The following is a 56979-nucleotide window of genomic DNA, read 5'->3' on the forward strand; positions in this document are numbered from 1 at the left end:
AAATCGAAGGAGCTTTCCGCAACACCAAGGGCGGTGAAGTCCATGAAGCACCGATTAATATCGTGGAAGCTCTGGTGCAGGGCGGCGTGGAAAAATCCAAGCGCCAGGCAAGGGAAGATGTGAAGAACGGCGCCATCCGGGTGAATGGGGAACAGATTCGTGACATTGAAGCCTCTGTATCTGCCCATCCCAATACTAATGGCAAATTCATTATTATCAGAAAAGGCAAAAAGAATTACTTCTCCATCGAAGTGAAATAAAATGCCGGTCAAAAGCTCTCCTCCGGGAGGGTTTTTTATTTTTGTGAGCATCATAATTTTATTGTGCTGCTGCCAGCTCTAAACCCGCCGAACCTTTCATACCTGACGGGCACAGAACTCTTTGAACTAGTCCTGTCATGTGATATACTGTAACGTATTGAAGTTTCTATATTTGAAAAGGAGAGAAATATGAAATTTTCGTTTAACCACAACAATTTCAACGTGCTCGATTTGAAGAAGAGTATCGCTTTTTATGAAGAAGCCCTGGGACTCAAGGTAACAGGTGAGTACAAGGCTCCGGACGGCTCCTTTATTCTGGCTTATCTGGGGGATGGCGCAACGAAGCACCGGCTGGAACTGACCTGGCTTCGGGACCGGAAGGAACCCTACAATCTGGGGGATAATGAATTCCATCTGGCTTTTGATGTGGATGACATGAAGGCGGCCCATGAAAAGCATAAGGCCATGGGCTGCATCTGCTTTGAAAATCCGGCCATGGGCATTTATTTCATTAATGACCCCGACGGATACTGGATTGAAATTATTCCGGAGGATATGTGATGGACCCTATTTTTGTACGTACTGCCCGCATTATCGGTGAAAAGGGCGTTGATTTTCTTTCTACAAAGACTGTGGCCGTTTTCGGCATTGGCGGCGTCGGCTCCTATGCGGCAGAAGCGCTGGTTCGCGCCGGCGTGGGCCATTTGATTTTTATTGATAAGGATGCGGTGGAAGATTCCAACCTGAACCGCCAGCTGGTGGCAGACCGCACCACATTGGGCCGCAACAAGGCGGAAATCATGGTGGAAAGGGCGCACCGGGTGAATCCTGCCTGCGATGCCAGAGCGCTGGCTGTGTATTACCGGCCGGGAGATGAGGATTTCATCAAAAATCTCCATGCTGATTTCATTATCGATGCCATTGATGATGTGCCGGCTAAAGTGTCCATTGCAGAAATCTGCTACAAGCTGAAAATACCGGAAATTTCCTCCATGGGTACCGGCAACCGGCTCCGTCCGGAAATGCTGCAGATTGCAGATATTAATAAGACCTCTGTGTGCCATCTGGCAAGGAAAATGCGCAAAGAGCTGAAGGAGCGCCGGGTACGGCATCTGACCGTGGTATACTCCAAGGAGCTGCCTCATAAGCCTATCGGCGAAGGCCATGCACCGGGCTCCACCTCCTTCGTGCCGCCGGTGTCGGGCATGATGATGGCAGGCTATGTGATTAGAAATCTTTTGAAAGAAGCAAACATTACCTGAGGAAGCACCGATACATGCATGGGCTGCTTTCCTATGGCTTGTATGGACTGCAGGAATCAAAGAGTGCGCTGTTTTGTGGCGCTTCCCTGAGAAAGGAAAACAATATGGTTGAAATCCGTCATCCTGACTGGGTGACTATTCAGGAAAATGGAAAAGACGTGCTGGGGTACAACCAGGAATGGTATCCGGAAAAAAGGCAGAAGCTGGCAGGCTGCGGCCCCACGGCCGGCAGTATGATGGCTGCTTATATTGAACGGAGGCAGCAGGGCAGAAAAGTGGAAACCAGAAAAGAGGCCCTGGCCATTATGCTGGATATCTGGAAATATGCAACGCCCCGCATGCACGGCCTCTATAAGACCCGCTGGCTGAAAGAAGGCCTGACCGCCTACATGCAGGAAAGGGGACTCAAGGGAAAGGTGGAAGCCCTGCCCATTCCCTCCATCCGTCTCCTGGCCCCCAAGCTTCCCAAGGTGGCAGCCTTCATTAGGGAAGGACTGGAAGCGGACTGCCCCATCGGTTTCCTGAATCTCCACAGCGGCGGAGAGCCTATTCCCTACCACTGGCACTGGATGCCCCTGGTGAAAATGGAAGAAAGGGACGATGGCATTTACTGCACCCTCTGGGATGAGGGGACAGCCCATGTGTTCAATCTGGGAAACTGGCTGAAACACACCAAATTCGGCGGCGGATTTGTAAGAATCACGAATTCCTGAAAGAAAAGGGACTGTGAGGAAATGATGGAGCTTCGGTCAGATGGGTAGACAATGGGTTAGTTTACAAGGCACGAATTGACAAGTACTCTCTCCGGTTCCTTGGACGATAGCGGCAGGCAGTCATTCCCGGGAGGGATCAATTGACCCAAACGCTGCCCCGCCTCGTCATTTCGACGGTCGGAGCGGAGTGGAGAAATCTCACACCGAAGTGAGGAGGCCCTGTGGTGGCAGGAGATCTCTCGACTCAGCGTTTCAATAGAGATAAGTATCTATTACTCATAACGGCAGGCAGCCCCGCTCGAGATGACGATAGTGGCAGGCAGTATTCAGTCATTCCCGGGAGGAATCAATTGACGAAAACGCTGCTCCGCACCCCGGCATTTCGACGGTCGGAGCGGAGTGGAGAAATCTCACGCCGAAGTGAGGAGGCCCCGTGGTGGCAGGAGATCTCTCGACTCAGCGTTTCCATAGAGATGAGTATCTATCACCCGTAGCGACAGGCAGCATATCATCATATGGCTGTAATAAAAAGGACTGTGAAGAAATGATTACCATTTTTTCACAGCCCTTTTTTGATGACAGCTGGTCCCTTCCGTAAAGGTGCATTTCCTTTGGCACAGGTGCTCCATCAGCAGATGGAGTATAATCAAAGAGGAGAGATGATGCAGAGGTGAGACCGATGAAGAAAAAGTGGATGGCAGTGATTCTGGCGGCGTTTCTGGCCCTTCCTCCGGGAACAGAGGCAAAGGCCTTTGATGGCGCTTCTATTCTGGAGCGTATCCTTTCCAGCGGCGTTTCCCATTCCACCACGGTGAAAACAAAGCCGGCCGTGGTGAAACGTTCTTCCGGAAAGAAGAACCGTTATAAAAATGCCATGGGAGCCTTGGAGAACCTGCAGTGGGTAGGCGTGGCGAAAAGCTCCGGCGGCAGTATCTATTTCGACCAGGACACCATGAAGGATACCACCCGTAATGGCGAGCGGCGGGTGACGGCTACGGTGAAAAATGAATTTACCAAAGCCGGCGCCAGAGCCGTGGAAGAAAGCAGCCATGGCGAGGTGGACCGGGATGAGGCAGCCTATTCCCTTTTCCTGGTCGATTTCGGCGAAAAGGACTGCTTCATTGCCAGCCCCGTGATTTATTATGACCGGAAGGGAAAAGAGCTGACAAGGAAAAAGGCTTCTTTTGCCTATGCCGATGTGACCGGCATGAACTACGGAAAACCCTACAGCCCGGGCAGCATGGAGCTTAAAATCAAAGAGAAGGTTTTCGCCTATGCAGACCGGGTGAAGGAAGAGGAAAAGGAAAGAACAGCGGAAAACCGGTAGGAAAGAAAAAAAGACCTCGCAGGAGCGGGGTCTTTTCATTTCAACAATCAGCCTTCATATTCTTCAAATTCATCTTTTCCGGCGCCGCACATGGGGCAGATGTAATCAGCCGGAAGATCTTCGAACTTGGTGCCCGGCGCAATTCCGTTATCCGGATCGCCCTGGGCTTCATCATAAATCCATCCGCAGATCTTGCAAATGTACTTCTTCATAGTATCCTCCGTTCTCCTGCACGCTGCAGGACATACATATGGCAGAGCCATCAATCTGTATGTATTATACCATAGCTTTTATAGGGAAGGGAGAGGCCGGCTTATCTTGTAAATTTTTTCACGGGGAAGATTGATTTTCCTGTTGACTTTTAAATAAGTCTTATGATATATTTTCAGCAATACTATCTATCTTTTGGATAGGGGTTTAAAGGAGGTTTTCATATGGCTAAGAAAAGAATAGTAGGTGTGGCAGGCCTTGGGCATGTAGGTGCCCATGCGGCATTCTGCCTGGGTATGATGGGGATTGCTGATGAAATCCTTCTTTGTGATGTGAAGGAGCAGAAGGCCATCAGTGAATGTCAGGACCTGAATGATGCGGTCATGTACATGCCCAATCATGTGGTATATCGGGTGACTGACTATGCAGGATTGAAGGACTGCGATGTGATTGTGAATGCAGTGGGAGATGTGAGCCTCTGTGCTACAGGGAACCGGGATGATGAGCTGGAAAACAGTGTGCGCCAGGTGGCGGATTATGTGCCGAAGGTGATGGAGGCCGGATTCGACGGGATTTTCGTTACCATTACCAATCCCTGTGACGTGATCGCCCACCTGATTGCCAAGCTTTCCGGACTTCCCCGGGGACGGGTGGTAGGTACGGGAACTCTTCTTGATTCCTCCCGCCTGATTCATGCCATTTCGGACCAGACAGGCCTGGATGCTCGGGGGTTCTTTGCCTTTATGATGGGGGAACATGGCAGTGCCCAGATGGTTCCCTGGTCTCAGGTCAATTTCTACGGCCAGACGCTGGAGCAGATGGAGGAAGATCCCCGCTTCCTCTTTGATAAGGACAAGGTGCAGGAAAAGGCCATTAAAGGCGGCTGGGTGACTTACCAGGGCAAGCAGTGCACGGAGTACGGCATCGCATCGGCCGCAGCTACGCTGGTGAGGACGATTTTCCATGATGAAAAACGGATTCTTCCCTGTTCTGTAGAACTTCGGGGTGAATACGGGGAACAGGATGTGTTCTGCGGCGTGCCGGCAGTCATCGGTATCCATGGGGTGGAGGAAGTGCTGGAGTATGATCTTCCGGACAATGAGATGAAGCGGCTCAAAGAATGCATCGATACGATTCATCGGAATATTGAGAGAGGAAACCGCTTCCTGCCTTGATAAGGGGACGACCCTTCCGTGGTGAAATGGGAATTTCCAGGTCTTTGACTTTGATGGACTTGGCTGGGCATGAAGCTTTCTCAAAAGGCAGAAGGGGCTGTGAAGAAATGATTACCATTTTTTCACAGCCCCTTTTGGCTTATCACATATGATGATAGGCTGCCTGATGTTATCGTCATCTCGAGGGGGGACCTGCCAATATGGGGGTAAAGGCTTTGGATACTATTCCAATCGCTTACTATCTGATAAAGCTTCCATCATTTCTTCACAGCTCTTTTTGTTATGAAATTCGGGATTCATGAGGAAGAGGAAGGGCGACTTTTTCTCGTCTATTTCTTCTGATATCCATTGACTAGAGATGCAGCGCCTGCAAACTAATAGATGTATGGATATAAAAGCAGATATTTTTGAGATTTTACGTCTTAAAATAATTACATATATACTATTAAAAGTAGAAATGATAGATAAAAATATGGATAAAACCATCAATTCATATTTATTTTAAATCTATAAACTTATTTGTTTCATGAATCGATAGGTAAATCAATACCAATTTATAGAGGGCTATTGATTTTAGAAAAGCCCCTTAGTACAATGTTACATATAACCCAAAGGGAAAGCCCTGTTTATGGTTGAAGGGCCTTCCTGCTGACAGCTTTACGGTTCCCTGAAGGGAACCGATTTTAAAGGAGAGGATTGTATGAGACATATTCGTAAGGTCCTGGTGGCCAACAGAGGCGAAATTGCCATCCGCGTATTCCGCGCCTGCAGCGAACTGGGAATCCGCACAGTAGCCATTTATTCCAAAGAAGATATTCTGTCCCTGCACCGCAACCGGGCTGATGAAGCATACCTGGTCGGGGAAGGGGATAAACCGATTGACGCCTATCTGGATATTGAAGATATTATCCGTATCTGCAAGGAACATGATGTGGATGCCATTCATCCGGGCTATGGCTTCCTGGCTGAAAATGCCAAGCTGGCCAAAAGGTGCGAAGAGGAAGGCATTATTTTCATCGGGCCGCGGGTAGAACATCTGATGATGTTCGGCGATAAGGTGAATTCCCGTATCCAGGCTGAAAAAGCAGATATTCCCATGATCCCCGGCTCCAAGGGAGCGGTGAAGAGCTTTGAGGAAGTGAAGGAGTTTGCAGAAAAGAACGGCTTCCCCATTATGATCAAGGCTGTTAACGGCGGCGGCGGCCGCGGCATCCGCAACGTGGACCGCATGGAGGATCTGGAAGAGGCTTACAACCGGGCCAAGTCCGAAGCTAAAATGGCTTTCGGTGATGATGATGTATATGTAGAAAAATGCATTATGAACCCGAAGCATATCGAAGTACAGATTCTGGGTGATGAACAGGGCAATGTGGTTCATCTTTTCGAAAGAGACTGCTCTATCCAGCGCCGTCATCAGAAGGTCATCGAAATGGCACCGGCCTGGTCCCTGCCTGTGGAACTTCGCCAGAAGATCTGCAATGCGGCAGTGAAGCTCATGAAACATGTACACTACCTCAATGCAGGTACTGTGGAATTCCTGGTAGACCAGGATGAAAAGCATTTCTATTTCATCGAAGTCAATCCCCGTGTCCAGGTAGAACATACGGTAACGGAAATGATTACCGATGTGGATATCGTGAAGACCCAGATTCTGATTGCCGAAGGGTACTCCATCGACAGTCCGGAAATCGCCATTGGCCAGCAGCAGGATATCTGGTACAAAGGCGTGGCTATCCAGTGCCGTATTACCACCGAGGATCCGCAGAATAATTTCATGCCTGATACAGGCAAAATCATTGCCTACCGCTCCGGCGGCGGCCCCGGTATCCGTCTGGATGCAGGCACTGCCTATGCAGGGGCTGTAATTACCCCTTACTATGATTCTCTTCTCGTTAAGGTGACAGCTCATGCCCTCCATCCGAAGGATACCATCCACAAAATGCTCCGCTGCCTGGATGAATTCCGGATTTCCGGTGTAAAGACCAACATTTACTTCCTGCAGAATATGCTCCGTACCCGGGATTTCCAGGAAGGGAAATGCGATGTCAACTATATTGACCGGAACCCCTGGCTCCTGCAGGAACCGGACCTGATTTCCGACCGGGGCACCAAACTTCTTTCCTACATCGGCGATATCACGGTGAACGGCTATGCCGGCGCCGGCCATAAGGAAAAACCGGACTTTGCTCCCCTTCCGGTGCTGGATGCTTCCAAGGAAGAAGCACCGAAGGGAACCAGACAGCTTCTGGATGAACTGGGACCGGAGAAGTTTGCCAAGTGGGTACTGGACCGCAAGGAAGTCATGTTCATGGATACCACGTACCGTGATGCCCATCAGTCCCTGCTGGCTACCCGCGTGAGGACCCATGATATTATGAAGGCCATCCATTATACGGCTGTCCATGTGCCTGAGCTTTTCTCCTTTGAAAACTGGGGCGGCGCTACCTTCGACGTGGCTTACCGTTTCCTGGATGAAAGCCCCTGGGACAGACTCCGCCAGATGAGGAAGGCTGCACCGAATATTCTTTTCCAGATGCTGACCCGCGGCGCCAATACCGTAGGATATACCAACTATCCGGAAAATGTGGTCCGTCATTTCATCGACCAGGCTGCCGATAATGGCATTGATGTATTCCGTATCTTCGACTGCCTGAACCAGCTGAACCATATGACCGTATCCATTGATGAGGTACGGAAGAAGAATAAGATTGCAGAAGCCTGCTTCTGCTACACCGGCGACATTATGGACCCCAGCCGTCAGAAATACTCTCTGAAGTACTATACGGACCTGGCAAAGGAAATGAAGAATGCCGGTGCCAACATTATCGCCATTAAGGATATGGCAGGCCTTCTGAAACCGGAAGCAGCCTATGCCCTGATTTCCGCTCTGAAGGATGCAGTGGATCTGCCTATCCACCTCCACAGCCATGAAGGCGGCGGCTGCACCCTTTACTCCTACGCCAAAGCCGTAGATGCAGGGGTAGATATTGTGGATGTGGCTACCGGCGCCCTTTCCAACGGCACCAGCCAGCCTTCTATGACTGCCATGTACTATGCTCTGCAGAACCATCCCCGTCAGCCGAAGCTGGATATCGATGCGCTGGAAACCATCGACCGCTACTGGCAGGGCGTACGTCCCTACTATGCCGGCGTAGATTCCCGCATGGCCAGCCCGAACACCACCGTATTCCAGCATGAAATGCCGGGAGGACAGTATTCCAACCTGCGCCAGCAGGCAACAGCCGTAGGCCTTGGGCAGGAGTGGCCGGAAGTATGCCGCATGTATGCCAAAGTGAATATGATGTTCGGCGATATCATCAAAGTCACCCCGTCTTCCAAGGTGGTAGGGGATATGACCCTCTTCATGGTACAGAACCATCTGACAGAAAAAGATATTTATGAAAAAGGGGAAACCCTGGACTTCCCGCAGTCCGTGGTCGATTTCTTCGATGGCAAACTGGGCATCCCCTACGGCGGTTTTCCGGAGAAGCTGCAGAAAATCATCCTTCGCGGACAGAAGCCGCATCTGGAAAGTCATCCTGCCGATGTGGACTTTGACAAAGTGAAGATGGAAATGAAGGAGAAACATATTCCCACCAGGGAAGAAGATGTATCGTCCTACTGCATTTATCCGAAGGTATTCAGTGACTATATGGAACGGTACCATAAGTACGGTGACCTTTCCATTCTGGATACACCGACCTATTTCTTCGGCATGAAGCCGGGTGAAGAAATCCGGGTGAACATTGATGAAGGCAAGATGCTGCTGGTGAAACTGGACAACATTACCAAACCTGACGGCGAAGGCAATCGGGAAATCCAGTTCGAGCTGAACGGCATGCCCCGGGAAATCAAGATTCATGACAAACATGTGGCAGAAAGTGCCGTCAGTGCCAGAAAAGCGGACAAGGATATTGCCGGTGAAGTGGGTGCTACCCTTTCCGGCTCCGTGGTGAAGCTTCTGGTAGACAAAGGCGCTTCTGTGAAGAAGGGCGAACCGGTCATCGTGACGGAAGCCATGAAGATGGAAACCACCATTACCGCTCCGGTGGACGGTATCGTTTCCGAAATTCATGTGAAGGCAGGACAGAGAATCGAATCGGGAGACCTGCTCATGGTCATTGAATAACTGATTTTTCTGATAAAAAGCCCTGGCTCATAATGAGTACAGGGCTTTTTCAGATATTTGCCGCATGCAGACATCATAAGGCGGCATAGCATGAACTAAATGGTGTACCTTTTAATCATATATGGTTTTCGCACTTGCCATGGCAGGTGCGGCAGGGTATACTATTTAGAATACATGGGGAATAAACTGGGAGTATGGAAATCACGGTTTGACTCAGGTTTTATTTAGGAGTGGAATCTGAGGTGTTTCGACCGGTGTTTCCAAATGGGAGTAAATGGGATTTTATTTCATTGGAGGAGGAGTTTATCGTGTTTAGCCAGATTAAGAGCATCCTTGGCAAGGTGTCTCTCATCAAGCAGATAGCCGTAGGTCTTGTTATTGGTATCTGCATTGCCGTCTTTTTCCCGCCGGCTATTCCGGTGGTCAAGATTTTTGGTGACCTTTTTGTTAAAGCCCTGAAAGGTGTAGCGCCGATCCTGGTATTCTTCCTGGTCATGAATGCCATGGCCCAGAGGAAGGAAGGCTCCAGCGGCAGCATGAAGCCTATTATTGAACTGTATGTGATTGGTACGTTCCTGGCTTCCCTGGTGGGCGTAACCATGTCTTTCCTGTTTCCTACGTTCCTGTCTCTCCAGGTGGCACCGGATACGAAACTGGCACCGCCAAGCGGCATTGTGCAGGTTCTTCACAACCTGATCTTAAGCATCGTAGATAACCCGGTAGCAGCCCTGATGAACGCCAACTACATCGGTATCCTTGGCTGGGCTATTATCTTGGGCATTGCGCTGAAGACCTGTGCCGGAGACACCACCAAGGCCTGCCTCAATGATATTGCCGCCGGTATTACCAAGGTAGTCACCTGGGTCATCCATTTCGCACCTCTTGGTATTATGGGTCTGGTAGCTGATTCCGTAGGTACCGCAGGTCTGGGTGCTCTTCTGGGCTATGTACAGCTGCTGGGCGTCCTCATCGGCTCCTACTTCCTGGTAGCCCTGGTGATGAATCCTCTTATCGTATTTGCCAAAGTACGCAGGAACCCCTATCCCCTGGTATGGACCACCATCCGTGAAAGCGGCGTCTATGCTTTCTTCACCAGAAGCTCTGCTGCCAACATTCCGGTGAACCTGTCCCTCTGCAAGAGACTGGGACTGAATCCGGATACCTTCACCATTTCCATTCCGCTGGGTGCCACCATCAACATGGCTGGCGCATCCATTACCATTTCCGTGCTGGCTCTGGCTGCTGCCCATACTCTGGGTATTGAAGTAGATATGGCTACGGCCCTTCTGCTCTGCATCGTTTCTACCGTTGGTGCCTGCGGTGCATCCGGCGTAGCCGGCGGCTCCCTGCTCCTCATTCCGGTTGCCTGCGCATCCTTCGGCATCGGCAATGATATTTCCATGCAGGTGGTAGGTGTAGGTTTCATTATCTCCGTACTGGAAGATGCCTGCGAAACCGCCCTCAACAGTTCCAGCGACGTGCTCTTCACTGCCACTGCAGAATTTGCAGAACGCAGAAAGAATGGCACCCTGAAAGCATCTGACATGGTTCCAAAGGATGAACATTGATTGATCCATAAAAAAGCTGTGAAAAAATGTAAATCATTTTTTCACAGCTTTTTTTATCCACTGCAAAAACTCCTGAATCATTTTCTACCCTTTTCCGGCAGGACTTCTTCCTTCTTCCGGCAGCGGGACGGAAGAAAGGGAAATGGCAGGTTTTGATTCAGGAGTTTCTGTATTCAGTACCTTGAGAGTTCCGATTCATATGAGGAAGTTTTCCCCTTTCCTTCACCTGTCCCTTACAGGGTGTGTGCACAACAGGCAGGGAGAAGGGTGATCCTTCCGGGCCCTTTCGGTTCTCCATTCCTATAGTCAGTCAAGGGACATGGATTTCTCCTTTGTGGAATGGGCTTGCCATTCCCTGATAAATATCATAAAATAGACAGGATTCTATATACATATTTCCTTCTGCCTGTTTTATCATCGTATTTTTACAGCTTCCATAGTGCACGGTTTCTCTGGAAATGATAAAATAAAAAGAGTTGACGCAGGAGGTTTTTATGGAAACAATCGGTCTCTTGGCAGGTATCGGCACCCTTCCCGTGGAATTTACGGAGGCGGTGAAATCCCAGGGTTATCGGGTGGTATGCATTGCGGTGATTCCGGGCATTGATCCCCGTCTGAAAGATTTGGCAGACGCCTATTATGAAATCAGCGCATTCAAGCTGAATAAGGTGATTAAGACCCTGGTGAACGAAGGGGTGAAGGAAGTCACCATGATTGGCAAGGTGACGAAGGAGTGGCTTTTTAAAAACCATCCTTTCCCTGATCTTCGGGCCATCAAAGTATTGAACCGTTTAAGAAAAATGAATTTCAAGGACGACACAGTGACCCTGGCCATTGTGGAGGAACTGGCAAAGGACGGCATTTCCGTTCTTGACCAGACGAAGTATTTAAAGCCTCTTATGCCGGGGCCCCAGGTGTTTACGAAAAAGAAACCCACTGAGGCACAGATGGCTGATGTGGCTTTCGGCTTCAAGGCAGCCAAGGCCATCGGCGCCATGGATCTGGGACAGACAGTGGTGGTGAAAAACCAGGCTGTCATGGCAGTGGAAGCTATCGAAGGCACCGATGCCTGCATCCGCCGGGGCGGAAGTCTGGCCAGAGGCGGCGCGGTGGTGGTAAAGACGGCAAAGCCTTCCCAGGATACCCGGTTTGACATGCCTGCCGTGGGACTGACCACCCTTCATTCCATGGAAGAATCAGACTGCGCCGTACTGGCTATCGAGGCCTGGCACACCCTTTTTGCAGAAAAGGAAGCGGTCCTTGCAGAAGCGGACCGGAAGGGAATCGTGATTCTTGCGGTAGAACAGGATAAGATATGAAAATAATGATGTCTGCCGGAGAGGCTTCCGGCGATATGCATGCTGCTGCTGTGGCGGCAGAGCTGAAACGGATCATGCCGGAAGCGGACATATTCGGCATGGGCGGCGCCGACATGAGAAAGAGCGGTGTCCGTATTATATATGATATAGAAAATCTGGGCATTATCGGCGTGGTGGAAGTGATTCGCCATATCCCCTTCTTCTTCCGTCTCCGTGCTTTTCTGAAGAAAGCCATGGTGGAAGAGAAGCCGGATGTGCTGGTGTGCGTGGACTATCCGGGATTCAACATGAAACTGGCCCATGTGGCAAAGGAGCTGGGAATCCCGGTGATTTACTACATTGCGCCCACCATCTGGGCCTGGAATAAGGGCAGGGCCAAAAACATTGTGCGGGATGTGGAGCAGGTGGCTTCCATATTTCCTTTTGAGGCAGAGGCCTATCGGAAAGCAGGGGCCCGCGTCACTTTTGTGGGCCATCCCCTGGCGGATACGGTGAAGCCCTCCATGTCCTTTGAGGAGGCCATGAAATATTTTCATGGAGATCCCTCCAGGAAGCGAGTGCTCCTCATGCCGGGCAGCCGGAAAAATGAGGTAGCCGGCCTTCTTCCCATGATGCTGGAGGCGGCGAAAAGGCTGGAGGAAAAGGAAAGGTGCCAGTTTTTTATTCCCCGGGCCTCCACCATTCCCAAAGACATGCTTTTGGGAATCATAGGAAACACATCCCTTTCCATTGAAATCACCGAGGGTCATCAATATGATCTCATGCATATCTGCACCGCCTGCGTGGCATCTTCCGGCACAGCCACTCTGGAAACGGCTCTTATGGAGCTTCCTACGGTGCTGGTATACAGACTGGCGCCGATTACCTGGTTTTTGGCCAATCTTCTGGTTCATGTAAAATATGCAGGCCTTCCCAACCTTCTCCTGAACCGGGAGGTGACACCGGAGCTTCTCCAGGACAGGGCCAATGCGGATAACATAGTGTCCATCCTCCTTCCCTGGCTGGAAGATGAAAAGAAAAGGGAAAAGAATGTGGAAGAAATCCGGGAAGTGCGGAAAGCCCTTGGATCCGGCGGAGCTGTCCATCGGGTGGCCGAGCTTATTATAAAGACTGCAGGAGCGGTTCATGGCAAATAAACGAAGCAAATTAAACAGTTATAAAAGGCTTCTCCATTTTCTGAAGCCCTATATCAAACTGCTGATTATATCCATCATCTGTATGGTGGCTGTATCGGCATCCAATCTTTACGTTCCCTGGATTATCAAGGACGTCATCGATAAGGTACTGGAAGATAAAGACCTCACCATGCTTTATCTGATTATTATTTCCATTATTGTGGTGTTCTTCATCCGCGGTTCCACCACCTTTGCCCACCGCTACCTCATGGGGTACATCGGGCAGTCGGTGATCCGGGATTTACGAAACAAGCTCTACGAGCACCTGCAGAAGCTGCCGATTGCCTACTTTGATAAAAGGCGTACCGGTGAAATCATGAGTAATCTCACCAACGACATCGGCGCCCTGCAGACGGCCATGACCACCGATTTCATTATGCTGGTACAGGAAGGAGCCATTTTCATCGGTTCCTTTGCCGCCATGATTTACCTCCAGTGGAAGCTCACCATTCTCTGCCTTATCATTGTGCCTCTGGTGTCGGTGACCATCAAATTCTTCGGCAGGAAACTCCATTCCTCCGGCCGGAGCGTGCAGGAAAGACTGGCTGATGTGACGGCCATGCTGCAGGAAACCATTTCCGGCGTCCGCATCATCCGAAGCTTCAACCGCTGCGACTATGAAACGAAACGGTTCAGACAGGTGAACCAGAACAATTTCAAGGCAACTGTGAAATCCATCCGCCAGCAGAGCCAGCTTACGCCGGTAGTGGAATTTCTGGCGGCCCTGGCCATTACGGTAATTATCTGGTACGGCGGCGTGTCTGTCATTGACGGCATTATGACGGCCGGCGAGCTGATTGCCTTCCTTATTTATGCCATCAATCTGGCAAACCCCATCAAGCGTATTGCCGACAGCTACGGCAATATCCAGAAGTCCCTGGCAGCAGCGGACAGGGTTTTTGCCATCCTTGATGAAAAGGAAGAAGACCAGAACCATGAAGATGAAAAGCCCCTGGTAGTGAAGAAAGGGCTGGTGGAGGCAAAGCATGTACAGTTTGCCTATGAAGAAGGTCATCCGGTCCTCAGGGATTTGAATTTCAAAGCCAACCCCGGTGAAACCATTGCCATTGTAGGTCCTTCGGGGGCCGGCAAATCCACTATTGCCAACCTGCTTCCAAGGTTCTATGAAATCACCGGCGGTGAAATCGACATTGACGGCATGGATATCCGAAAGGCGGATCTGGGGTCCCTTCGCGACCAGATCGGCCTGGTGCCCCAGGATACTCTTCTTTTCAATACGTCCATCAAGGACAATGTGCTCTATGGCCGTCTGGATGCCACTGACGAAGAAGTGTGGGCGGCTGTCCGCTCTGCCAACGCGGAGAAATTTATCAGAGAACTGCCTGACGGCATTGATACCAGGGTAGGGGACCGGGGACTGATCCTCTCCGGCGGCCAGCGCCAGCGTATCGCCATTGCCCGGGCCATCCTGAAAAATCCGAAAATCCTTATCCTCGATGAAGCGACTTCCGCTCTGGATACGGAAAGTGAAAAAGTGGTGCAGGATGCTCTGGATAAACTGATGGTAGGCCGTACGGCTTTCGTCATCGCCCACCGGCTTTCCACCATTAAGAATGCAGACCAGATTCTGGTGCTGAATGACGGCGTCATTGCCGAACGGGGCACCCATGACGAACTGATGGCAAAGGGCGGTCTCTACTACGACCTCTACACCATGAGTGCCAAAGTGACAGAAGCAGAGGATTCGGTGGAAGACAAAAAGAAAGAGGGATAGTGAGCTGGTGAGCCAGTTTCCCGGTTTTTTCAAGACATTGGCAGCTGGACATAAGAAACAGGAACTTCCCTCAGCCCTCAAATCTCAAATCCCAAATCCCAAATCTCTTCTCCCCCTGATTGTTCCGACAAAGGAGATATCCCATTGTATTGGTTTTATAACATCTGTCTGGTGGCTTACTGGATTCTCCAGATTCCCCTTCTGATTTACCGTCTTGTATTTGAAGAAGGTTTTTATGACAGACTGAAGCAGAGTGCCGGCATCATGCCTACGCCTACGCTGCTGCAGATTGCAGACCACAATGCCATCTGGGTTCATGCCGCTTCCGTAGGGGAAGTGGTAGCAGCCAGCCCCATTGTGCGGGAGCTGAAGAAGAAATATCCCCAGGAAATGGTGGTGGTGTCCGTGGTTACCGCCACAGGCCACCGCATGGCCCAGCGCATTATCCCGGAAGCAGACGGGCATATATTCTTTCCCTTTGACCTGCCGGTCATTACGGAACGGATTGTAAATATCGTAAACCCCAAGGCCATTATCCTTATTGAAACGGAACTGTGGCCCAATTTCCTCCGCCTGGCCTGGAGAAAGAAGATACCGGTGATGATGATGAACGGCAGAATCAGCGGCCGCTCCATGCGCCGCTATTCCCTCATCAAGCGGTTTACCACCAGAATGCTCCTGCAGATCCGGAAATTCTGCATGCAGTCTAAAATCGACAGGGAACGCATTATTTCCATGGGAGCCATTCCCAAAAGGGTGGTTATTACAGGAAATACGAAGTATGACCAGACCTATGCGGAAGTGTCGGAAGAGGAACGGGCCAAGCTCAGAAGGGAATTCCGCTTTGAAGGGAAGGGCCCCATCATTGTGGCAGGCTCCACCCATGGCGGAGAAGAGGAAATCGTGGTACGCACCTTCGGAAAGGTTCTGGAAAAATATCCGGATGCCCGCCTTCTTCTGGCAGTCCGCGAAATTACCCGTGCCGCCTCGGTGCGGTTCATGATCAAACACCAGGGCTACACCGTGCTCCGCCGCTCTAAAATGGGAACGGATGAGGATGACGGCAAGGGCGCTCAGATTGTGATTCTGGACACCATCGGTGAACTGGGCCGGCTCTACAGCCTGGCAGATGTGGTGTTTGTGGGAGGCAGCTTTGTCAAAGTAGGGGGCCATAATATCCTGGAACCGGCAGCCCATGGAAAACCGGTGCTTGTAGGTCCCTATATGTTCAATTTCCAGGAAATCTTCGAGCTCCTTTCCCAGCGGGGCGTATGCATCATGACCCCCGATGAGAAATCCTTTGAAACCACACTTCTTGACCTTCTGGGGAATCCGGAGAAAATGAAGAAAATGGGAGAAGCGGCATTGGAAGTGGTTCATGAAAATCAGGGGGCCACAGAAAGAAATATTGCTTCCTTTGAGGAACTGGTGAAGGAATATGGTATCAAACTGAGGGAAAACGCATGAGTCTTGAAAATTACGTCACCGGCCTGATGAAGAATCCTTCTCCGGACCTGAAAGGGAGGCTCATGCTCTCTCTTCTGGACAAGCTGGAAAAGCTGTACCTGTCCCAGGTGGTGAAGCGCCGGGAGGCGGAAGAAAAAGCAGCAGAAGACTGCGGGATTCCTGTCATTTCCGTAGGCAATGTGACTGCCGGCGGCACAGGGAAGACCCCCTGTATCATCAAAATGGCGGACATGCTGGAAAAGGAAGGCTTCCATCCTGCCATTATCAGCCGGGGCTACCGGAGCGGCCTTGAAAAAGAGGGCGGCCTTGTTTCTGACGGGGCACATATCCTCGTTTCCCAGGCCATGGCAGGGGATGAGCCCTATATGATGGCCCTGAAACTGCCTCATGTACCGGTACTGGTAGGGAAAGACCGGCTGCGGTCGGTGGAAAAGGCGAAGAAGCTGAAAGCGGACATTCTCCTCATGGATGACGGTTTCCAGTATTGGAAACTGAAAAGGGACAGGGATCTGGTGCTTCTTGACTGTACCAATCCCTTCGGCTATGAACATGCCCTCCCCCGGGGGCTTCTCCGGGAGCCCCTGGATGCATTACAAAGGGCCAGCCTTTTCATTCTCACCAAGAGCGACCAGGTGAATGAGGAACAGGTGGAGGAAATCAGAAACCGGCTGGAAAAGCTGGCGCCGGGCATTCCTGTTATCTGTGCCTGCCACCGACCTTCCAGGGTCGTGGCCTTCACGAAATGGATGGAAAGGAACCATGAAGGTCCCCTTTCGCTGGTGAAAGGGAAAAGGGCTTACCTGGTTTCGGGCATAGGGAATCCGGCGGCCTTTGCCAGAACGGCCGGGGAGGCAGGCCTCTTCCTCACTGGTGAAATGGCCTATGATGACCATCATCATTACAGCGATGAGGATTTGAGAAACGTCATATCGGAAGCGTTGAAGTATGGCGCAGATATGATTGTGACCACTGAAAAAGATGCAGTGAAAATGATGAATCTGAAAGAAATCAAAAGAGCGGCCGTCCCCCTGTATGTACTGGAAATTGAAATGGCCTTTCCGGAGGGGGAAGCGGTTTTAAGGAAGCAATGGGAGGATTTGAAATGAAAGCTGTATGTATTATTCCGTCAAGGTACGCCTCTACCCGGCTTCCGGGCAAGCCCCTTCGCATGATTGCCGGCGAAACGCTGGTACATCGGGTGTATGAAAGAGCCCTTCTGGCCAAGGTGCCGGAACGGGTTATCGTGGCTACAGACCATGAAGATATTGAAAAAGAAGTGAAAGCCTTCGGCGGCCATGTGGTGATGACCTCTGTCAACCATCCCACCGGCACCGACAGGCTGGCAGAAGTGGCAGCAAAGTTTCCGCAGTATGATATTATTGTGAATGTACAGGGTGATGAACCGCTGATCGACCCCGACGTCATTGACGGGCTGGCCAAGGACCTGATGGACCATGAAGATCTGGACATGGCTACCGTGGCTACCCCTCTCAGAAAAGAGGAGTATAATGATCCCTCAGCGGTCAAAGTGGTGGTTAACCGGAAAGGAGAAGCCCTTTATTTCTCCCGCTCCCTGATTCCCTATCCCCGCCATGATTTTGCAGAACCGCCGCTGAAGCATGTGGGCATTTATGCTTACCGCCGGGATTTCCTTCTGGCTTATGCCAAAATGGAACAGACTCCGCTGGAAAAGACGGAATCCCTGGAACAGCTGCGGGCCCTGGAAATGGGCTATAAAATCGGCGTTATTTCTGTCAAAACCGAAGATATCGGTATTGATACAGAAGCAGACCTGAAGAAAGCCAATGAGTATTTTGAAAGGAATCACTTATGAAAACAATCCATGTAGGAAATCTGACACTGGATGGGGAAAAGCTCTTCCTCATCGCCGGCCCCTGCGTTATTGAAGGTTATGACCGCACGCTTATGATCGGCCGGGAAATCAAGAAAATCTGTGAACGGCTGGGGGTACAGTATATTTTCAAAGCATCCTATGATAAAGCCAACCGTTCCTCCTTCCATTCTTTCCGCGGACCGGGACTGGAAAAGGGCCTGGAAATCCTGGCGGATATCAAGAAGGAGCTGCAGGTGCCGGTACTGTCCGATGTCCATGATGTGACCCAGCTGGCTCCGGCATCCAAAGTGCTGGATATGCTGCAGATTCCTGCCTTCCTCTGCCGCCAGACAGACCTGGTTTACGGCGCTGCCATGACAGGCAAACCGGTGAATGTGAAAAAAGGCCAGTTTATGGCACCGGAAGACATGAAAAATGTGATTGAAAAAATGGAAGAAGCCCATAATCCGAACCTGGCAGTGACAGAACGGGGAGCATCCTTCGGCTACCATAACCTGGTGGTGGATATGCGCTCTTTCCCCATTATGCGTCAGTTCGGCTACCCCGTTATTTTTGATGCCACCCACAGCGTACAGCTCCCCGGCGGCATGGGAAGCTCCACCGGCGGACAGCGGGAATTCATTCCCTACCTGGCCCGGGCAGCGGCGGCTTCCGGCGTAGACGGCTTCTTCATGGAAGTCCATGATAATCCGCCGGAAGGCCTCTCTGATTCTACCAACATGCTTTATCTTTCTTCCCTGGAGGATCTTTTGAAAGACCTCATCGCCATTAACCAGGTGGTCAGGAAGGATAAGGAAAAGGGACTGGGTGGTCAGTGAGCTGGTGAGTTTCTCACAATAAAGACCGGGACCGGGGCTGTCAGCCTTCCTCCCTCTTAACCTGCTTCATTTGATATATTTCAAAGAAAAAGTATTGTATAATAATAAGATACGAAGATTCTTTTTCCTGTTTTCTTTTACAGTATTGTGGAGGCAGTATGTCAGTCATTGAAACAGCTTCGCGAGTGCTCCGCGATGAGGCGGACGCAGTCATTTCCCTGGTGGATAAGCTGGATGGCCAGTTTGAAGCGGCAGTCCATCTCATTGAAAGTGCCAAAGGCCGGGTGGTGCTGACGGGCATGGGCAAATCAGGACATATAGCCAGGAAGGTGGCGGCCACCATGGCCAGCACCGGTACGCCTGCCTTCTTTCTTCATCCGGCAGAAGGCATTCACGGCGATCTGGGCATGGTGACTGCCGATGACGTGGTGATTGCCTATTCCAACAGCGGTGAAACGGCGGAAGTACTGAACATCCTTCCTTCCCTGAAACGCATTGGCACCAAACTGGTGGCAGTTGTCGGAAATACCCGTTCCACCCTTGCCAGAAATGCGGATGCCGTGCTGGATGCAGGGGTGAAAAAGGAAGCAGACTCCCTGGGACTGGCACCTACCAGCTCCACCACCGCTGCCCTGGCTCTGGGAGATGCGCTGGCCGTATGCCTGATTGAAAGGCACCATTTCACTGCCGATAATTTTGCTATTTTCCATCCCGGCGGTTCTCTGGGGAAAAAACTCCTTCTGACGGTGGAAATGGTGATGCACAAAGGTGAAGAAAATCCGCTGATTCAGGAGACCGCTTCCGTGAAAGATGCCCTTTTCGTCATGACTGATAAGGGCCTGGGCGCCGTGTCCGTGGTGGACAGCAAGGGATGCCTGAAAGGGCTCATGACCGACGGCGATGTACGGCGGGGCCTGGAGAAGGGAGTGGATTTCCTGTCCCTTCCGGTGGATGCGGTAATGACCGTGAACCCCCAGGTGATTCACAAGGAAAAGCTGGCAGCCGAAGGACTCCACAAGATGGAAGAGCACCGGCCCCATCCCATTACGGTGCTTCCTGTGACCGATGATGAGGGAAAGGCCATCGGCATGATCCACATTACAGATCTCCTCAAGCAGGGGGTTATGTGATGAAGAATGCGGAAAGAATCAAGCTCTTTGCTTTTGATGTGGATGGCACTCTGACGCCGGGGTACCTGGTCATGGGAGAAAATGGAGAAATTTCCAAGATTTTCCACGCCAGGGACGGGCTGGCCATTGCCTTGGCCCATCGCATGGGCTATATCACCGGTTTCATTACCGGAAGGAAGAGTCCCATTGTGGAAAACCGGGGAAAAGAGCTGGCTGTGGATTTCGTCCTCATGGGTGTTGCAGACAAAGTGAAGGCCATGGAAGGCCTTCTGAAAACCTGTGGACTTTCCTGGGACGAAGCCGCTTACATGGGAGATGACCTGAATGATCTGCCTCTCATGGAAAAGGCCGGCTTTTCCGCCTGCCCCAAAGACGGAGTGAAGGAAGTACAAAAGGCGGCAGATTTCATTTCCTCCTGCCAGGGAGGAAAAGGCGCAGCCCGGGAGTTTATTGAAAAAGTGATGAAAACCCAGGGGCGCTGGAAGGAAGCCGTGGATTCCTATAGAAAGAAGCAGGATACTGTTTCACAGTAGTATCCTCAGGATATAATGATTAAGTTTTCCGGAAAGAAGTGAAGCCATGTTATTCAATGTACGTTACGGGATATTGAAGGGAATCAGCAGTCTTCTCTGCTCCATGTCCTACGACCGTATCCTGGCCATCGGGCGCTTTTTGGGGCCCTGCATTATGAACCGCATAGCAAAACAGAAGAAACGCGGAATCCGGCAGATCATGATCGGACTTGGCGTCTCTCGTCCGGAAGCGGAAAAACTGCTGCAGAAGGTGTATGAGCATATCGGCATGTCGGCCATGGAAATGCTCTACATGCCCCGTTTATGCCGGGAGAAGGACCATATCAACGATTATGTGAAAATCGACCATCCTGAATATCTGGAAGCGGCCTACGCGGAAGGAAAAGGCATAGTAGGTCTTACGGCCCACATGGGAAACTGGGAGTGGCTCGGTGCAGGTCTGGCCCTTCACGGCTATGATACGTCGGCCATCGGTAAAAAGCAGTCCGACGATGCCCTGATGAAGATGATCAACAGCTATCGGGCCATGGCGGGACAGCACATTTACCTCACCGGCACCGGGGGCTATGAAATGATTGCCGCAGCCCGGTCTATGAAAAAGAACCATATTTTGGGATTCCTTTCCGACAAGGACGGAAATAAGGTGGGTGTACCGGTGCTTTTTATGAACCGCGTATTCTCCTTCCCCCAGGGACCGGCGGTATTTGCCAAAAAATTCAAAGCCCCCATTGTTCCTATTTTCATCATAAGAAATCCGGGCGGGAGGGGCCATACCATCTGTGTAGGAAAACATTTCTACTACGAAGACACGGGAGACAGGAAGGGGGATCTCCTCCGGAACTCCCAGAAAATGGCTTCCATCATGGAGTCCTTCATCAAAGAACATCCTGAAGACTGGCTGTGGTTCCAGCACCTGTTCTGGACAAGGCCGGGAAAGATTAAAATGTATAATGAACTGGCTCCGGAAGACAAGAAAAAATTTGCATCCGGCATGGCTGAAGACTGGAACGAAACCAAAGGAGGAAAGGAATGAAAAAGAACCGGAATCTGATTCTGATTGTGGTAATCATACTCCTGCTCGCAGCAGGCATTTATTTCCTCTTTAAAGATGACAACAAGGGCATGAACACTGCTTCTTCCTCCGCTCCGTCCATTGAATTTCATAATTCCGACGTGAAGGAAACAAAGGATGGCAAGATTGTATGGCGTTTCAAGGCAGGCCATGCAACGGTGAGCAAGGACCAGAATTTTATTGATATGGAGCAGGTGGAAGGCGATTTTATGAAAGATGGTGATGAACTCCACCTGAAGGCTGATAAAGGCCGGATTGACCGTGGTGCCAAAACCGTTTATATTGAAGGAAATGTAGAAGGGTATGGCAGGGATGGCGAAGAGCTTTATGCCGAAAACCTGACCTACGATGGAAATAAGGATATCCTTTCCACAGATAAGGCTTTCGTGGTCAAGAAGGATGGAAAGGTACTGACTGCTGATGAGTTTGATGCGGATCGGGTCCTTCAGAAAATTACCGCCAGAGGACATGCAAAACTGGCAGAAGAGGAGGGGGCAAAGTGAGATTCTTATATACGGCGCTGGCAGCACTGGCTATTTCTGCAGGCGCTTTTGGAAGCGTTATGGCCGACGATATTACGGCAGATGTGCTGACCTATGATGGAAAAACAAAGGTGGTTACCGCTAAAGGCGACGTGGTGATCCATGCCAACCAGGGCGCTACTATTACCGGTGCCCAGGGCGAATACCATTTTGAAGACAGGAGCGCTTACCTGGAAGGAGGCGTCCGTTATGTAAAAGAGGCCACCACCCTTTCTGCAGACCGCATGTATCTCTATCAGGATAAGACGGCCCGGGGCATGGGAAGCGTTGATTTCCATGACGGGGCGGAAAACCGTACCCTGAAGGGAGACGACGTCATGTACAACCCGGATACGGGATTTGGGAAAATCGAAGGGAATGGCTATCTTTCCTCTCCCGATGGCACTCTGGAAGCTCCTCATATCGAGGGCAACCTGAAACAGGTCAAGGTCGTAGCCACCGGCGGGGTAAACCTGACCAGCAGCCTTCATAATGCTGTAGGCTATGGTGATGAGGCCGTCTATACAAGAACCGGCAGAGAAGGCACCGATGGCAAACTGGTGCTTTCCGGCAATGCCTGGGTGAACCAGAACGGCAATTCCTTCACCGGACCGGAACTGGTGCTCCGGGATGAGGATAAGGTAGTTGAAACGACAGGAAGAAGCACCATCGTTATTACCAATACAGGAAGCACGGAAGGCACCTCCGGTACCAGCGGCTCTTCCTCCAACACAGGAAGTGTGCCTCAGGGACCGGTAACGGCAGCCACTCCTATTGCAGGACGGCCTGAAGAAGCCGGGGCTCCTTTGGAGACCAGGGACAGCAAATGAAGATAGAAACACATAATCTCATCAAACGATATGGGGAAAGAACTGTAGTGGACCATGTGAATGTGGAAGTGGAGCAGGGAACCATCGTGGGCCTTCTGGGACCTAACGGCGCAGGCAAAACCACCACTTTCTATATGATCGTAGGCATTATCCAGCCCGACGAAGGAGACGTTACCGTAGACGGCACCTCCCTGGTGGGCATGCCCATCTACAAGCGCCATCAGTTCGGCATCGGCTACCTGCCGCAGGAAGCCTCGGTGTTCCGGAAGATGACCGTATGGGAAAACCTCATGTCCCTTCTGGAAACGAGAAAAGAACTGACCCCGGCCCAGAGGAAAGAAAAGGCAGAAGCCCTTCTGGACGAATTCCATATCGGCCATGTGAAAGACACCCAGGGGAATGCCCTCTCCGGCGGCGAACGGCGCCGCGTGGAAATCGCCAGGGCCCTGACCATGGACCCCGCCTTTATCCTTCTGGATGAACCTTTCGCAGGGGTGGATCCCCTGGCCGTGGAAGATATCCAGAGCGTAGTGATGCATTTGAAAACCAGGGGCATCGGCATTCTGATTACCGACCATAACGTGCGGGAAACTCTGCGCATTGTGGATAATGCCTATATCCTTTCGGAAGGAAAGATCCTTCTTAAGGGAAAGGCCCATGAAATTGCCGTCAATCCGGTGGCGAAGAAATTCTACTTGGGGGAAAATTTCAGCTTATGACAGATTCAACCAATCAGGGAGGGAAATTCTGATGAGACTTTTGGACAAATACACATTAAAAGAATTTCTCGGGCCCTTTCTTTTCGGCGTTGCAGCTTTTACAGCCATCTTTCTGGGGGCGGACACCCTCTTAAAGATCGCAAGCTACGTAACAAAATACGGCGCATCCCCTGTCTCCGCCCTTAAAATCTTTATCCTCGCACTGCCCCGCATCGTGGTATACACCTTCCCCATGGCAGTCCTTCTGGGCGCGCTTATGTGCTTCTCCCGACTGTCCGGCTCCAGCGAACTTATCGTCATGCGCTCCTCCGGCCAGAGCTTCCTTCGGCTGGCAGCGCCGGTATTCATTCTTTCCCTCTTCATCAGCCTCTGTGCCGTGGCATTCAATGAATATGTGGTGCCCTGGACGAATCGGGAATATGAATATGTGCTGAACACGGAAATCAAGAAGAACTTCAATCCCGGTGTCACGGACCATGTGGTGGTGCGGGATGTACAGAATGGGAAAATCGTTCACCTGCTCTATGCAAGACGGTACAATCCGGCCACCAAGGAACTGGAAAATATTACGGTCCAGGAATTCCAGAATGAAGAAGTGACCCGGGTGGAAAATGCCCCCAAGGCCATCTGGAAAAACGGCGTATGGATTATGAACGACGGCATCATCTATGATCTCACCGGCGACGGTGTGGACCGCATGATGCACTTTGACCGTCAGGAAATCCCCTATGCCCAGGCACCGGAAGATATTCCGAAGGAAAAGAAAAACTATGATGAAATGACCATCCGCGAACTGCTCCTGACCAAGAAGGCCTACGCGGCAGCCCATGCGGATACGACTCCCATTATGATGGAAGTGCACCGCCGCTTCTCCCTCCCCATGGCCAGCTTTGTTTTCGCCATCGTAGGAGCTCCCCTGGGCGTACAGAAGCAGAGATCCTCCTCCTCCATCGGCTTTGGCCTTTCCGTAGTCATCATCTTCCTCTACTACGCTATTATGACCTTCCTGGAAGCTCTGGGAAAAGGCCACGTCATGCCGGCCACCCTGGCCGTATGGCTGCCGAACCTTATTGCCCTCTTCACAGGCTGCTGGCTTATTCATCGAGTAGATAAATAAAAGAAAGAGTCGTGGGAATACCTGCGGCTCTTTTTTCATGGAAGGAAACCATTCGCAGCCAGTTTCCCGTCCGTCATGGGGATACTGCGAATCGCCTCCATAGGAAACCACGATTCCCCTTACCTTTTGCATACCGGTATTTCATAAAAGCAGAAAAAACGGTATAATAAAATAAGATTCTGCTGAGATATAAGTTTCAGATCAAATGAAAGGGAAGGAGGAGTTTCATGTTTATAGGGGCCGCCATATTTCTTGTCCTCATTGTCATGGGCGGGGTGATTGCCTTCCTGGGAGACCGTATCGGCTCCAAGGTAGGCAAAAAAAGGATGACTCTTTTCGGACTCCGGCCTAAATATACATCAGTCATCGTTACCATTATTTCGGGCGTACTCATTTCCTTTTCCACCGTGGCTGTCATGGCCGTGGTGAATGAAAATGTGAGGGTGGCTCTTTTTGGCCTGTCCAAACTGCAGACCCGGATGAATGACCTGAACCAGGAAATCAAGGTGAAGAACCGGGAACTGGAAAAGGGAAAGCTCCAGCTGGAAGCACGAAATAAAGAATATGAAGATGTGACAAAGAAATCGGAAGAAACGTCGAAGGAGCTGGACCGGGTGGAGAGCCAGCGCATTTATATGGAACAGGAACTCTCTTCTGTGCAGGATGCCTATGATGAAGCTAAGGCCGGTGTGGAACGGTCTGCTGCGGAAATCCGGGATCTGGAGAAAACAAAGGAAGATCTGAGCAGCAACATTCATACTCTGAACCAGGAAAAGAAAACCCTTCTGGAAAATATTTATGCCCTCCGCGAAGGACAGGTGGTCATGCAGGCAGGCCAGGTGCTTACCAGTGTTACGGTGGACGAAAACATGACAAGGGATCAGGCAGCCCATGTGCTGGAAAGTGTGCTGAACGATATTAACAACATGCTGAAGCAGCAGATGAACATTACCGATGAAAATGCCAACCTGGTCCGTATCAGCCAGGCCGATTTTGACAGCGCCGTCCAGGAAATCACCGGAGCAAAGAACAAGAAACTGGTCCGGATTGTGGCAGCCCAGAATCTGATCCGCGGTGAAAGACTGATTGTAGACTTTGATATCCATGACAACCGCCTTATCTTCAGCAGAGGGGAAACGATTTATCGCGGAAACCTGGATGCTTACCAGAATATTAAAAACTATGAACTCCAGGTGCTTCGTTTCCTAAAGGATCTGAACCGCTATGCCCAGTCCAAAGGCGTGCTGCCGGACCCCATTACCGGCAATGTAGGCGTGCTGGAAGGACAGGAGCTGATTGACGTGATCCAGAAGGTGAAGGAATACGGCGGTCAGTGCGTACTTACCGTCACCGCCAGAAGGGATATCTACTCCCAGGGGCCCCTCCTCATTGACGTACGGGTGGACAGGAAGGATGGAAATCCATGATACTCTCAGTTGATCCGGGCAGGGATAAGACGGGCTGCGCCGTGGTAGAGGAAGATGGCAGCCTGGTGGTGAAGAAAGTGATTCCCACAAAAAACTATGAAAAAGAAATAGCAAAGCTCCTCTCTTCCTTCACCCCCCGGGCCCTCATCATGGGTAACGGCACCCGCCACCGGGAAATGAAGGAACGAAGTGAGAAGCTGCTCCAGGCTATGGACAGGGATATCCCTGTGATTCTGGTGGATGAAAAATATACCACCGAAATGGGAGAGCAGTGGTATCGAAAAGACCATCCCCCCAAAGGCCTGGCCCGTCTCATTCCAGAGGGCATGCGCACCATTCCCGTGCCGGTGGATGACTATGTGGCCTGGATTATTGGAAATATCTACCTGGGTCATGTGAAAGCGGAAGACGTAGGCCATAGGAAGGTGTAGACGGCGTGGGATTATTTTGAATTATCACAATAGGAAACCCTTTGCGAGCAGTTTCCCATCCGTCATAGGAGCAGGGCAAGTCAACTTGTCAGGAAACGGGTTCACCCATATTTCTCATTTTTCCTCTTGACGAAATGGGAGAGATGTAATAAAATATCTAAGTGTCACGGGGCATAGCGCAGTTGGTAGCGCACCTGCTTTGGGAGCAGGGGGTCGCCAGTTCGAGTCCGGCTGCCCCGACCATAAATATGGCTCAGTAGCTCAGCTGGATAGAGCAACCGCCTTCTAAGCGGTGGGTCGTGGGTTCGAATCCCTCCTGGGTCACCAGCAGAAAAGCATTCCGGAAGGAATGCTTTTTTCATGAAGGGAAGAGGGCAGGCTTTTTGAAAATGCCTGCGCCTCCTTTCTATTGTTATGGGGAATATATTTTCTCTATTGATTTTTTTCTATTAGTAGAGTATCATTGTAGTCTAACTTAAGAAAAACAGGGCGGGCTATTTCATAAAAGGCTTCCGAGGAAGCAGGAAACAATCATATAGAAGCTCCCTGACAGATGTATATTGTAAAACATATTGGAATGTTTGAGGAGGTGTCCCTAATTTGGCAGCTAAGGCAGCACAGCTTGCACAGTGGCTAAAGGAACTGCAGGAACGGGTCAATGCGGATGGTAATCTTCCATATAATGAAATCATCCGTTTCACAAAAGAAAAATCATTGACACAGAAACAGTTGGATGGGATTTTTAATCTTCTTCATGAACACAATATTGATCTCGTTTATGATGAAGATGAAGACGCAGGAGAGCCGGATGAGGCTGATTTCAACGGAGATGATGATGATCTCTCCGAAGAAATGATTCTTGAAAACGAAGAAGACGGTCTGGAAGGCGATAAGGACTGGAACTCTTCCGATACAGCAGAAACGGAAGAGGCTGATTATGGAGCTGCCGGCGGTGTCAGCGACCCGGTACGGCTTTATCTTCGCGAATGTGGTGCTAATCCCCTGCTCAGTGCAGAACAGGAAATGAACCTGGCAAAGATTATCGAAAAGGGCAAGAAGAAGGATGCCACTCCGGAGGAGAAGGAAGCAGCAAGGGCTGCCAAGAAGGAAATGGCCAATGCCAATCTTCGTCTGGTGGTGTCCATTGCCAAGAAATATCCGGGCCGCGGCATGCCTTTCCTGGATCTGATTCAGGAAGGGAATATCGGTCTTCTGAAGGCAGTGGACAAGTTTGACTACACCAAGGGCTATAAGTTCTCTACCTATGCCACCTGGTGGATTCGTCAGGCCATTACCCGCTCCATTGCCGATCAGGCCCGCACCATCCGCGTGCCGGTACATATGGTGGAAACCATTAATAAGATGAACCGTGTAGGCCGCCGGTTCCTGCAGGAACATGGGCGGGAAGCCACCAATGAGGAACTGTCCAAGGAAATGGGCATCAGTGTGGAAAAAATCCGGGAAGCCAAGAAAGCAGCCCAGGATCCCATTTCCCTGGAAACGCCAATCGGTGAAAAGGAAGATTCCCATTTAGGCGATTTCATCGAAGACCAGAAGACAGCGTCTCCGGAAGATGAAGCAGCAGCTACCATGAGAAGAGAACAGGTCTACAAGATGCTGGATACCCTGACAGAAAGGGAAAAAGGCGTCCTGGCACTCCGCTTCGGCATGGATGACGGTACGCCTCGTACGCTGGAGGAAGTAGGCAAGCACTTTGGTGTAACCCGCGAACGTATTCGCCAGATCGAAGGAAAAGCGCTGAAAAAATTGAAAAAACAGGCCATGCCCATGGCAGGACTGTAAGGGAGAAGAGCTGTGCCGGAAAGGGCACGGCTCTTTTTTTCATCGGGTGCTGTATGGCATTCCCGAAGAGTCATCGGCATAAAGCTCCTGGCAGGTCGGGCCGCAGAGTGTCTTCATGAATTCGGTTTCTGAAATCATTTTTCACTGGCTTTTCTGTGTTTCCTGTAGTATAATATTCAAGCATTCAGCATCAAAGTACCTGCTTTTTCATTGCAATGGGAGAAAAAGTATGATACAATGCTACTGTTAGTCTGGACAGTCCTCTGCCAAAAGCGATCGGCATGAATGTCTTGTGAGAAGGAGGAAAAGATCGTGAACATTATTGAAACACTGGAAAATGAACAGCTCAGAAATGACATTCCTGAATTCCGCCCGGGGGACACCGTCAGAGTTCATGTAAAGGTTGTCGAAGGAAAGACTGAACGTGTACAGGTATTTGAAGGCATCGTAATTGCCCGTAAAAATGCCGGCGTAAGAGAAACTTTCACCGTTCGTCGTATTTCTTACGGCGTAGGCGTTGAAAGAACATTCCTGGTTCATTCTCCCCGTCTGGAAAAGATTGAAGTGAAGCGCCGCGGCATTGTTCGTCGTGCTAAACTGTTCTATCTGCGCGGCCTGTCTGGTAAAGCAGCTAGAATCAAGGAAAGAAAATAATGGTAAAAAAACTGCAGCGCTGCTGCAGTTTTTTTATTGGAAAAAATAGACTCTATTCAGAGACCTCTGTTTTTCTCATTGCCCGGATGTGATAGAATAGTAAAAGTGCAGGGAGGGCACAGGGTTTTGGTATTTTATAAGTGAGGAACCTATGAAATATAAATATGTCATTCCGGCAGTCTTATTATCTTTAGGAATGGTACTGCCTGTTTCTGCTAATAAAATAAAGAATGTATTCGTGGTGGATGAGCTGACGGTGGAAGTGGAAATGGCGGATCCTCTGACGAAGGAGGAGCTTGATCCCGCCCGTTTCCTGGCAAAGGACTATGAGCCGGCGTTTACTTTTAATGAGGGGGTAGAGGCTGTAGGCCTTCCGGTTCCCCAGAAGAGCGATGGATTCCATTACAACATTTACCGCATTGCGGTGAATGGACTGGATGTGGGCCCCATTTATCAGATTTCCTACCGCAAACAGAAACCGAAAACATTCAAATTTTATGGCGGAAGAGAGCAGGTGGACAAGTATCGCGATCGATATGGAAGCTATTTCTGATTTCATGAAAGGATATCTATGCATATTGTGTTAGTGGAGCCGGAAATTCCGGGCAATACAGGAAATATTTCCCGCCTCTGCGCAGCGGAGCATCTGACTCTACATCTGGTGGAACCCCTTGGTTTTTCCATTGATGACAAGCATCTGAAAAGGGCGGGCCTGGATTACTGGGACCTTCTGGAGGTTCATGTGCATCCCGATTTTTCATCGGTGGAACGGATGCTGAAGGGCCATCATTTTTATTACAATACCACCAAGGCCGTGAAGGCCTACACCCAGGTATCCTTCAGGGAAGATGATGTGCTGGTATTCGGCAAGGAAACCAAAGGGCTTCCGGAGGATATGCTCCTGGCCCACCGGGAGGACTGTATCCGGATTCCCATGATAGAAGAAGCTCGCTCTCTCAATTTATCCAACGCGGTGGCCATTGTGGCACTGGAAGCACTGAGGCAGACCGGTTTTCCCCATCTTTTGAAGGAAAGCGGCCGGTTGTTTAAAGGAGGCAGGGACACCCATGAATACGTATGATGCAGCTTATGATCTGGCAAGGGCCATCAAGGAAAGCGATGAAATGAAACGTTTGACTGCGGCAGCTGAAAAGATCAAGGGTGATGAGGAAGCCAGGAAAATGGTGAAGGAATATATCATGGCCCAGATGAAAGCTGATTATGCCAAACTGGCAGGACAGAAGGAAGACGAGGACAGCTACCAGCATCTGCAGGAGCTGGCTGTTCTGGTAAGCAACAACAGCAATGCCCAGGAATATCTCCAGGCATTTATCCGTTGGAATCAGGTAGCTGCGGATTTGCAGAAGATTGTATCCGATGCAATGGCGCAGGGTATGGATGTATTGGAATTGAATAAACAATGACAGACTGGAAAGCATTTCTTGATGGAATTTTAACTGAACGGCAGTACAAGCTGGATGAACCTATGAGCCGCCACACCACTTATGGCATCGGCGGACCGGCAGACTGCTTTGTCATGCCCCAGACCACGGAGGAACTGAAGAAGGTTCTTTCTAGAGCTCATGAGGAGGGCATTCCCGTCACCTTTATCGGCGGCGGCTCCAACCTTCTGGTATCGGATCTGGGCATTCGGGGGATTACGGTGTGCACCAGCCGCCTGAAGCAGGACATGACCTGTCATGAAACCTGGATTACTGCCATGGGCGGCGTAGGCACCGGCACCATTTCCCGCTTTGCGGAAAAGAACAGCCTCAAAGGTTTTGAATGGGCTGTGGGTATTCCTGGCACCCTCTGCGGCGCTGTATTCATGAATGCCAATGGCTACGGCAGTCAGATGAAGAACGTGGTGGAGGAAGTGTATACCATTTCCAGTGACGGCACGGAAGACCGTACCTATGGATGGGATGATCTCCATTATGGCGACAGCGACAGCGTTTTCATGCATAACGGTGATATCATTGTGGGGGCCAAGCTCCATCTGGCACCGGGCAATGCTGATGAAATCAAGAGGAACATGACGGAACACCAGATTTCCAGAAGAACCAAGCAGCCTCTGGAAAAGAGGAGCGCCGGCACCATGTACCTCCGTCCGCCGGGATACCATGTGGGACCCATGATTAAGGACTGCGGCCTCATCGGCTTCTCCGTCGGAGATGCCCAGGTGTCCACCAAGCATCCGGATTTTGTGGTGAATAACGGCCACGCTTCCTGCAAGGATGTACTGGCAGTGCTCCATGAAGTGCAGAAGCGGATTATGGACAATTACCATATCCACGTACCCCTGGATGTGCGGATTCTTGGTGAAGGGGTCAAACAGGAAAGATAAGGAGTCACTGGTTTCTTCATGGAATCAGGGGCCGCATACAAAAAGAACCGGCTTTGTGAGCCGGTTCTTTTTGTATGTCTCTTTTGGCTATGATTTTTTTTTAATAAAGGACTTGCATTTTTGAGAAAAGTTATGTATTATAGAAAAGTAAGTTAGCACTCGATGCTAGTGAGTGCTAATAGTCAAAGGAGGAATAAACATGTTAAAACCATTGGCAGATCGTGTTCTCGTTAAAGTTGATGAAGAAGAAACTAAGACCAAAGGCGGAATCCTGATTCCGGATACAGCTCAGAAAAAATCCCAGAAAGGTACAGTGATGGCTATCGGTTCCGGCAAAGTGCTGGACAATGGTACCCGTCTTCCTTTTGAAGTCAAAGTAGGAGACCATGTGCTCTTTGCTAAATATTCCGGCGTAGATATTGATGAAGACGGTGAAAAATACCTGCTTCTTGCTGAAAGAGATATCCTCGCTATTCTTTAATTTTTAGTTTTCAAATCTTAGGAGTGATATAAATGGCTAAAAAAGTACTTTATAATGAAGAAGCCCGCGCAGCTCTTCTGAAGGGCGTTGACCAGCTGGCTAATGCAGTCAAGATTACCCTGGGACCGAAAGGCCGCAATGTGGTTCTTGATAAGAAATTCGGCGCTCCGAACATCGTAAACGACGGTGTTTCCATTGCCCGTGAAATCGAACTGAAGGATCCCTTTGAAAACATGGGTGCCCAGCTTGTTAAAGAAGTAGCCACCAAGACCAATGATGTAGCCGGCGACGGCACCACCACTGCAACCCTGCTGGCTCAGTCCATGATTCATGAAGGCATGAGAAACGTAGCTGCCGGTGCCAACCCCATGGTCCTGAAGAAGGGCATTGAAGAAGCAGTGAAAGTTCTTGTAGATGAAATCAAGAAGAAGGCTGTTCCTGTAAAGACAAAGGAAGCCATTGCTCAGGTTGCTTCCATTTCCTCTGCTGATAAGACCATCGGCGGCCTCATTGCTGACGCTATGGAAAAAGTCGGCAACGACGGCGTTATTACAGTAGAAGATTCCAAGACCATGGGCACCAGCCTGAAGGTGGTGGAAGGCATGCAGTTCGACCGCGGCTACCTCTCCCCATACATGGTAACTGACCCGGATAAGATGGAATGCGTCATGGATAACCCATACATCCTCATTACCGACAAGAAGATCAACATGCTGCAGGATCTGCTCCAGCTCTTGGAACAGGTTGCCCGCTCCGGCAAGGAACTCCTGATTATTGCTGAAGATGTGGAAGGCGAAGCACTGGCTACCCTGGTAGTGAACAGACTCCGCGGCACCCTGAAATGCGCTGCTGTCAAAGCTCCGGGATTCGGCGATCGCCGCAAAGCTATGCTGGAAGATATTGCCATCCTTACCGGCGGCCATGTAATTTCTGATGATATGGGCCGCAAGCTCCAGAGCGCAACCCTGGATGACCTGGGCACTGCTCATCAGATCCGCATCACCAAGGACAACACCACCATCGTAGGCGGTGCCGGTGACAAGGATGCCATCAAACACAGAGTGGAACAGATTCGTGAACAGTACAAGGCAGCTGTTTCCCAGTTCGATAAAGATAAACTCCAGGAACGTCTGGCTAAGATGAGCGGCGGCATTGCTGTCATCGAAGTAGGCGCAGCTACTGAAGTAGAAATGAAAGATAAGAGACTCCGCATTGAAGATGCTCTGAATGCTACCAGAGCTGCTGTAGAAGAAGGTATCGTTGCCGGCGGCGGCACAACCTTCCTGGATATCCAGAGCAGCCTTGATTCCATCAAAGCAGAAGGGGACGTAAAGACCGGCGTGAACCTGGTTCGTCATGCCATCGAAGCTCCTGTACGCCAGATTGCCGACAACGCAGGTCTGGAAGGCGCTATCGTAGCTGAAAAGGTCAAAGAAGCAGGCGACGGCATCGGCTACAACGCAGCAGAAGATAAGTATGAAGATATGCTGGCAGCAGGCATTGTAGACCCGGCTAAAGTAACCAGAAGCGCACTGCAGAATGCAGCATCCATTGCTGCCCTCGTTCTCACCACGGAAGCTGTAGTAGGCGATATTCCGGAAGAAAAACCGGCTATGCCTCCTATGCCCCAGGGCGGAATGATGTAATCTGATTCATCATCAGACCATGTAGTATGTAAAAAGACTGTGAGATCATGAACCTATGGTTTCACAGTCTTTTTGTAACCGGATTTTCCGGAAAAACGAAAATTTTGCGGCCGTCACATTTTCCTTTTATAAACCATGATACAATAGGAGCATGAAAGGAAGTCTTGACTATGGACATACAGTTGAAACGGGTATATGAAAGTCCGGAAGAATCGGATGGATACAGGATTCTGACGGACCGGCTGTGGCCGAGGGGCATTTCCAGGGAAAAAGCGGCACTGGACCTTTGGGCCAAAGACATGGCTCCCTCTTCGGAGCTTCGGAAATGGTTCGGCCATGATCCGGAAAAATATGAGGCATTCAGGGAAAAGTATCTGCAGGAGCTGGATCATAATCCGGGAAAGGAGGATTTCCTTTCCCTGGTGAAAAGCCATCTTAAGGAGGGCAGGGTGACTCTTCTCTATGGAGCCAGAGACAGGGAACACAACCAGGCCGTGGTACTGCACCATTTTCTGGAAAAGGCCTTTTCGTAAAATGCAGGATGAGGAGATACCATGGAATTAAGGGTTATGAAGTACTTCCTGGCAGTGGCGGAGGAAGGAAATATTACAAAGGCCGCAGACCGGCTGCATCTGACCCAGCCCACCCTTTCCCGGCAGCTGCGGGAGCTGGAGGAGGAACTGGGGGCACCCCTTTTTGTACGGGGGAAGAGAAGGATTGCACTGACCGAGGCGGGCGTTCTTTTTAAAGCCAGAGCTGAGGAAATCATGGCGCTGGAAAAACGGACGGTCTATGAGTTTTCCCATCTGGGGGAAACCATAGCCGGCGATGTGTATGTGGGAAGCGGCGAAACGGAAGCGGTGAGTGATGTCATATCGGCTCTGGCGCCGGTACTTCAGCAGTACAGGGATATCCATCTGCATCTTTTAAGTGGAAACGGTGAACAGTCACTGGATTATCTGGAAAGGGGACTCCTGGATTTTGCCCTTCTCTGCCGCAGTCAGCCTCCGGAAGATTATAACTATATCCAGCTGCCTCATCGGGATACATGGGGCCTGATTATGAGGAAAGATAATCCGCTGGCAGCCAAACCGGGCATCCGGGCAGTGGATCTCAAGAAGGAACCGCTGATTGTGTCAGCCCAGCTTACCTCTCGAAATGAGATCCAGCGGTGGATGGGGGATTACAGCGCCCTCACCGTGGCAGCTACTTACAATCTGGCTTATAATGCGTCGTTTCTCGTGGAGCAGGGGCTGGGAAGCATGATTACTTTTGAAGGGCTCGTCCCCTGTGGTACCGATTTCCGTCCGAACCTTGTATTCCGCCCCTTTATTCCCGCTTTATTCAGTGGTAACTTCATCATATGGAAAAAAGGACGCCTTCTTTCCAAAGCAGCGGAATTGCTGAAAGAGAGGATGGAGAGCTGCTTTTCATAATGCTTTATGGGCATGGTCAACTGAAATAAACAGGCATTAGCTATTGAAAAACCTCCTGCTTATAATAAAATCGTAGAAAGTCTATGGATTTCATGATAAGGCAGGAGGTATTTTTGTGGGTAAAAAGGTAATCATTATATCATCCAGTCTGCGAAGGAACAGCAATTCAGAAAGGCTGGCAGCTGCTTTTGCACAGGGAGCAGAAAAGGCAGGAAATGAAACGGAATTGATTTCCCTGGCAGGCAGGAAGCTGGGATTCTGCAGCGGATGTCTGTCCTGCCAGAAAACATTTCACTGTTACCAGAAGGACGACGGGGCGGTTCTCTGCGAAAAAATAGGGAATGCCGATGTGGTGGTATTTGCTACGCCCATCTATTACTACGGAATCAGCGGACAGCTGAAGACTCTGCTGGATCGGTGCAATCCCCTGTTTTCTCAGGAATACCATTTCCGGGATGTATACCTTCTGATGGCTGCAGCTGATGACAATCCCCATACACCGGAAAGAGCCATTTCCGGATTGACCGGCTGGATTGACTGTTTCCCCAAGGCCCGCCTGGCAGGTGTGGTATTTGCCGGCGGCGTGACAGAGGCAGGAGATATTGAAAATCATAAAGAGCTTCATGAAGCCTTTGTGGCTGGCATGCATGTGCAATAAATCAAGGGAGAAAACAGAATGAAAAATGTAAAGAAAATAAAATGGATGATTCTTGCCCTGGCCGGTCTTGCTCTGGCAGGCTCTGTGATGACGGCGGAGGCGGCCGATGTGAACAGCCAGGGAGAAAAGGGAAACGGGGCGCGCCGGATTTCTACGACTCCCTGGCAGGGAGAGGAACCGCTGAAGCTCACTGATACCTGGGACAAAACTTTTCCCAAGAGTGACAAGGTAGATCACAGCAAGGTCACCTTTCACAACCGCTATGGCATAACTCTGGCGGCGGACTTGTACAGGCCGAAAAACAGAAAAGGAAAAATGGCGGCCCTGGCTGTGGCAGGCCCCTTCGGTGCCGTCAAGGAACAGGCGGCAGGTCTCTATGCCCAGAAGCTGGCGGAAATGGGTTTTCTGACCATAGCCTTTGACCCATCCTTTATCGGAGAAAGCGGCGGCAGAATCAGAAATGTGGCCAGTCCGGACATCAATACGGAAGATTTCTCGGCAGCTGTGGATTATCTTACCAGCCGCGACGATGTGAATCCGGATAAAATCGGTATTGCAGGCATCTGCGGCTGGGGCGGCATGGCATTGAATGCCGCGGCTATGGATACAAGAATCAAAGCTACCGTTACATCCACCATGTATGATATGAGCCGGGTGATTGCCAATGGCTATTTTGACTATGAAAAGGACCAGACCCTTTTAAAGAAGGAAAGGATGGAAAGGCGGAAGGCTCTCAATGAAGAGAGAACCATAGATTATAGAAATGGAAACTACAAGAGAGACGGCGGTGTGGTAGATCCTCTTCCGGCAGATGCGCCTCAGTTTGTGAAGGATTACTATGACTATTACAAAACAAAGAGAGGCTATCATCCCCGGTCTCCTAACTCCAATGACGGATGGAACCTGACCAGTGCCCTGTCCTTCATGAATATGCCTCTTCTGACCTATGCGGACGAAATCGAAAGCCCTGTCCTCATGATTCATGGTGAAAAAGCTCATTCCCGTTATTTTTCGGAAGATGCATTCAAGAAACTGAAAGGAAACAACAAGGAACTCCTTATCGTTCCCGGTGCCAGCCACACAGACCTCTATGACAACATGGACAAGATTCCCTTCGACAAAATCGCCGCCTTCTTCCACAAGTACCTGGGGTGATGAAAAGGATAGAAAGATCAGGGAGAGGGGCTGTGAAGAAAGAATTTACCTTTTTTCACAGCCCCTGTTTCCATCTGTTACAGGCTGCAAAGCCCGGCACTTCCCGGAGCGGTCAATTCCGGGATTTCCTTTTTCTTCCTGCTTTGAAGCCCTGGTGCTTCCTGTGGTAAAATAACAGACATATGATTTCTATTTTTATGACAGGAGACACACATGGAAGCACTGAAAACGGTAACCATCAGCAAACGGGCGGAACTGGCGGCCAGGGGAGGACATCCCTGGATTTACGGCTCTGAAATCAAAAATATGGATGAAGGCATAGCGCCAGGAGACATGGTGAAGGTCCTTTCTTCCAAAGGGAAATTTGTGGGGACCGGGTTTTACAATCCTCATTCCAAAATTACCATCCGCATCTTCTCCACCAATGCCAACGACCGGTTCGATGATGCTTTCTGGAAAAGGCGGGCTGCCTATGCCGTCGATTACCGTCTCCAGGTGATGAGGAAGGAAGATTATGACTGCTGCCGTCTGGTGTTTGGCGAAGCGGATCAGCTGCCGGGCATGACGGTGGACCGTTTCGGCGATGTGCTGTCGGTGCAGGTGCTATCCCTGGGCATGGAAAAAAGGAAGCACCTTTTCCTTGACGGTCTTATCGAAGTGCTTCGGGAAAGAAATCTTCCCGTATCCTGCATTTATGAAAGAAATGATGTGAAAATCAGGGAACTGGAGGGCATGGAGCAGTACAAGGGATTTTACCATTCCCCTCTTCTTGCTCCGGAAGAGGAAAAGACCCTGGTGGACATTGTAGAAAATGGCATCCGCTATACGGTGGATGTGGAGAATGGGCAGAAGACAGGGTTCTTCCTTGACCAGAAATTCAACCGCCTGGCGGCAGCTTCCATTGCCCGGGGACGCCATGTGCTGGACTGCTTTACTCATACCGGCGCTTTTGCGCTGAATGCGGCCAAAGGCGGAGCCGCTTCGGTGACGGCTCTGGATATTTCAGAGGAAGCGGTGCATATGGCTGCCCATAACGGCATCATCAACGGTCTTCCTATCCAGGCTGTCAGGGCGGACGTATTTGACTTCCTTACGGAACTGGACCGCACAAAGAATCATGAATATGATTACATCATCCTGGATCCGCCAGCCTTCACGAAATCCGGCAGGACCGTGCACGAAGCCTTCCGGGGTTACAAGGAAATCAACTACAGGGCCATGAAAATCCTGCCCCGGGGCGGATATCTGGCCACCTGTTCCTGTTCCCATTTCATGGGAGAAGAACTTTTTGTGAAAATGGTGAAGGAAGCAGCCCGGGACGCCGGAGTCACCTTAAGGCAGATTGAATTCCGCCAGCAGGCACCGGACCATCCCATTCTCATGACGGTGCCGGAAACCTATTACCTGAAATTCTTCCTGTTCCAGATCATCTGACCACAGGGAAATTACGTATTTATATGCTAAGCAAAAGGACGTTGAAGAAATGACTGTCATTTCTTCAGCGTCCTTTTGCTTGCACCCTTCAGCGGGCTCTTTCCTGCAGGTAGTCCCTGAGGTTCAGAATTTTTACGGCGGTCCAGCTGCCGTTTACATCCTTTTCCATAAGCACCTGCCAGGTAAAGTCTTTGTCCAGTTTTTTATCATGAACCTTCACATACACCAGGGCTTTGCCATTCTCTTCCTTTACGTCCAGAATATCAGTGAGGGAAAGGGCAGCGGAGCCCAGGGAGGCAGACATGATTTTTCCTGCTTTGCCGGAAGATTCCTTGCCATTTCCTTCCGTAAAGCGGATTTCCGTCTGGCGCACCATTTCATCGACGGCCTGTTTTTTCAGCATTTTCAGAAGGGAAGCAGCCAGCTCATGGTCCACCCTGCCATCGGAAGCCAGGTAGGCGGCGGTGTCATCTACGGCAGAGCCATAGACCCTATCCATGTCTACCCGTTCCTTGAAAAGCTGCAGGTCCTTTTTCTTCAGGGCCTGCTGGATTTCCCCTGCTGCATAGGCCGGAGTTCTGGACCAGTAGAAAACGTACCAGCCTCCGGCGGCACAGAGGATGAGGGCCAGGACCAGGACAGCTTTTTTTACGATGGTGTTGTTCATAGATTTCCTCCTTTTTCTTTATTATATCGAAAGGGAGAAAAAAGAAACAGGGCTTCCCCCCTGAAGGGAAAGTCCTGTGAGGAAAGAGGCTATTTTCCTGTATCGAAGAGGGCCTTCTGCTGGGTAAATTCGAGCATGCCGTAAATGCCGCCTTCCCGGCCGATGCCGCTTTCCTTGTAGCCGCCGAAGGGAGCTGCCGTATCACGGGGGCTGGCATTGATGTATACGTTGCCTGCCTGGATTCTATGGGCCATGGCGATGGCTTTGTCCTTGGGGCCGTACACACCGGCGTTGAGGCCGTAGCGTACATCATTGGCAATGGAGATAGCATCGTCCTCATCCCGGTAGGTAATGACGCAGAGCACGGGCCCGAAGATTTCATCCTGGGCGATGGTCATATCATTTTTCACATCGGTGAAGATGGTGGGCTTTATGTAGTAGCCCTTATCCGGAGAGTCCGGAAGTCCGCCCAGAAGGAGGCGGGCTCCTTCATCCATGCCCTTTCTGATATATTCGGAAATCTTTTTGTACTGCTGCAGGGAGGACACAGGGCCCAGCTTTACTTCATGGCTTTCGGGGCTGCCGACTGTATATTCTTTGGCGATTTCTGTCAGCTGTTTTTCTATGGTTTCCTTTTCTTCTGCCGGAATGAGGAGGCGGGAGAAGGCAGTGCAGGTCTGCCCGGAATTCAGGAAGACGCTGTTGAAGCACAGGTGGATAGGTTCGGTGTAGTCATGATCTTTGGCAGGAAGAATCACATAGGGAGATTTACCGCCCAGTTCCAGACTGATGTGTTTCACTGACTCCAGGGCCTTCTTGCCTACCGTTACGCCGCCGGAGGTGGAGCCGGTGAAGGAAATCATATCCACCAGGGGATGGGAGGAAAGGGCATTGCCCACTTCACCGCCCCGGCCGGTAACCAGGTTGAATACGCCTTTCGGGAAGCCGGCTTTCTCAAAGGCTTCTGCCAGGTAATAGGAAGAAAGGGGCGTATGCTGGCTTGGCTTTAAAATCACCGTATTTCCCATGAGCAGGGCCGGTACGATTTTCTGGATGACCTGCCCCAGGGGATAGTTCCAGGGCGTAATGCATCCGATAACGCCCACCGGTTCCCGGTAGGTGGTGGAATAGGCCATCTTTTCTACCAGAGGAACCTTCGGCGCCAGATCTATGTAGGAACGGGTACGTACGTACTGGTATTCCACCTGGGATGATTTGGTAAAGCTGTAGGGAGAGCCCAGCTCTTTGATGGTGATGTCAATGAGGTCATTTTCCTGGCTTTTGAAAATGGCAAGGAACTTTTCCATCAGATCGATTCTCTCCGTCAGCGGAAGGGCGGCCCAGGCCGGAAGGGCCTCATGAGCTGCTCTGGCTGCTTTGTCCACATCTTCTTCATTTCCGGCGGGCACCCGGGCAAAAATCTGCCGGGTGGCGGGATTCTCTACTTCGATAAACCGGCCTGACGCGCCGGCAGTCCACTGGCCGCCGATGTAAAGCTTTTCAAAATCCACTGGTAAAAACCTCCCTTTCGCAAAATGAAAAAGGGAATAGCCTATGACTTCTATCCCCTTCTTCGGTTTGATGAAATTGCAAAGGCCTGTGCCTTTTCTTTATTATAGCCATTTTATTTGCAGGATACAATGAGAGGGGAAGTACAGAAAATCTATCCATCCATGGTATAATGAAGTTGAATCTATTGCTAATAGGTTAATATAAAATTAATGAAAATATAATAAGGAGGTTTGAATGGGTTTACTGGATGAAACATTGAACCAGATTCAGCCATTGGATGAAGGGGCCATGGAAAAGGCAGCATCCCGGTGGAAGAATCTGTACACAGGCATGGGGGACTTGGGAAAAATGGAAACCATGGTGACCCAGTTTGTCGGTGTAACAGGGGAGGCCATGCCGGACATTCCGAAGTGCTGCACCGTCATTGCCTGCAGCGATCACGGCGTTTATGCAGAAGGGGTTTCCGCCTATCCCCAGTCCACCACCGTAGGCATGACAAAGGCCTACGTGGAAACGAAGGGGGCTGCAGCCAATGCCATGGCCTATTATGCCCGCTCTGACATGGTGGTGGTAGACATGGGAATCAATGCTGACATGAGCGGCGTACCGAACCTCCTGGACCGGAAAATCGCCCGGGGTACGAAAAATATTGCCCAAGGGCCGGCCATGACCCGTCTGGAGGCAATCCGCTCCATTGAAACGGGTATCGAAATTGCAGATGAAAAGGCCAGGGAGGGGTACCGGGTATTTACCATCGGTGAAATGGGAATTTCCAATACCACTTCCTCCGCCTGCATCCTGGGGGCTTTCAACCATTGGAATGCCATCGAAGTCACTGGCCGGGGCACTAATATTTCCGATGAACGGCTCCGCCATAAAATCGATGTGGTGCAGAGGGCAATGGATGTGAACCATCCTGATCCCAATGACGGCCTGGACGTACTTTCCAAGGTGGGCGGTTTTGAATACGGCTGCATGACCGGCGTCATCCTGGGGGCCGCTGCCAACCATGCTCTCACCATCATTGATGGCTTCAACACCACCGCCAGTGCGTTCATTGCCAAAGCTCTGTGTCCGGAAGTGGTCCATTACCTTATGGCGTCTCATCTGTCCCTGGAACAGGCCCACAAAAAATCGCTGGCTGCCCTGGGACTGACGGAATACATTGACCTGGACTTTCGCCTGGGTGAAGCCATTGGTGCCGGCATTCAGACAAGAATGCTGGACTATGCCCTTTCCGTATATCGGGAATGCGCGGCTAAAGATGAGGAGGTGAAAGCATGAGTTCCATTCCAAAGTTAAATGAAGATGTGATGAAAGCCTGCCAGCTTTACGTGGATAACCTGATTAAACCGATCCATTCTCTGGGAAAGCTGGAGGAAATGGCAGTCCGCATCGCCGGTATTACAGGCATTGTCAAGCCTTCCTATCTCAGCAAGGCCCTGGTTATTTTCGGCGGCGATACGGCAGTGGACGGAGAAAATAAAACAAAAGGCCAGCTCTCTCATGATGAAATGAAGCTGGTGGCCCAAGGATACGGGCCGGTCAATGTCATTGCCCGGCAGCTGGAGTCGCCGGTGTACCTCATTGATGCAGGCCTTGAAAAGGATACCTCCGATATAGAAGGAGTGCTTACAAAGAAAATGATTCACGGCACCCATCACGGCAGGCCTGCCATGGATGATGAGGTGGTGGAAAATGCCATTTCCCTCGGCATGTCTGTGGCCAAAACCCTGGCTGCCCAGGGCGTGGAAGCGGCAGGGATAGGAAACATAGGGGAAAGATCCCTTCTCTCCGCCCTGGCAGTGACGGCATCCATTATGAAGGAAGACCTGATGAAAGTTTCTCAGGGAAGCAGCTTCCAGCTCTCTTTGTCCGGTGTCGGGGATTTTGCCAAAGACCCGGTGGGCAATCTGGCGGAAGTGGGTTCTGCGGAAATTGCAGCTCTCTTTGGCTTCGTGGTGGAAGCGGCCAGAAAAGGCATGATCGTAGTCTTTGATAATGCAGTGACCGGAGCGGCCGTGCTGGCGGCAGTGACGGTGTATCCGGAAATCAGAAACTTCATTTTTCCTTCAGTCTATTATGAAGAACCGATTCATAAAATGCAGATGCAGAAACTCAAGATGAATGCTTTCCTCCATTATGATTTCACAGAAGCCGAAGGATTCGGATCAGCCCTGGGCCTCTCCCTTCTGGATGCGGCCATTGACATGCTGAACCAGATGAAAACCTTTGGCACCGCCGACGTGGATGTGGCCATCGACGGCGCAGGAAGCGGGAGGCAGAGAAAGGAGATTAAATAATGAAAGCCCTTTTTATCAGATGCTACGGAAAACTGACGGCAGATATGATGATTGGCGGCCTCATCGACATGGGGGTGCCGCCGGTGTACCTGAAATCAAAGCTGAAGGATGCCGGCCTTCCGGACAATTTCATTGAAAAGCCCAATCCGAAAGCTCAGATTTCCGCTCATTATTTCCATATCCCGCCCTATGGGGACAAGCCCCTTCTTTTAAAGCAGGCAGACCTTTTCAGAATCTGGAAGGACATCTGCAGCAAAGGAGCGCCGGAGTGGGAAGAAACGGGATGGAAGGTATTCTCCGCCTTAACCGCCGGCGTGTCTCATGCCATTGATGAAATTCCGGCGGATGTGGTGGACCTCAGGCGGGCAGGCGTATCGGAGGAAAATCTGATATCCCTTTACCTCTTCCTGGCATGCCTGGACTATCTGGAGGTGGAAACCCTCTTTACCTGTTCCTTTACCATTTCCAAAGGAAAAACGGAGAAAGGAAAGTCATCGGCTGCTATTTTGACCGATGCCGTTTCCACAGTGGGGAAAGAAGTGCCTGCCGAGGATGTGGATCCTTTTGCAGCAGCCATGCTGGAAGGTCTTTCGGCTGCCTTCATGCCCATGGACGGCAGGTTCCTTACGGACCGCACTGCCTATGGCAGTTCCAGCGCTGAAAAGCCGACAGGCGATAATACCCTGGCAGAATATCTGGGATATTTCACAGACCGTGGAGAGTCTGTCTTCAGCAGGCACATGAAGGTCTTTGGCATGAGCGCAGAATTGGATTTATAGGGCTTCTGACTGACCGCACCGGCATCTCCCATGGATGCCGGTGTATTTTTATGCTTTTTTTAAATAATTTGTAAAAAGGGGCTTGCCAAAAGAAGAAAAATGAGCTATAATCATTTTCGTCGCACGGCGGAAGTCCAAAGGCAGGAAATGAGATCTTGACTGATTCAAAACTTCCTGTTGACAGAAATGTCACAATGTGATAAAGTATAGGACGTGACGTTGAGGGTCAAATCACTGAGAAACAAAATTTCAAGAAGTGACTTGACAAACGACGAAAGCAATGATAAAATGGCATCGTTGCTAACAAATGCGGAAGTAGCTCAGTGGTAGAGCACAACCTTGCCAAGGTTGGGGTCGCGGGTTCGAGTCCCGTTTTCCGCTCCATAGTTAGTATCATCCGAGAGGATGTGCTATAGATTCCTGAATAGCTCAGCCGGTAGAGCGCGTGACTGTTAATCACGATGTCGCAGGTTCGAACCCTGCTTCAGGAGCCATAGGGGTATCGCCAAGCGGTAAGGCAACGGACTCTGACTCCGTCATGCGTAGGTTCGAATCCTACTACCCCTGCCAATGATCCATTAGCTCAGTCGGTAGAGCACTTGACTTTTAATCAAGGTGTCCCGCGTTCGAGTCGCGGATGGATCACCATATGTGGCCTGTTCGTCAAGTGGTTAAGACACCGCCCTTTCACGGCGGGTTCGCGAGTTCGAATCTCGCACAGGTCACCAATGTGGGCGATTAGCTCAGCTGGGAGAGCGTCTGCCTTACAAGCAGAATGTCAGCAGTTCGATCCTGTTATCGCCCACCAAACGGCCCGGTGGTGTAGTGGTCTAACATGCCGCCCTGTCACGGCGGAGATCGTCAGTTCAAATCTGATCCGGGTCGCCACAATTTTGCCTCGGTAGCTCAGTTGGTAGAGCAAAGGACTGAAAATCCTTGTGTCAACGGTTCGATTCCGTTCTGAGGCACCATATATGCGGCTGTGGCGGAATGGCAGACGCGCTACTTTGAGGGGGTAGTGATCTTTCGATCGTGTGAGTTCAAGTCTCACCAGCCGCACCACAATTTTCCTAATTACTTGTTGTTTAACTTCATATGCGGTCGTGGCGGAACTGGCAGACGCGCTATCTTCAGGCGGTAGTGGAGTAATCCGTGAGAGTTCAAATCTCTCCGACCGCACCACTCAAAAATGAACTTCCAAGTGTTGAACTTGGAAGTTTTTTTGTGCCCGAAAAGAAAGTGCTTTCTGCTTAGGGATGCACAGGATTTTTTCTCCTCTTTGCCATATAATAAAAGGAAAAAGGAGGTTTCCATGCATTCGTCGGTCTACTTCTTCGCCTTAGGGCATTTGGCCACAGACTGGTCTCAGGGCGCCATACCGGCGCTGCTTCCCTATTTCATTGCCCGCTTCGGTCTTTCTTACCAGGAAGCAGGCCTGCTGGTTTTTGCCAATGTGCTCATTGCTTCTGTCATGCAGCCGCTCTTTGGTTATTATTCCGATAAGGTTTCCAAGCCCTGGTTTGTGCCGCTGGGCCCTCTGATCTGCGGGACCGCTATTTCTTTCGCAGGCTTTGCCCCAGGCTATGCGTTCCTTTTCCTGTCAGCTCTCTGCTGCGGCATAGGCAGTGCTCTTTTTCATCCGGAAGCGGCCCTTATGGTGAATCGGATTTCCGGAAGCCGGAAAGGCCGGGCCATGGGAATCTTCTCTGTAGGCGGCAATGCGGGGTTTGCCATAGGCCCCCTTCTGGCAGGTTTCTGCGCCTACCGGCTGGGCATCCATTTCCTCCTGATCTTCGGTATCCTTAATGCGGTTATGGCACTTGCCTTAGTCCGCTGCATGGCTTCCCTTCGCCCTGCCATGGCCCGGGCAGAAAAGGAAGAAGCCCGGGTTCTTGGGGGAGTGGAAAGAAAGAATGACTGGATATCTTTTGGAAAGCTGTCCGTATTAATACTGGCCCGTTCTCTTGGATTTACCTTAAGCAATACCTTCATCCCGCTCCTCTGGATTCACGTACTGGGGGCCACGGAAGGGGAGGGAACCACAGCGCTGTCCATTCTTTTCGGGCTGGGGGCCTGCTTTACCTATCTGGGCGGTCTGCTGGCAGACAAAATGGGATTTCTGAAGATCATTCACCTGGCCTTTCTTTCCATGGTACCGGCCTATTTTCTTCTCACTCACACAGAAAGCCTGACATGGGCTTTTGTGCTTCTGATTCCGGCGGCCCTTTCCGTATTCATGCCCTATAGTCCCATCGTTATCCTGGGGCAGACCTATCTGGGGAGAAATGCCGGCTTTGCCTCCGGCGTGACCCTGGGACTTTCTACCACCCTGGGCGGCATGGTTGCACCCCTGGTTGGCTGGGCAGCTGATATATGGGGCCTTCAGACAGCCCTCCAGATTCTCTGGGTGGCAGGCCTTATGGGAGCGGCCGTATCCTTCACCCTTCCCGCTGTGAAAAAAGAGGAATGACCTGTTTCAAACATAGAAGGTTTCATATGATATAATAAAAGAAATTTATACCTTATACCTATTTTTCAGTCACAGGAGGATATATGAACGCATTTGCAGCACTTGGGGTAGCAGAGGATTTGACAGCCCTTTTGAAACTGCAGGGGATTAAAATGCCCACCCCCATCCAGCAGGCTTCCATCCCGTCCATTTTTAAGGGAAAGGATCTGATTGGTCGATCCCAGACAGGCACCGGCAAGACCCTGGCCTACCTGCTTCCGGTTATCCAGCGGGTGGATAAGGACAGGGGCGCCACCCAGGTCCTCATCATGACCCCCACCCGGGAACTTTCCAAGCAGGTATTTGACGTATTCCGCCCCTTTGCTCTGAAGCTCGGTCTTGACGGCGTAGATATCATCGGCGGCAGGACCATTGAAAACCAGCTGCAGAAGCTGAAACGGGATCCCCAGGTCATTATCGGTACACCCGGCCGCCTTCTGGACCATATCCGGAGGAAAAGTCTGGACCTTTCCCAGGTGAAAACGGTAATCCTGGATGAAGCGGATCAGATGCTGGCCAATGGTTTCAGGGAAGATATCGAAGCTCTGGTGGATGAAACGCCGAAAAAGCGGCAGCTTCTCCTCTTTTCTGCCACCATGCCCGAAGAAGCGGTGCGGCTGGCAAGGAAATATATGAAACATCCGGCTTTTATCGATGTTTCTGAAAAAACGGCAGCTTCCACAGTGGAACAGCGGGTCTATGAAACGACCAAACCAAGGAAGTTCAAGCTTCTGGTACGCCATCTGACGGAAATGAATCCCTACATGGCAGTGGTTTTCTGCAATACCCGGGAAGAAGCCCATGAAATTGCAGGAAAGCTGCAGGAAGAAACAGATTTCGTGGTTGATGAAATCCATGGCGACATGAGCCAGGGGCAGCGAAACCAGGTGATTCGTGAATTTGAAAAGGCGAAAACCCAGATTCTTGTGGCCTCGGATATTGCAGCCCGGGGGCTGGATGTGGAAGGCATTACCCACGTATTCAACTATGACATTCCCAGAAATCTGGAATACTATGTCCACCGCATCGGCCGCACCGGAAGAGCGGGAACAAAGGGCATTGCCATTACCTATGCCACCCCTGAAGATGGGAGTCTCCTTCGAAAACTGGAAAAATCCATTTCCGAAACCATTACCCGCTACGATGAAAAGGGAAATGTACGGCGCGTAAGACAGGGAAAACCGAAAAAGAAAGTGGTAACCCCCGGCATGTACAAGCCTACCAAGAAAAAGGAACATAAAGCTCTGGGCCACAAGGGAAAGAATATGCGCCAGAAGCGGAAGAAAGATAAAACGGATAAAAAAGGTAAAAGAAATAAATAAATAATGGAAACCGTCCGGACATCCGGACGGTTTTTTCGCGGAGGGCTGGTGGAGAGTGAGAGGGTTTTTGCTATCTGCTTACCGGGAAATCCTATGCTCAAAAGAAATCAAAGACCATTGATTACCAGACACCAGTCTTACCTCCGGCTGATCGTTATGGGCAGAGGAATCGATATCAGCAGGTACCGGAATTCTTAGCTCTGGCTGGAATGACCGTGCGCTGCGGGAGGGTTATTCTGCAGCGCTGACTTCATATTCATTGCCTCGGCGGCAATCTGCAGCCCTTCGGCCCAAAGGGTCATTAACCTTTCTCATTGGACGCTGCCCCCATGTGGTACAATATACCTATTGAGGTGATAGTATGTGTAAAAATAAAGACTGCATAAAACAGCTTCTCTGGCTGCTGGCGCTGACCATTCCCTGGGGACTGGGGGGATTTGTGGTTCATACGGCTTTTTCCCTGTCCCTGGGTACCATTGTCTACTGGGCGGCAGGACTTCTGGTGCCTTTGATTTTCTACCTGGTGCAGAAGAAGGGCTGGGGCAGCGAGCTGGGAGGCCTTAGGGGCGCCGTTCACGGGCCTGTCTGGATTTCTCTGGTCATTGTAGAGATGGTGGTATTCTGGAATTATCTGCCCTCCATTGACAGGATATGGAAAACATCTCCGGTTCCTGCGGCAGCAGCATCATTCCTGGTGCTTTCTTTCTTCGTTATCCTTGCATTCTTCCTGGACCGGTGGATTTCTCTTATCTACGTCCGGCTGAAGGAGAAAAACACCCTGGCTGCCCGGTGGCTGGGCTCAGCCTTTTTCAGCGGACTTATCCCCGGCACGGCCATGATTTCCTTTCTGGGGCTTTACTATGCCGGCGGCATGCGGCTGGATCCTTTTACGGCCTCTTTCTTCCTCATGGAAATCTTCGGCTTTGTATTTTATGGGAAGATTCTGCTGGCTATGATGACTTTCGGAGTTTTCCTGTTTCTATCCCTTGAGGGGCCCCGGGGCGAGCGGGCGGTGACTTCTGTATTTTCAGCCATTTTCTGGCTCTTCCTCCTTTTCATTCCCGTGGTGGTTTCTTCCCGCATCACGGGAAGCGGCCTGTGGAGGGCTTACCTGGATCCTTCCTATCTTTCCGTATTTCCCTATCTTTCCGATCTCTGGCTTACCGGCCTTGCCCTTATGGGAGCCCGGAGGCTTACGGCATGGATTTTCAGGTAGAGAAGTGTTGACAAATAAAATTTGTTCGCTATAATAATTGTTGGCAGATAGAGGGGCTCTGCTTTGCCGGTATCGGAAAAGAACCGGACCGCAGAGTGAGTATATCGCCAAGTTTACGGCTTATATCTCGATGAGAGTAAGAACGGAGGTTATCAAATGGAAAAAGTTAATCATGCACCCCAGGAAAATCACGTATTTTTAAGTATCCGTCAGCTGACCGTATCCGGTCTTCTGGCAGGAATTACCATTTTCCTGGGCCTTACGGGGTACGGATTTATTCCCCTGATTGTAATGAATGCCACCATTCTTCATATCCCCACCATTATCGGTGCCCTGGTGGCAGGACCGAAGGTAGGAGCGCTGGTGGGATTCCTGTTCGGACTCTTCTCCTTCATCCAGACCCTGCGGGCGCCAAGTCTGCTTCTGCAGTTTGCCCTGCAGTACAATCCTTTCTATGATGCTTTCATCTGCATCGTTCCAAGGGTGTGCATCGGTCTCTTTGCATGGTTCCTTTATAAACATATGCCCGGCAGGGAAGGCATTCGTGTTGGTATTGCCGCTGTAGGCGGATCTCTCTGCAACACCGTCCTCTTCCTGGGTTCCTTCTTCCTTCTGGTAGGTGCTCCCTATGCAGCATCCAAGGGGATTTCTGTGGAAGCTGTCGGTGCAACCATTATGGGTATCGTTGGCATGAACGGTGTACCGGAAGCCATTGTTTCCGGTGTCATCATTGTACCGGTGGTGACCATGCTGAAAAAATCGGGCTGGAAGATGAAATAAAATGAGAAGACTGCAGGCAGGTGCCTGCAGTTTTTTTATGGGGAGACAGGTATGAAAGTGCTGATTGACGGCGACGGCTGTCCGGTGATTGCGGAAACGGAAAGGGCGGCCGCTCTCTATGGGCTGGAGGTCCTTATATTCTGCGATACCAGCCATCTCATCTCCTCCAGAACAAGTCGGGTCATTCTGGTGGATCAGGGACGGGATGCAGCGGACTGGGCCATTATTTCCGCTGTGAAGAAGGGGGACCTGGTGGTTACCCAGGACTATGGACTGGCATCACTTGTCCTTGCCAGAAAGGCCTACGGGTTTCATCAGAATGGCTGGCAGTACAGGGATGAAAATATAGAATCCCTTCTGATGGAACGGTATGAGGCGGGAAAGGCCAGGCGCTCAGCCAGGAATCATTTGAAAGGGCCGCCCAAGAGGGACAAAAGACAGAATGAACTCTTTTTCCAAAGACTCTGCGCATTTTTGGAAAGGGTAAAAGACAAATAAAAAGGATGCGGCATTTGCCGCATCCTTTTTATTTACTGCCATCAGGCTTCGTCTTTGCCCCGGAGCCGTTCATCGCATTTGGCAATGAGGGCGGCAGAGTCTACTCCTGCGTCCCGGCACATGGTGCCGATGGTGGTCTTCATGTCAGAAGGCATGGCAATCTTTTCTTCCTGGAAAACGGGAAGGAGCTGGGGATACATGGTGAGAATGGTTTCCATGGGGGTATCATTGGTGAGAAGGGGTTTCTTGTACTTGTCTGCAATGAACTCATTCATTTCACCGATGATTTCAAATACATCCATACCATGGGACTGGGCGGCCTGCCACAGGTTTTCATCGTAGGAAACAAAGCAGCCTACACAGGACATGCCGTATTCCATAAGGAAGGGTCCCATTTCCGGATAGACTTCAATAATCTGCATGATATTGTTTTCCGGGCGGACGAAATCTCCTTCCTTCAGAGGCGGCACATCAGGGGATGCGAAACCGCCGCCGTAATAATCGCCGGCTTCTCCCTCAGAAGCGCCGGGCATGGTATTTCCAAGCACCGCATCCCGGAAGGCTTCATAGCCCATGTTGTCAATAAATTCTTCCATGGACTGGTAATTTTCATGTTCCAGGTAGTAGGTGCAGGCTTTGGTCATAATGGAAAGGGCATCGGAAGGGAACTGGGCGAAGGCGAAGAAGGTCTTCTTTCCGGTGTAAATGTCCCAGCCATCGGACATGCCTACGGAACGGATGGGAAGCGGTGTGGTCATGGTGCAGGTCAGGATGCAGGAGGGCCAGGAACCAAAAGCCAGAAGGCCCAGGTCCTTCAGAGTATCTTCCACATCATCCTTTGCCAGTCCGGAAATGATGGGACGGCCCTTGGGGTCAAGGATATAGGTGCCCTCATGCTTTTCGGCCACCTCTTTCATTTTGTGCTTAAATTCATTCCGTCCTTCCGTAATATCCGGAATGAAATCGATTTCAAGGGAAAAGGTCAGATTATCTGCTGTCATACATAAGCTCCTTTCAAGAGGCTGGATTCTATACATTCATACTTTTCTATCTTATCACGGACCGGCTGTTTAAGCAATACAGGAATGAGGTTTCCTGTTGATGTGAAAGGCGATGGGGCCATGACAGGCAGGAAACTATGAGCAAAATGTTTCCTATTGAGGTGAAGAGAGGTGGAGCCAAGCCGGACAGGAAACCGTTTGGGAAGAGTTTCCTGTGGAAAAGAAACACAGTGGGACCAGGGTGGACAGCAAACTATTCCTTTTCTCCTCAAACATGGTACAATATATCAAATCCATCTGTGTTCTTCTCAGGGAGGCAGGAACATGAAAAATTGGAAGAAAAAACTGACAGCAGCCATGCTGGCAGCGGTATGTCTTACGGGGGCAGCTGCGCCGGTGACGGTGGAAGCAGCCACTACGACCCAGAAGATTCTTTACGGAGCGGCGGCTCTCCTTTTTATTTCCAGCTATTATACCCGCATGGATGATAAAGCGGGGATGCAGCTTCTGGACCAGTGCCAGCAGCAGACAGGCGTGTATGAATCAGCAGAAGCGGATAACCGGGTGCAGTCTATTTATGAAAATATACGGAATACCGGTGCTGTGGAGCGGAATTACAATGTCTATGTGTCCCCCAGCGAGGACATCAATGCCTTCATGAGCCTGGGCGGCGTGCTCTGTGTCAATAAAGGATCCCTGGATGCCTTTGACGATGATGAGCTGGCCTATGTGATGGCCCATGAAATTTCCCACGGCGAAAAGCGGCATAATGTGAACGGCGTGAAGAAGAGTGTAGGCCTGATTACGGCGCTGGATATTTATCTTGGAAGTGATGCGTCCTACGGCGAATATCTCCTTGGAAATATTGCGGCCAACTATGTGTCCAATGCGGTATTCACCAAGGACCAGGAAAAAGAGGCTGATGATATGGGCTTCCAGTACCTGGTGGAAGCAGGCTATAACCCCGGCGGCGGAGCAGCTTCCATGCAGGTGCTGAAGGATAAGTACGGCGAAAGCGCTCCCTCCGGCATCAAGGCGGTGCTGGCACCGGGCAACCACCCCAAAACCAGCGACCGTATCAATAAGAACCTGAAATGGATGAAACAGTATTCCGGCGGCCATGTGGATGTGAAGGACGGCTGGATCGTGGTGAATGGTGAAAAGGCTTTCCAGCCATCTGCCGCAGGCCGCTATACCGATAAGGAGAGGACCTTCCTCACGGCGGGCAAACTGGACAGACTCTACCATGCGGGCCATGTACCGGATGCGGTGATTCAGGATGATACCATTTACTGTGGAAATACGGCAGTGTACAGTTTATCATCGGCAGAAGATGGAAAGCTCTATGTGGCAAACCTGAACAAAGGGATTGCCAAAGATCGGGGCGAAGCAGTACAAAGTGATTTTGACATCGATTCCCGAAGAAAAAAGATAGAAAAGAAAGCAAAGGCCGGGAAGCAGAATGGCGGCAGCGTTGAAAACGAAGTACAGGCAGGCGCCATTCCAGAAGCCGGCTGACAGGATTGACAGTACTGATTTACTCATGAAATCTGCTTTTATAAGAAATTATATGAAGTGGCACCATGGGATTCCCATGGCATAACACGTAAGGAATCAAAGCAGTGAGGGGTAAATCCGTGCTTTCGTAGAAAGGATTGTATGAATTAAATTATGAAGAAATTATTGGCTCTCCTTGTTTTGGCGGTTGTATTTGCAGGCGTGGCTTTCGGCATTCTGGCTCTCATTACCCCGGAGCCTCCCAGAAAACCGGAGCTGCCGGCTCCGCCGAAAACGGGAGCCGTAGCGGCGGCCTTGGTGGACGGTAATACGGGAGAACTCCTGGCAGAGAAAGAAGGCACCCTGAAGGTGTATCCTGCCAGCACCACCAAGATTCTCACCTGTATCATTGCTCTGGAAGAGGGGAAGGACAAACTGGATCAGAACGCAGTGATTACTCAGCGGGCTATGAAGCAGGACGGCACAAACCTGGGAGTCCGCCCGGACATGCCTTTGTCCCTGCACCAGATGCTCTACGGCATGATGCTTATTTCCGGCAATGATGCCGCTGTGGCCACAGCGGAAACAGTGGGCGGCTCCTATGACCGCTTCATTGAAATGATGAATGAAAAGGCCGTCTCCATCGGTGCCAAAAATTCTCATTTTGCAAACCCCAATGGCCTTACAGACCCGAATCATTACACCACAGCTGAGGATATGGCAAAGATTGCAGTCTACGCCATGAAGAATCCTGATTTCAGGGATATCGTAAAGAGAAAGACCTATCCCATGACCTACAAAAATGGCATTTACCGGAATGTGGCAAACCGGAATGAATTCCTTTCCAGCGGCTACGATGGAGCCAACGGCATTAAAACGGGCATGACCGAGGCTGCCGGCGACTGCCTGGTGGCCTCGGCAGAAAGGGATGGACAGCTGATTGTTGCAGTGTTCTACAATGATCCCAAACGGTGGCAAGATGTGAAGACCTGGATGGACTACGGCTTTGCCGCTGCCAAGGTGGAAAGGGAATATCATGAGGCACTGGCAGCAGAACCTTCTATTTACAAATTTGTGAACCGCATGCTGGGAAAGGAGCCGAAGGAAGTGAATGGTTAAAAAGAAAAAAGCTCCTTTCCTGAAGCGCCTTTTTCCCGGAAGTCCGGTGCTGCGCATTATCTTTGTGGTAGTTACCCTGATTACGGCCATTGTGGTGGTGCAGAATGCATACCATTACATCAGAATCAGACAGCAGGAAGCTCAGCTTTTCCAGGAACGAGATAAACTGGCCCAGGAAAAGCAGGAACTGGAAACAAAGAAGGAGGAACTGGAAGATCCGGCCAAACTGGAGAAAAAAGCCCGGGATGACCTGGGCCTGGTGAAACCGGGGGAAGTGCCTTATGTGCGATGAAAAAAAGACTGCGAAGAAATGGTCAGCCATTTCCTTGCAGTCTTTTTGTTTCCTTACCATTCCGATGCGTGGTCAAGGAGCCAGCCGCCGGCGGTGCAGGCCGGGCAGATACAGTATTTTACGCCCTTATCCTTTGCCTCATGGGCAGCCTTTGCCAGATTTCTGGCAGTATCGGCGCCAAAGAATGCAGCACCCTCTTTTGATTCAAAGAAAGGAATCACATGGTCGATGGAGCACACATCTTCCTTCAGTTCTTTCTTCAGCAGAGCAGCTGCTTTCTCCTCTCCCTCTGTTCCGGCGGCATCCAGGTATGACTGGCATACCTTTTTCAGCCCGCTGTAGCAGCTGGGCGCATTCATGACTTCTTTCACCTTGGTTACGATTTCTTCTTTTGCCATAAGAATCATCCTTTCTGTTCAAACATCATATGAGACGTGGCTTCGGCAGCCACCGTGCCGTCCTCGTGGAGCACCCGGGCTTCCATCACCGACAGGGGCCCTTTCCGCCGGATTTCGCGGCACACAACTTTCACTGTTTCTCCAATGAGCACGGGCGTGCGGAACCGGGTTTCCATTTTTCCCGTATAGGCAGGAATGCCGGTATTCAAAAAGAGATAGTTGCCCATCACTTCGTCCATGAGGGTCATAATCAGGCCGCCGTGCATGCGGTCGTTATAGCTCTGGTGTTCATGGGAGGGGGTAAAGAAGGCAAGACAGCCGCCGGGAATGGAAAAGAAATGGAGATGAAGCCCCAGGGGGTTTTCCTTCCCGCAGGCAAAGCACATACTGTAGGCCGGTCCGCCGGACAGTTCGGTAAGGGGGCGGCCCAGCTTCTCCTCTTCTTCGTGAAGAAGCTCCTTCTCTCTCATGTTTAAGGGGTATGGTTCCTTCTGATTCATATAAAGCCTCCTTCAGAGATGCAGCAGCTTTCTCTTTTTTATTATAGCATGATGAAACAGAGGGAAATAAAAAAACTGCGGATATTCCGCAGTTTCAAGTGGGCTTTTCTGCTTCTCAGAAACGGTCCAGCAGGTGGTAGCCTTTTCCTTTGAGGAAGGCTTCCGTTTCCGATTCGGTGGTGGAGAATACAGCAATAGGGGAGCTGGTCTGGCGGTCGAAGGAAATATAGAGATAGCGGATCATCACATTGGCATTCTGCAGGTCCGAAAGGATATGGTCCAGGGTGCCGGGCTTATCGGATTTCATATCTACAGCCAGTACCAGGTCTACCCGGCACTGATATCCTTCTTTTTCCAGCGCTTCACTGGCCTTGTCGGACTGATCCACAATGAGTCGGATAATGCCGAATTCGGCACTGTCTGTGGCCAGCATGGTATAAATATTGATGTCGTTCCGGGCGAGAATAGAAGTGATTCGGCTCAATGCGCCCTTTGTATTGGCAGCGAAAATGGAAACCTGGTGTAACATAATATCCTCCTTCATCAGAGCCTTCCGCTCTGTTTATTACAGTGATTTTATCATAAATGGCAGAAAGGAGATAGGGGAGAAATGAATGGATGCTGCCGGTGTCATTCCAGGCCGTTCATGGCGACAAAACTTTACAAATTTATTTCAAAAATCCTATTGACTTTTTTCATCAAGGCAGTATAATATCAACCATAACACGAAAGAACGAATGGCAAGGATCGGGATAAGTATCGTGCAGAAGGTTTCAGAGAGCTGACGGCTGGTGCAAGTCAGTACGAAGCAGGATACAAGCTCACCCGGGAGTTTCGGAAGTGAACCAAGTAATTTTCGACGCCGCCTGCGTTACAGGCATGACAAGCAATGATCGGGACAAGGAATATATTGGTCCATGGCACAGAGAGCCGGCGGATGGTGCAAGCCGGTGCATTCCAGTATTGACTATCACCTGTGAGCCCCTTGGTTGAACGTAGTAAACCGAGGCGTCTGTCCACGTTACGGATATAAGCACAGAGTATAATGTAGGGTGGTACCGCGCATGTCGCCCCTATTTCCGAAAGGAAATAGGGGCGTTTTTTGTAGGACCTCTTTTCATAAACCTCTTGCTTCATGAGTGATAAATACAGGGTGGTACCGCGGATTCCAATTCGCCCCTGCTGCAATGACGCCAGATTGCAGCAGGGGCGTTTTTTTATCCATTCGTTCTTTCATAAGAAATGAAGGCCGGGCCTTCTTATTTTGGAAAGGGGATTGAAGATCGTGTTTTTTCAACAGCTTGTCAACGGTTTAACGCTGGGAAGCGCCTATGCGGTCATTGCCATTGGCTATACGCTGGTATTCGGCGTATTGAACATCGTCAACATGGCACATGGCGGCATCTTTATGATCGGCGCTTACATCGGCCTGCTTCTCGTAACAGAAGCGGGACTGGGCATTTTCCCGGCACTCATTGGTGCCATGATTGGCGGCGCCGTATTAGGGTATGGACTGGAAATCTTTGCACTCCGTCCGCTCCGCCGCCGCAAAGTGACTCATCTGGCTCCATTAATCAGTACTATCGGTGTGTCCACATTCCTGGAAAGTGTGGCACTTATGGTATGGGGTCCGCAGACCCGTTCTTTCCCGGCTGCTTTCGGGAACGGTCTGATGGACTTCGGCGTATTTAAGATTTCCGGCATCCAGATTATTTCCCTGGGTACCGCTGTGGTGCTCATGGCTCTCCTTACGGTAATGCTGAACAAGACAAAAATCGGCAAAGCTGTGAGAGCTACTTCTGAAAATGCGGAGACCGCCGGTCTTCTGGGGATTAATACCAGCCGCATCATTACCTTTACCGTCATGCTGGCTTCTGCCTTAGGTGCTGCAGCCGGCGTCCTCATCGGACTTTCCTTCAACGCCATCGAACCAACCATGGGTACTTCCATGGGTCTTAAAGGTCTGGCAGTCCTCATCATGGGCGGCCTGGGCAATGTAGAAGGTGCTATGGCCGGCGGCTTTATCCTCGGCATTGCTGAAGTCTTTGCCGTAGCTTATGGCTCTTCCACCTATCGTGATGCTGTGGCATTCGGCATTATTATCCTGATTCTCTTCATTCGCCCTGAAGGCTTGTTCTCCAAGGCAGGCAAAGGAGGCAGACCGTAATGGATGAAATTT

General features: G+C 50.6%; 57 protein-coding genes, 12 tRNA genes and 1 other annotated feature (2 of these 70 only partly in view). Of the genes, 62 read left to right on the top strand and 7 right to left on the bottom strand.

Annotated features, from left to right (window positions below; translation table 11 throughout):
• The 5 genes from tyrS to NW747_RS05740 form a co-directional block, all read left to right on the top strand.
• Nucleotides 1-260: the 3' portion of a tyrosine--tRNA ligase gene (gene tyrS / locus NW747_RS05720; protein WP_273096147.1), read on the top strand. The gene continues 988 nt to the left of window position 1, outside the view; only the last 260 of its 1248 coding nucleotides appear in the window; the start codon falls outside the window, past its left edge; its stop codon occupies nt 258-260.
• Nucleotides 261-449: 189 nt separating this feature from the next.
• Nucleotides 450-821 carry a VOC family protein gene (locus NW747_RS05725; protein WP_008860438.1) on the top strand — a complete coding sequence of 124 codons (372 nt, stop codon included), beginning with the start codon at nt 450-452 and terminating at the stop codon, nt 819-821.
• Nucleotides 821-1522, top strand: coding sequence for a tRNA threonylcarbamoyladenosine dehydratase (locus NW747_RS05730; RefSeq protein ID WP_273185836.1), 702 nt, complete (start codon nt 821-823; stop codon nt 1520-1522). The genes NW747_RS05725 and NW747_RS05730 overlap by 1 nt, the downstream gene beginning before the upstream one ends.
• A gap of 104 nt (nt 1523-1626) precedes the next feature.
• Entirely contained in the window at nt 1627-2235 is a 609-nt protein-coding gene (locus NW747_RS05735) for a hypothetical protein (RefSeq protein WP_008860440.1), read from the top strand.
• A 679-nt stretch (nt 2236-2914) separates the two neighbouring features.
• Nucleotides 2915-3562 (top strand): hypothetical protein, encoded by a 648-nt coding sequence (locus NW747_RS05740; protein ID WP_273185839.1) that lies wholly within the window; start codon nt 2915-2917, stop codon nt 3560-3562.
• A 47-nt stretch (nt 3563-3609) separates the two neighbouring features.
• Here the strand turns inward: NW747_RS05740 and rd are convergent, their stop codons facing one another.
• Nucleotides 3610-3774 carry a rubredoxin gene (gene rd, locus NW747_RS05745; protein ID WP_008860442.1) on the bottom strand — a complete coding sequence of 55 codons (165 nt, stop codon included), beginning with the start codon at nt 3772-3774 and terminating at the stop codon, nt 3610-3612.
• A 222-nt stretch (nt 3775-3996) separates the two neighbouring features.
• Between rd and NW747_RS05750 the strand changes: the two genes are divergently transcribed.
• The 34 genes from NW747_RS05750 to NW747_RS05915 all read left to right on the top strand — a co-directional run bounded on the left by NW747_RS05750 (nt 3997) and on the right by NW747_RS05915 (nt 38407).
• Nucleotides 3997-4947 (top strand): L-lactate dehydrogenase, encoded by a 951-nt coding sequence (locus NW747_RS05750; RefSeq protein ID WP_008860443.1) that lies wholly within the window; start codon nt 3997-3999, stop codon nt 4945-4947.
• 700 nt (nt 4948-5647) lie between these two features.
• Complete coding sequence (locus tag NW747_RS05755) at nt 5648-9076, top strand: pyruvate carboxylase (protein ID WP_008860446.1); 3429 nt, start codon at nt 5648-5650, stop codon at nt 9074-9076.
• A 308-nt stretch (nt 9077-9384) separates the two neighbouring features.
• Nucleotides 9385-10644, top strand: a complete 1260-nt coding sequence (gene sstT / locus NW747_RS05760; protein WP_273095636.1) for a serine/threonine transporter SstT — start codon at nt 9385-9387, stop codon at nt 10642-10644.
• 494 nt (nt 10645-11138) lie between these two features.
• Nucleotides 11139-11963 carry an LpxI family protein gene (locus NW747_RS05765; protein ID WP_008860448.1) on the top strand — a complete coding sequence of 275 codons (825 nt, stop codon included), beginning with the start codon at nt 11139-11141 and terminating at the stop codon, nt 11961-11963.
• Nucleotides 11960-13099 (top strand): lipid-A-disaccharide synthase, encoded by a 1140-nt coding sequence (lpxB, locus tag NW747_RS05770; protein ID WP_273185843.1) that lies wholly within the window; start codon nt 11960-11962, stop codon nt 13097-13099. Before NW747_RS05765 ends, lpxB begins: the two co-directional genes overlap by 4 nt.
• A complete protein-coding gene (locus NW747_RS05775) occupies nt 13089-14873 on the top strand; it encodes an ABC transporter ATP-binding protein (protein ID WP_273185846.1) in 1785 nt (594 codons plus the stop codon). The genes lpxB and NW747_RS05775 overlap by 11 nt, the downstream gene beginning before the upstream one ends.
• A 144-nt stretch (nt 14874-15017) precedes the next feature.
• Nucleotides 15018-16340: a 3-deoxy-D-manno-octulosonic acid transferase gene (locus NW747_RS05780; protein WP_008860451.1), complete on the top strand. Its 1323-nt coding sequence runs from the start codon at nt 15018-15020 to the stop codon at nt 16338-16340.
• Nucleotides 16337-17446, top strand: coding sequence for a tetraacyldisaccharide 4'-kinase (gene lpxK, locus NW747_RS05785; RefSeq protein WP_273185849.1), 1110 nt, complete (start codon nt 16337-16339; stop codon nt 17444-17446). The genes NW747_RS05780 and lpxK overlap by 4 nt, the downstream gene beginning before the upstream one ends.
• Nucleotides 17443-18174 (top strand): 3-deoxy-manno-octulosonate cytidylyltransferase, encoded by a 732-nt coding sequence (kdsB, locus tag NW747_RS05790; protein ID WP_273185851.1) that lies wholly within the window; start codon nt 17443-17445, stop codon nt 18172-18174. Before lpxK ends, kdsB begins: the two co-directional genes overlap by 4 nt.
• Nucleotides 18171-19013, top strand: coding sequence for a 3-deoxy-8-phosphooctulonate synthase (gene kdsA, locus NW747_RS05795; protein ID WP_008860454.1), 843 nt, complete (start codon nt 18171-18173; stop codon nt 19011-19013). Before kdsB ends, kdsA begins: the two co-directional genes overlap by 4 nt.
• A gap of 158 nt (nt 19014-19171) precedes the next feature.
• Entirely contained in the window at nt 19172-20143 is a 972-nt protein-coding gene (locus NW747_RS05800) for a KpsF/GutQ family sugar-phosphate isomerase (protein WP_273185854.1), read from the top strand.
• The gene (locus tag NW747_RS05805; RefSeq protein WP_273185857.1) at nt 20143-20676 is read left to right on the top strand and encodes a KdsC family phosphatase; all 534 of its coding nucleotides are present in this window, start codon (nt 20143-20145) and stop codon (nt 20674-20676) included. The genes NW747_RS05800 and NW747_RS05805 overlap by 1 nt, the downstream gene beginning before the upstream one ends.
• 46 nt (nt 20677-20722) lie before the next feature.
• Nucleotides 20723-21709 carry a lysophospholipid acyltransferase family protein gene (locus NW747_RS05810; protein ID WP_273185860.1) on the top strand — a complete coding sequence of 329 codons (987 nt, stop codon included), beginning with the start codon at nt 20723-20725 and terminating at the stop codon, nt 21707-21709.
• Nucleotides 21706-22251: an LPS export ABC transporter periplasmic protein LptC gene (gene lptC, locus NW747_RS05815; RefSeq protein WP_008860458.1), complete on the top strand. Its 546-nt coding sequence runs from the start codon at nt 21706-21708 to the stop codon at nt 22249-22251. The genes NW747_RS05810 and lptC overlap by 4 nt, the downstream gene beginning before the upstream one ends.
• Entirely contained in the window at nt 22248-23099 is an 852-nt protein-coding gene (locus tag NW747_RS05820; protein WP_008860459.1) for an LptA/OstA family protein, read from the top strand. Before lptC ends, NW747_RS05820 begins: the two co-directional genes overlap by 4 nt.
• Nucleotides 23096-23818, top strand: coding sequence for an LPS export ABC transporter ATP-binding protein (gene lptB, locus NW747_RS05825; RefSeq protein WP_273095607.1), 723 nt, complete (start codon nt 23096-23098; stop codon nt 23816-23818). Before NW747_RS05820 ends, lptB begins: the two co-directional genes overlap by 4 nt.
• Nucleotides 23819-23849: 31 nt before the next feature.
• Nucleotides 23850-24935, top strand: a complete 1086-nt coding sequence (locus tag NW747_RS05830; RefSeq protein WP_008860461.1) for an LptF/LptG family permease — start codon at nt 23850-23852, stop codon at nt 24933-24935.
• 227 nt (nt 24936-25162) lie between these two features.
• Complete coding sequence (locus NW747_RS05835; protein WP_008860462.1) at nt 25163-26362, top strand: DUF3084 domain-containing protein; 1200 nt, start codon at nt 25163-25165, stop codon at nt 26360-26362.
• Nucleotides 26359-26793: a Holliday junction resolvase RuvX gene (gene ruvX / locus NW747_RS05840; RefSeq protein ID WP_008860463.1), complete on the top strand. Its 435-nt coding sequence runs from the start codon at nt 26359-26361 to the stop codon at nt 26791-26793. Before NW747_RS05835 ends, ruvX begins: the two co-directional genes overlap by 4 nt.
• Nucleotides 26794-26960: 167 nt before the next feature.
• A tRNA-Pro gene (locus NW747_RS05845) sits at nt 26961-27036 on the top strand.
• A gap of 7 nt (nt 27037-27043) precedes the next feature.
• Nucleotides 27044-27120, top strand: a tRNA-Arg gene (locus tag NW747_RS05850).
• Nucleotides 27121-27393: 273 nt separating this feature from the next.
• Nucleotides 27394-28596 carry an RNA polymerase sigma factor RpoD gene (rpoD, locus tag NW747_RS05855; RefSeq protein WP_008860464.1) on the top strand — a complete coding sequence of 401 codons (1203 nt, stop codon included), beginning with the start codon at nt 27394-27396 and terminating at the stop codon, nt 28594-28596.
• Between the two features lie 312 nt (nt 28597-28908).
• On the top strand, nt 28909-29250 hold the full coding sequence (rplS, locus tag NW747_RS05860) for a 50S ribosomal protein L19 (RefSeq protein ID WP_008860465.1): 342 nt from the start codon (nt 28909-28911) through the stop codon (nt 29248-29250).
• Nucleotides 29251-29401: 151 nt separating this feature from the next.
• Complete coding sequence (locus tag NW747_RS05865; RefSeq protein ID WP_008860466.1) at nt 29402-29803, top strand: hypothetical protein; 402 nt, start codon at nt 29402-29404, stop codon at nt 29801-29803.
• An 18-nt stretch (nt 29804-29821) separates the two neighbouring features.
• Nucleotides 29822-30331, top strand: coding sequence for a tRNA (cytidine(34)-2'-O)-methyltransferase (locus NW747_RS05870; RefSeq protein ID WP_008860467.1), 510 nt, complete (start codon nt 29822-29824; stop codon nt 30329-30331).
• Complete coding sequence (locus NW747_RS05875; protein ID WP_008860468.1) at nt 30318-30674, top strand: YlbF/YmcA family competence regulator; 357 nt, start codon at nt 30318-30320, stop codon at nt 30672-30674. Before NW747_RS05870 ends, NW747_RS05875 begins: the two co-directional genes overlap by 14 nt.
• Complete coding sequence (gene murB / locus NW747_RS05880) at nt 30671-31597, top strand: UDP-N-acetylmuramate dehydrogenase (RefSeq protein ID WP_273185867.1); 927 nt, start codon at nt 30671-30673, stop codon at nt 31595-31597. The genes NW747_RS05875 and murB overlap by 4 nt, the downstream gene beginning before the upstream one ends.
• A gap of 199 nt (nt 31598-31796) precedes the next feature.
• The gene (gene groES / locus NW747_RS05885) at nt 31797-32078 is read left to right on the top strand and encodes a co-chaperone GroES (protein WP_008860470.1); all 282 of its coding nucleotides are present in this window, start codon (nt 31797-31799) and stop codon (nt 32076-32078) included.
• A gap of 32 nt (nt 32079-32110) precedes the next feature.
• Complete coding sequence (groL, locus tag NW747_RS05890; protein ID WP_008860471.1) at nt 32111-33724, top strand: chaperonin GroEL; 1614 nt, start codon at nt 32111-32113, stop codon at nt 33722-33724.
• A 170-nt stretch (nt 33725-33894) separates the two neighbouring features.
• Complete coding sequence (locus NW747_RS05895) at nt 33895-34257, top strand: DUF488 domain-containing protein (protein ID WP_273185870.1); 363 nt, start codon at nt 33895-33897, stop codon at nt 34255-34257.
• A gap of 21 nt (nt 34258-34278) precedes the next feature.
• Nucleotides 34279-35160 carry a LysR family transcriptional regulator gene (locus NW747_RS05900; protein ID WP_008860473.1) on the top strand — a complete coding sequence of 294 codons (882 nt, stop codon included), beginning with the start codon at nt 34279-34281 and terminating at the stop codon, nt 35158-35160.
• Between the two features lie 115 nt (nt 35161-35275).
• Nucleotides 35276-35818 (top strand): flavodoxin family protein, encoded by a 543-nt coding sequence (locus NW747_RS05905; RefSeq protein ID WP_273185872.1) that lies wholly within the window; start codon nt 35276-35278, stop codon nt 35816-35818.
• Between the two features lie 18 nt (nt 35819-35836).
• Nucleotides 35837-36973 carry an alpha/beta hydrolase gene (locus tag NW747_RS05910; RefSeq protein ID WP_273185875.1) on the top strand — a complete coding sequence of 379 codons (1137 nt, stop codon included), beginning with the start codon at nt 35837-35839 and terminating at the stop codon, nt 36971-36973.
• 213 nt (nt 36974-37186) lie between these two features.
• Nucleotides 37187-38407: a class I SAM-dependent rRNA methyltransferase gene (locus NW747_RS05915; protein WP_273185878.1), complete on the top strand. Its 1221-nt coding sequence runs from the start codon at nt 37187-37189 to the stop codon at nt 38405-38407.
• 88 nt (nt 38408-38495) lie between these two features.
• On the opposite strand, the gene NW747_RS05920 is transcribed toward NW747_RS05915, so the two are convergent.
• Together NW747_RS05920 and NW747_RS05925 are read right to left on the bottom strand one after the other, a co-directional pair.
• Nucleotides 38496-39074 carry a DUF2939 domain-containing protein gene (locus tag NW747_RS05920; protein ID WP_273185880.1) on the bottom strand — a complete coding sequence of 193 codons (579 nt, stop codon included), beginning with the start codon at nt 39072-39074 and terminating at the stop codon, nt 38496-38498.
• 89 nt (nt 39075-39163) lie between these two features.
• Nucleotides 39164-40585, bottom strand: a complete 1422-nt coding sequence (locus NW747_RS05925; RefSeq protein ID WP_273185883.1) for an aldehyde dehydrogenase family protein — start codon at nt 40583-40585, stop codon at nt 39164-39166.
• Between the two features lie 235 nt (nt 40586-40820).
• Here NW747_RS05925 and cobT point away from each other — a divergent pair, with 235 nt between their 5' ends.
• From cobT to NW747_RS06015, 18 genes are all read left to right on the top strand, one after another.
• Nucleotides 40821-41870, top strand: coding sequence for a nicotinate-nucleotide--dimethylbenzimidazole phosphoribosyltransferase (gene cobT, locus NW747_RS05930; RefSeq protein ID WP_273185885.1), 1050 nt, complete (start codon nt 40821-40823; stop codon nt 41868-41870).
• Nucleotides 41867-42889, top strand: a complete 1023-nt coding sequence (locus tag NW747_RS05935; protein ID WP_008858515.1) for a nicotinate-nucleotide--dimethylbenzimidazole phosphoribosyltransferase — start codon at nt 41867-41869, stop codon at nt 42887-42889. Before cobT ends, NW747_RS05935 begins: the two co-directional genes overlap by 4 nt.
• Entirely contained in the window at nt 42889-43668 is a 780-nt protein-coding gene (gene larC / locus NW747_RS05940; RefSeq protein WP_273185889.1) for a nickel insertion protein, read from the top strand. The genes NW747_RS05935 and larC overlap by 1 nt, the downstream gene beginning before the upstream one ends.
• Before the next feature lie 309 nt (nt 43669-43977).
• A tRNA-Gly gene (locus NW747_RS05945) sits at nt 43978-44052 on the top strand.
• 34 nt (nt 44053-44086) lie between these two features.
• Nucleotides 44087-44162, top strand: a tRNA-Asn gene (locus NW747_RS05950).
• A gap of 1 nt (nt 44163) precedes the next feature.
• A tRNA-Gln gene (locus NW747_RS05955) sits at nt 44164-44238 on the top strand.
• Nucleotides 44239-44240: 2 nt separating this feature from the next.
• Nucleotides 44241-44316: transfer RNA gene (locus NW747_RS05960), tRNA-Lys, on the top strand.
• 5 nt (nt 44317-44321) lie between these two features.
• A tRNA-Glu gene (locus tag NW747_RS05965) sits at nt 44322-44396 on the top strand.
• Between the two features lie 4 nt (nt 44397-44400).
• A tRNA-Val gene (locus NW747_RS05970) sits at nt 44401-44476 on the top strand.
• Nucleotides 44477-44479: 3 nt separating this feature from the next.
• Nucleotides 44480-44556, top strand: a tRNA-Asp gene (locus NW747_RS05975).
• A gap of 7 nt (nt 44557-44563) precedes the next feature.
• Nucleotides 44564-44639, top strand: a tRNA-Phe gene (locus NW747_RS05980).
• A gap of 5 nt (nt 44640-44644) precedes the next feature.
• Nucleotides 44645-44730 (top strand) — tRNA-Leu (locus NW747_RS05985).
• Between the two features lie 35 nt (nt 44731-44765).
• A tRNA-Leu gene (locus NW747_RS05990) sits at nt 44766-44850 on the top strand.
• Between the two features lie 130 nt (nt 44851-44980).
• Complete coding sequence (locus NW747_RS05995) at nt 44981-46138, top strand: MFS transporter (protein ID WP_273185891.1); 1158 nt, start codon at nt 44981-44983, stop codon at nt 46136-46138.
• An 83-nt stretch (nt 46139-46221) separates the two neighbouring features.
• The gene (locus NW747_RS06000) at nt 46222-47499 is read left to right on the top strand and encodes a DEAD/DEAH box helicase (protein WP_273185894.1); all 1278 of its coding nucleotides are present in this window, start codon (nt 46222-46224) and stop codon (nt 47497-47499) included.
• A gap of 361 nt (nt 47500-47860) precedes the next feature.
• Nucleotides 47861-48715 (top strand): hypothetical protein, encoded by an 855-nt coding sequence (locus NW747_RS06005; protein WP_273185896.1) that lies wholly within the window; start codon nt 47861-47863, stop codon nt 48713-48715.
• Between the two features lie 156 nt (nt 48716-48871).
• Nucleotides 48872-49495 carry an ECF transporter S component gene (locus NW747_RS06010; protein WP_008858520.1) on the top strand — a complete coding sequence of 208 codons (624 nt, stop codon included), beginning with the start codon at nt 48872-48874 and terminating at the stop codon, nt 49493-49495.
• Nucleotides 49496-49546: 51 nt separating this feature from the next.
• The gene (locus NW747_RS06015; protein ID WP_273185899.1) at nt 49547-49993 is read left to right on the top strand and encodes a YaiI/YqxD family protein; all 447 of its coding nucleotides are present in this window, start codon (nt 49547-49549) and stop codon (nt 49991-49993) included.
• Nucleotides 49994-50034: 41 nt separating this feature from the next.
• Here NW747_RS06015 and NW747_RS06020 read toward each other — a convergent pair whose 3' ends face one another.
• Nucleotides 50035-50994 (bottom strand): DUF1858 domain-containing protein, encoded by a 960-nt coding sequence (locus NW747_RS06020; protein WP_273185901.1) that lies wholly within the window; start codon nt 50992-50994, stop codon nt 50035-50037.
• A 324-nt stretch (nt 50995-51318) separates the two neighbouring features.
• On the opposite strand from NW747_RS06020, the gene NW747_RS06025 reads away from it, so the two are divergent.
• The 3 genes from NW747_RS06025 (at nt 51319) to ftsL (ending at nt 53902) form a co-directional block, all read left to right on the top strand.
• On the top strand, nt 51319-52512 hold the full coding sequence (locus NW747_RS06025) for a M48 family metallopeptidase (protein ID WP_273185904.1): 1194 nt from the start codon (nt 51319-51321) through the stop codon (nt 52510-52512).
• Between the two features lie 153 nt (nt 52513-52665).
• Entirely contained in the window at nt 52666-53610 is a 945-nt protein-coding gene (locus NW747_RS06030; RefSeq protein WP_273185906.1) for a D-alanyl-D-alanine carboxypeptidase family protein, read from the top strand.
• Complete coding sequence (ftsL, locus tag NW747_RS06035) at nt 53603-53902, top strand: cell division protein FtsL (protein WP_008858525.1); 300 nt, start codon at nt 53603-53605, stop codon at nt 53900-53902. Before NW747_RS06030 ends, ftsL begins: the two co-directional genes overlap by 8 nt.
• Nucleotides 53903-53955: 53 nt before the next feature.
• On the opposite strand, the gene NW747_RS06040 is transcribed toward ftsL, so the two are convergent.
• From NW747_RS06040 to NW747_RS06050, 3 genes are all read right to left on the bottom strand, one after another.
• Nucleotides 53956-54300: a heat-shock protein Hsp90 gene (locus tag NW747_RS06040; protein WP_273185909.1), complete on the bottom strand. Its 345-nt coding sequence runs from the start codon at nt 54298-54300 to the stop codon at nt 53956-53958.
• A gap of 5 nt (nt 54301-54305) precedes the next feature.
• Entirely contained in the window at nt 54306-54800 is a 495-nt protein-coding gene (locus tag NW747_RS06045; RefSeq protein ID WP_273185912.1) for a PaaI family thioesterase, read from the bottom strand.
• 115 nt (nt 54801-54915) lie between these two features.
• Nucleotides 54916-55329 (bottom strand): ACT domain-containing protein, encoded by a 414-nt coding sequence (locus tag NW747_RS06050; RefSeq protein WP_008858528.1) that lies wholly within the window; start codon nt 55327-55329, stop codon nt 54916-54918.
• Nucleotides 55330-55680: 351 nt separating this feature from the next.
• Nucleotides 55681-55878, top strand: a binding site (T-box leader).
• A gap of 207 nt (nt 55879-56085) precedes the next feature.
• Here NW747_RS06050 and NW747_RS06055 point away from each other — a divergent pair.
• Together NW747_RS06055 and NW747_RS06060 are read left to right on the top strand one after the other, a co-directional pair.
• Nucleotides 56086-56967: a branched-chain amino acid ABC transporter permease gene (locus tag NW747_RS06055; RefSeq protein ID WP_040379370.1), complete on the top strand. Its 882-nt coding sequence runs from the start codon at nt 56086-56088 to the stop codon at nt 56965-56967.
• A protein-coding gene (locus tag NW747_RS06060; protein WP_008858530.1) for a branched-chain amino acid ABC transporter permease crosses the window boundary here: on the top strand, nt 56967-56979 show its 5' end (the start). It continues 950 nt past the right edge of the window; only the first 13 of its 963 coding nucleotides appear in the window; it begins with the start codon at nt 56967-56969; its stop codon lies beyond the right edge, outside the window. Before NW747_RS06055 ends, NW747_RS06060 begins: the two co-directional genes overlap by 1 nt.

This window comes from Dialister succinatiphilus, from assembly GCF_928721695.1.
Lineage (GTDB): Bacteria > Bacillota > Negativicutes > Veillonellales > Dialisteraceae > Dialister > Dialister succinatiphilus.

What these genes read in the sequence shown, in the direction of transcription:
- NW747_RS05725 (WP_008860438.1), top strand. Translation starts at nt 450, where the DNA reads ATGAAATTTTCGTTTAACCACAACAATTTCAACGTGCTCGATTTGAAG.
- NW747_RS05730 (WP_273185836.1), top strand. Translation starts at nt 821, where the DNA reads ATGGACCCTATTTTTGTACGTACTGCCCGCATTATCGGTGAAAAGGGC.
- NW747_RS05735 (WP_008860440.1), top strand. Translation starts at nt 1,627, where the DNA reads ATGGTTGAAATCCGTCATCCTGACTGGGTGACTATTCAGGAAAATGGA.
- NW747_RS05740 (WP_273185839.1), top strand. Translation starts at nt 2,915, where the DNA reads ATGAAGAAAAAGTGGATGGCAGTGATTCTGGCGGCGTTTCTGGCCCTT.
- rd (WP_008860442.1), bottom strand. Translation starts at nt 3,774, where the DNA reads ATGAAGAAGTACATTTGCAAGATCTGCGGATGGATTTATGATGAAGCC.
- NW747_RS05750 (WP_008860443.1), top strand. Translation starts at nt 3,997, where the DNA reads ATGGCTAAGAAAAGAATAGTAGGTGTGGCAGGCCTTGGGCATGTAGGT.
- NW747_RS05755 (WP_008860446.1), top strand. Translation starts at nt 5,648, where the DNA reads ATGAGACATATTCGTAAGGTCCTGGTGGCCAACAGAGGCGAAATTGCC.
- NW747_RS05765 (WP_008860448.1), top strand. Translation starts at nt 11,139, where the DNA reads ATGGAAACAATCGGTCTCTTGGCAGGTATCGGCACCCTTCCCGTGGAA.
- lpxB (WP_273185843.1), top strand. Translation starts at nt 11,960, where the DNA reads ATGAAAATAATGATGTCTGCCGGAGAGGCTTCCGGCGATATGCATGCT.
- NW747_RS05775 (WP_273185846.1), top strand. Translation starts at nt 13,089, where the DNA reads ATGGCAAATAAACGAAGCAAATTAAACAGTTATAAAAGGCTTCTCCAT.
- lpxK (WP_273185849.1), top strand. Translation starts at nt 16,337, where the DNA reads ATGAGTCTTGAAAATTACGTCACCGGCCTGATGAAGAATCCTTCTCCG.
- kdsB (WP_273185851.1), top strand. Translation starts at nt 17,443, where the DNA reads ATGAAAGCTGTATGTATTATTCCGTCAAGGTACGCCTCTACCCGGCTT.
- kdsA (WP_008860454.1), top strand. Translation starts at nt 18,171, where the DNA reads ATGAAAACAATCCATGTAGGAAATCTGACACTGGATGGGGAAAAGCTC.
- NW747_RS05800 (WP_273185854.1), top strand. Translation starts at nt 19,172, where the DNA reads ATGTCAGTCATTGAAACAGCTTCGCGAGTGCTCCGCGATGAGGCGGAC.
- NW747_RS05805 (WP_273185857.1), top strand. Translation starts at nt 20,143, where the DNA reads ATGAAGAATGCGGAAAGAATCAAGCTCTTTGCTTTTGATGTGGATGGC.
- NW747_RS05810 (WP_273185860.1), top strand. Translation starts at nt 20,723, where the DNA reads ATGTTATTCAATGTACGTTACGGGATATTGAAGGGAATCAGCAGTCTT.
- lptC (WP_008860458.1), top strand. Translation starts at nt 21,706, where the DNA reads ATGAAAAAGAACCGGAATCTGATTCTGATTGTGGTAATCATACTCCTG.
- lptB (WP_273095607.1), top strand. Translation starts at nt 23,096, where the DNA reads ATGAAGATAGAAACACATAATCTCATCAAACGATATGGGGAAAGAACT.
- NW747_RS05830 (WP_008860461.1), top strand. Translation starts at nt 23,850, where the DNA reads ATGAGACTTTTGGACAAATACACATTAAAAGAATTTCTCGGGCCCTTT.
- NW747_RS05835 (WP_008860462.1), top strand. Translation starts at nt 25,163, where the DNA reads ATGTTTATAGGGGCCGCCATATTTCTTGTCCTCATTGTCATGGGCGGG.
- ruvX (WP_008860463.1), top strand. Translation starts at nt 26,359, where the DNA reads ATGATACTCTCAGTTGATCCGGGCAGGGATAAGACGGGCTGCGCCGTG.
- NW747_RS05865 (WP_008860466.1), top strand. Translation starts at nt 29,402, where the DNA reads ATGAAATATAAATATGTCATTCCGGCAGTCTTATTATCTTTAGGAATG.
- NW747_RS05870 (WP_008860467.1), top strand. Translation starts at nt 29,822, where the DNA reads ATGCATATTGTGTTAGTGGAGCCGGAAATTCCGGGCAATACAGGAAAT.
- NW747_RS05875 (WP_008860468.1), top strand. Translation starts at nt 30,318, where the DNA reads ATGAATACGTATGATGCAGCTTATGATCTGGCAAGGGCCATCAAGGAA.
- murB (WP_273185867.1), top strand. Translation starts at nt 30,671, where the DNA reads ATGACAGACTGGAAAGCATTTCTTGATGGAATTTTAACTGAACGGCAG.
- groES (WP_008860470.1), top strand. Translation starts at nt 31,797, where the DNA reads ATGTTAAAACCATTGGCAGATCGTGTTCTCGTTAAAGTTGATGAAGAA.
- groL (WP_008860471.1), top strand. Translation starts at nt 32,111, where the DNA reads ATGGCTAAAAAAGTACTTTATAATGAAGAAGCCCGCGCAGCTCTTCTG.
- NW747_RS05895 (WP_273185870.1), top strand. Translation starts at nt 33,895, where the DNA reads ATGGACATACAGTTGAAACGGGTATATGAAAGTCCGGAAGAATCGGAT.
- NW747_RS05900 (WP_008860473.1), top strand. Translation starts at nt 34,279, where the DNA reads ATGGAATTAAGGGTTATGAAGTACTTCCTGGCAGTGGCGGAGGAAGGA.
- NW747_RS05910 (WP_273185875.1), top strand. Translation starts at nt 35,837, where the DNA reads ATGAAAAATGTAAAGAAAATAAAATGGATGATTCTTGCCCTGGCCGGT.
- NW747_RS05915 (WP_273185878.1), top strand. Translation starts at nt 37,187, where the DNA reads ATGGAAGCACTGAAAACGGTAACCATCAGCAAACGGGCGGAACTGGCG.
- NW747_RS05920 (WP_273185880.1), bottom strand. Translation starts at nt 39,074, where the DNA reads ATGAACAACACCATCGTAAAAAAAGCTGTCCTGGTCCTGGCCCTCATC.
- cobT (WP_273185885.1), top strand. Translation starts at nt 40,821, where the DNA reads ATGGGTTTACTGGATGAAACATTGAACCAGATTCAGCCATTGGATGAA.
- NW747_RS05935 (WP_008858515.1), top strand. Translation starts at nt 41,867, where the DNA reads ATGAGTTCCATTCCAAAGTTAAATGAAGATGTGATGAAAGCCTGCCAG.
- larC (WP_273185889.1), top strand. Translation starts at nt 42,889, where the DNA reads ATGAAAGCCCTTTTTATCAGATGCTACGGAAAACTGACGGCAGATATG.
- NW747_RS05995 (WP_273185891.1), top strand. Translation starts at nt 44,981, where the DNA reads ATGCATTCGTCGGTCTACTTCTTCGCCTTAGGGCATTTGGCCACAGAC.
- NW747_RS06000 (WP_273185894.1), top strand. Translation starts at nt 46,222, where the DNA reads ATGAACGCATTTGCAGCACTTGGGGTAGCAGAGGATTTGACAGCCCTT.
- NW747_RS06005 (WP_273185896.1), top strand. Translation starts at nt 47,861, where the DNA reads ATGTGTAAAAATAAAGACTGCATAAAACAGCTTCTCTGGCTGCTGGCG.
- NW747_RS06010 (WP_008858520.1), top strand. Translation starts at nt 48,872, where the DNA reads ATGGAAAAAGTTAATCATGCACCCCAGGAAAATCACGTATTTTTAAGT.
- NW747_RS06015 (WP_273185899.1), top strand. Translation starts at nt 49,547, where the DNA reads ATGAAAGTGCTGATTGACGGCGACGGCTGTCCGGTGATTGCGGAAACG.
- NW747_RS06020 (WP_273185901.1), bottom strand. Translation starts at nt 50,994, where the DNA reads ATGACAGCAGATAATCTGACCTTTTCCCTTGAAATCGATTTCATTCCG.
- NW747_RS06025 (WP_273185904.1), top strand. Translation starts at nt 51,319, where the DNA reads ATGAAAAATTGGAAGAAAAAACTGACAGCAGCCATGCTGGCAGCGGTA.
- NW747_RS06030 (WP_273185906.1), top strand. Translation starts at nt 52,666, where the DNA reads ATGAAGAAATTATTGGCTCTCCTTGTTTTGGCGGTTGTATTTGCAGGC.
- ftsL (WP_008858525.1), top strand. Translation starts at nt 53,603, where the DNA reads ATGGTTAAAAAGAAAAAAGCTCCTTTCCTGAAGCGCCTTTTTCCCGGA.
- NW747_RS06040 (WP_273185909.1), bottom strand. Translation starts at nt 54,300, where the DNA reads ATGGCAAAAGAAGAAATCGTAACCAAGGTGAAAGAAGTCATGAATGCG.
- NW747_RS06045 (WP_273185912.1), bottom strand. Translation starts at nt 54,800, where the DNA reads ATGAATCAGAAGGAACCATACCCCTTAAACATGAGAGAGAAGGAGCTT.
- NW747_RS06050 (WP_008858528.1), bottom strand. Translation starts at nt 55,329, where the DNA reads ATGTTACACCAGGTTTCCATTTTCGCTGCCAATACAAAGGGCGCATTG.